The 57671-nt window shown below is 34.3% G+C and carries 43 protein-coding genes (1 of these 43 running past the window's edge); 22 read left to right on the top strand and 21 right to left on the bottom strand.

Annotated elements, in window-relative coordinates:
* Positions 1 to 225 (top strand): hypothetical protein (locus tag AA089_RS25505; RefSeq protein WP_206540704.1); only part of this gene is annotated, 225 nt, incomplete at its 5' end.
* A 182-nt stretch (positions 226 to 407) separates the two neighbouring features.
* Here the strand turns inward: AA089_RS25505 and AA089_RS24855 are convergent.
* A complete protein-coding gene (locus AA089_RS24855; protein ID WP_156169049.1) occupies positions 408 to 548 on the bottom strand; it encodes a hypothetical protein in 141 nt (46 codons plus the stop codon).
* A gap of 361 nt (positions 549 to 909) precedes the next feature.
* Between AA089_RS24855 and AA089_RS15180 the strand changes: the two genes are divergently transcribed.
* The 3 genes from AA089_RS15180 to AA089_RS15190 all read left to right on the top strand — a co-directional run bounded on the left by AA089_RS15180 (position 910) and on the right by AA089_RS15190 (position 4413).
* The gene (locus AA089_RS15180) at positions 910 to 2256 is read left to right on the top strand and encodes a tetratricopeptide repeat protein (protein WP_046757831.1); all 1347 of its coding nucleotides are present in this window, start codon (positions 910 to 912) and stop codon (positions 2254 to 2256) included.
* Positions 2234 to 2521: a helix-turn-helix domain-containing protein gene (locus tag AA089_RS25825; RefSeq protein WP_046757832.1), complete on the top strand. Its 288-nt coding sequence runs from the start codon at positions 2234 to 2236 to the stop codon at positions 2519 to 2521. Before AA089_RS15180 ends, AA089_RS25825 begins: the two co-directional genes overlap by 23 nt.
* Before the next feature lie 236 nt (positions 2522 to 2757).
* Positions 2758 to 4413, top strand: coding sequence for a S8 family serine peptidase (locus tag AA089_RS15190; protein ID WP_046757833.1), 1656 nt, complete (start codon positions 2758 to 2760; stop codon positions 4411 to 4413).
* Positions 4414 to 4637: 224 nt separating this feature from the next.
* Here AA089_RS15190 and AA089_RS15195 read toward each other — a convergent pair whose 3' ends face one another.
* Positions 4638 to 6305 (bottom strand): helix-turn-helix domain-containing protein, encoded by a 1668-nt coding sequence (locus AA089_RS15195; protein ID WP_162200450.1) that lies wholly within the window; start codon positions 6303 to 6305, stop codon positions 4638 to 4640.
* A 509-nt stretch (positions 6306 to 6814) separates the two neighbouring features.
* Between AA089_RS15195 and AA089_RS15200 the strand changes: the two genes are divergently transcribed.
* The 11 genes from AA089_RS15200 (at position 6815) to AA089_RS15250 (ending at position 16195) form a co-directional block, all read left to right on the top strand.
* Positions 6815 to 7015 (top strand): hypothetical protein, encoded by a 201-nt coding sequence (locus AA089_RS15200; RefSeq protein ID WP_046757835.1) that lies wholly within the window; start codon positions 6815 to 6817, stop codon positions 7013 to 7015.
* A 64-nt stretch (positions 7016 to 7079) separates the two neighbouring features.
* Positions 7080 to 7280 carry a hypothetical protein gene (locus AA089_RS15205; RefSeq protein ID WP_046757836.1) on the top strand — a complete coding sequence of 67 codons (201 nt, stop codon included), beginning with the start codon at positions 7080 to 7082 and terminating at the stop codon, positions 7278 to 7280.
* 94 nt (positions 7281 to 7374) lie between these two features.
* Entirely contained in the window at positions 7375 to 7968 is a 594-nt protein-coding gene (locus tag AA089_RS15210) for a hypothetical protein (protein WP_046757837.1), read from the top strand.
* A gap of 5 nt (positions 7969 to 7973) precedes the next feature.
* Positions 7974 to 8882 (top strand): HTTM domain-containing protein, encoded by a 909-nt coding sequence (locus AA089_RS23790; protein ID WP_053002469.1) that lies wholly within the window; start codon positions 7974 to 7976, stop codon positions 8880 to 8882.
* A gap of 53 nt (positions 8883 to 8935) precedes the next feature.
* Positions 8936 to 9271, top strand: coding sequence for a PadR family transcriptional regulator (locus AA089_RS15220; protein ID WP_046757838.1), 336 nt, complete (start codon positions 8936 to 8938; stop codon positions 9269 to 9271).
* Between the two features lie 4 nt (positions 9272 to 9275).
* Complete coding sequence (locus AA089_RS15225; RefSeq protein WP_046757839.1) at positions 9276 to 9863, top strand: HAAS signaling domain-containing protein; 588 nt, start codon at positions 9276 to 9278, stop codon at positions 9861 to 9863.
* 85 nt (positions 9864 to 9948) lie between these two features.
* Positions 9949 to 12567, top strand: coding sequence for a carboxypeptidase-like regulatory domain-containing protein (locus AA089_RS15230; protein WP_046757840.1), 2619 nt, complete (start codon positions 9949 to 9951; stop codon positions 12565 to 12567).
* Between the two features lie 27 nt (positions 12568 to 12594).
* Positions 12595 to 13323 carry a GLPGLI family protein gene (locus tag AA089_RS23795; protein ID WP_053002471.1) on the top strand — a complete coding sequence of 243 codons (729 nt, stop codon included), beginning with the start codon at positions 12595 to 12597 and terminating at the stop codon, positions 13321 to 13323.
* A gap of 42 nt (positions 13324 to 13365) precedes the next feature.
* A complete protein-coding gene (locus AA089_RS15240) occupies positions 13366 to 14226 on the top strand; it encodes an ABC transporter ATP-binding protein (protein ID WP_046757841.1) in 861 nt (286 codons plus the stop codon).
* Positions 14227 to 14238: 12 nt separating this feature from the next.
* Complete coding sequence (locus AA089_RS15245; protein WP_053002473.1) at positions 14239 to 15780, top strand: hypothetical protein; 1542 nt, start codon at positions 14239 to 14241, stop codon at positions 15778 to 15780.
* On the top strand, positions 15770 to 16195 hold the full coding sequence (locus tag AA089_RS15250; RefSeq protein WP_046757842.1) for a thiol-disulfide oxidoreductase DCC family protein: 426 nt from the start codon (positions 15770 to 15772) through the stop codon (positions 16193 to 16195). Before AA089_RS15245 ends, AA089_RS15250 begins: the two co-directional genes overlap by 11 nt.
* 194 nt (positions 16196 to 16389) lie before the next feature.
* Here AA089_RS15250 and msrA read toward each other — a convergent pair whose 3' ends face one another.
* From msrA to AA089_RS15300, 9 genes are all read right to left on the bottom strand, one after another.
* Positions 16390 to 16929, bottom strand: coding sequence for a peptide-methionine (S)-S-oxide reductase MsrA (gene msrA / locus AA089_RS15255; protein ID WP_046757843.1), 540 nt, complete (start codon positions 16927 to 16929; stop codon positions 16390 to 16392).
* A 1210-nt stretch (positions 16930 to 18139) separates the two neighbouring features.
* Positions 18140 to 19576, bottom strand: coding sequence for an alpha-amylase family glycosyl hydrolase (locus tag AA089_RS15260; RefSeq protein WP_046757844.1), 1437 nt, complete (start codon positions 19574 to 19576; stop codon positions 18140 to 18142).
* 42 nt (positions 19577 to 19618) lie between these two features.
* Positions 19619 to 22009, bottom strand: a complete 2391-nt coding sequence (locus AA089_RS15265) for a TIM-barrel domain-containing protein (protein ID WP_046757845.1) — start codon at positions 22007 to 22009, stop codon at positions 19619 to 19621.
* 3 nt (positions 22010 to 22012) lie between these two features.
* Positions 22013 to 24076 carry an alpha/beta hydrolase gene (locus AA089_RS24285; RefSeq protein ID WP_082113295.1) on the bottom strand — a complete coding sequence of 688 codons (2064 nt, stop codon included), beginning with the start codon at positions 24074 to 24076 and terminating at the stop codon, positions 22013 to 22015.
* A 363-nt stretch (positions 24077 to 24439) separates the two neighbouring features.
* On the bottom strand, positions 24440 to 26395 hold the full coding sequence (locus AA089_RS15280) for a glycoside hydrolase family 13 protein (protein WP_046757846.1): 1956 nt from the start codon (positions 26393 to 26395) through the stop codon (positions 24440 to 24442).
* Between the two features lie 245 nt (positions 26396 to 26640).
* Positions 26641 to 28947, bottom strand: coding sequence for a glycoside hydrolase family 65 protein (locus AA089_RS15285; protein ID WP_046757847.1), 2307 nt, complete (start codon positions 28945 to 28947; stop codon positions 26641 to 26643).
* A gap of 77 nt (positions 28948 to 29024) precedes the next feature.
* Positions 29025 to 29681: a beta-phosphoglucomutase gene (gene pgmB, locus AA089_RS15290; RefSeq protein WP_046757848.1), complete on the bottom strand. Its 657-nt coding sequence runs from the start codon at positions 29679 to 29681 to the stop codon at positions 29025 to 29027.
* On the bottom strand, positions 29674 to 31215 hold the full coding sequence (locus AA089_RS15295) for an MFS transporter (protein ID WP_046757849.1): 1542 nt from the start codon (positions 31213 to 31215) through the stop codon (positions 29674 to 29676). The genes pgmB and AA089_RS15295 overlap by 8 nt, the downstream gene beginning before the upstream one ends.
* Before the next feature lie 201 nt (positions 31216 to 31416).
* Positions 31417 to 32457, bottom strand: a complete 1041-nt coding sequence (locus AA089_RS15300; RefSeq protein WP_046757850.1) for a LacI family DNA-binding transcriptional regulator — start codon at positions 32455 to 32457, stop codon at positions 31417 to 31419.
* A 302-nt stretch (positions 32458 to 32759) separates the two neighbouring features.
* Between AA089_RS15300 and AA089_RS15305 the strand changes: the two genes are divergently transcribed.
* The 4 genes from AA089_RS15305 (at position 32760) to AA089_RS15320 (ending at position 41408) form a co-directional block, all read left to right on the top strand.
* Positions 32760 to 35687 carry a SusC/RagA family TonB-linked outer membrane protein gene (locus AA089_RS15305; RefSeq protein WP_046757851.1) on the top strand — a complete coding sequence of 976 codons (2928 nt, stop codon included), beginning with the start codon at positions 32760 to 32762 and terminating at the stop codon, positions 35685 to 35687.
* Between the two features lie 26 nt (positions 35688 to 35713).
* Entirely contained in the window at positions 35714 to 37294 is a 1581-nt protein-coding gene (locus AA089_RS15310) for a RagB/SusD family nutrient uptake outer membrane protein (protein WP_082113296.1), read from the top strand.
* A gap of 11 nt (positions 37295 to 37305) precedes the next feature.
* Positions 37306 to 38367 carry a SusE domain-containing protein gene (locus AA089_RS15315; RefSeq protein WP_046757853.1) on the top strand — a complete coding sequence of 354 codons (1062 nt, stop codon included), beginning with the start codon at positions 37306 to 37308 and terminating at the stop codon, positions 38365 to 38367.
* A gap of 164 nt (positions 38368 to 38531) precedes the next feature.
* Positions 38532 to 41408 (top strand): alpha-amylase family glycosyl hydrolase, encoded by a 2877-nt coding sequence (locus AA089_RS15320; protein WP_046757854.1) that lies wholly within the window; start codon positions 38532 to 38534, stop codon positions 41406 to 41408.
* A gap of 270 nt (positions 41409 to 41678) precedes the next feature.
* Here the strand turns inward: AA089_RS15320 and AA089_RS15325 are convergent, their stop codons facing one another.
* On the bottom strand, positions 41679 to 42965 hold the full coding sequence (locus AA089_RS15325) for an AAA family ATPase (RefSeq protein ID WP_046757855.1): 1287 nt from the start codon (positions 42963 to 42965) through the stop codon (positions 41679 to 41681).
* A gap of 290 nt (positions 42966 to 43255) precedes the next feature.
* Here AA089_RS15325 and AA089_RS15330 point away from each other — a divergent pair, with 290 nt between their 5' ends.
* Positions 43256 to 45463: a peptidase domain-containing ABC transporter gene (locus AA089_RS15330; protein ID WP_082113297.1), complete on the top strand. Its 2208-nt coding sequence runs from the start codon at positions 43256 to 43258 to the stop codon at positions 45461 to 45463.
* A 1-nt stretch (position 45464) separates the two neighbouring features.
* Positions 45465 to 46823, top strand: coding sequence for an HlyD family secretion protein (locus AA089_RS15335; RefSeq protein ID WP_046757856.1), 1359 nt, complete (start codon positions 45465 to 45467; stop codon positions 46821 to 46823).
* Between the two features lie 89 nt (positions 46824 to 46912).
* Here the strand turns inward: AA089_RS15335 and AA089_RS15340 are convergent, their stop codons facing one another.
* The 9 genes from AA089_RS15340 to AA089_RS15380 all read right to left on the bottom strand — a co-directional run bounded on the left by AA089_RS15340 (position 46913) and on the right by AA089_RS15380 (position 55864).
* Positions 46913 to 47143 (bottom strand): hypothetical protein, encoded by a 231-nt coding sequence (locus AA089_RS15340; RefSeq protein WP_156169050.1) that lies wholly within the window; start codon positions 47141 to 47143, stop codon positions 46913 to 46915.
* An 87-nt stretch (positions 47144 to 47230) separates the two neighbouring features.
* A complete protein-coding gene (locus AA089_RS15345) occupies positions 47231 to 47506 on the bottom strand; it encodes a hypothetical protein (RefSeq protein WP_046757858.1) in 276 nt (91 codons plus the stop codon).
* Between the two features lie 177 nt (positions 47507 to 47683).
* Positions 47684 to 47905 carry a hypothetical protein gene (locus tag AA089_RS15350; RefSeq protein WP_046757859.1) on the bottom strand — a complete coding sequence of 74 codons (222 nt, stop codon included), beginning with the start codon at positions 47903 to 47905 and terminating at the stop codon, positions 47684 to 47686.
* A gap of 86 nt (positions 47906 to 47991) precedes the next feature.
* Positions 47992 to 49704: a helix-turn-helix domain-containing protein gene (locus AA089_RS15355; RefSeq protein WP_046757860.1), complete on the bottom strand. Its 1713-nt coding sequence runs from the start codon at positions 49702 to 49704 to the stop codon at positions 47992 to 47994.
* A gap of 270 nt (positions 49705 to 49974) precedes the next feature.
* Positions 49975 to 50892 (bottom strand): thiopeptide-type bacteriocin biosynthesis protein, encoded by a 918-nt coding sequence (locus tag AA089_RS15360; protein WP_046757861.1) that lies wholly within the window; start codon positions 50890 to 50892, stop codon positions 49975 to 49977.
* Entirely contained in the window at positions 50885 to 53140 is a 2256-nt protein-coding gene (locus tag AA089_RS15365; protein ID WP_046757862.1) for a lantibiotic dehydratase family protein, read from the bottom strand. The genes AA089_RS15360 and AA089_RS15365 overlap by 8 nt, the downstream gene beginning before the upstream one ends.
* A 7-nt stretch (positions 53141 to 53147) precedes the next feature.
* Positions 53148 to 54365 carry a lanthionine synthetase C family protein gene (locus AA089_RS15370; RefSeq protein ID WP_046757863.1) on the bottom strand — a complete coding sequence of 406 codons (1218 nt, stop codon included), beginning with the start codon at positions 54363 to 54365 and terminating at the stop codon, positions 53148 to 53150.
* A 138-nt stretch (positions 54366 to 54503) separates the two neighbouring features.
* Positions 54504 to 55310 carry a tetratricopeptide repeat protein gene (locus tag AA089_RS15375; RefSeq protein WP_046757864.1) on the bottom strand — a complete coding sequence of 269 codons (807 nt, stop codon included), beginning with the start codon at positions 55308 to 55310 and terminating at the stop codon, positions 54504 to 54506.
* Positions 55307 to 55864 (bottom strand): RNA polymerase sigma factor, encoded by a 558-nt coding sequence (locus tag AA089_RS15380; protein ID WP_046757865.1) that lies wholly within the window; start codon positions 55862 to 55864, stop codon positions 55307 to 55309. The genes AA089_RS15375 and AA089_RS15380 overlap by 4 nt, the downstream gene beginning before the upstream one ends.
* Positions 55865 to 56028: 164 nt before the next feature.
* Between AA089_RS15380 and AA089_RS15385 the strand changes: the two genes are divergently transcribed.
* Positions 56029 to 57671, top strand: the 5' end (the start) of a protein-coding gene (locus AA089_RS15385) for a T9SS type A sorting domain-containing protein (protein WP_082113298.1). 1996 nt of this gene lie beyond the right edge of the window; the window shows 1643 of its 3639 coding nt (coding positions 1-1643); its start codon is at positions 56029 to 56031; its stop codon lies off the right edge, out of view.

Genomic DNA, 57671 nt, shown 5'->3' on the forward strand with positions numbered 1-57671 from the left:
ATGCCTACTCTTGCGTTTTTCGGCTTCCACGGCTGTTTTTTGGGATATACAGCTACTTGCAATACAATTATGATATTAAAAAGTGTGTTTTGTGGTTCATTGCTACTTCAAAGCGGTTCTTTATTGGTCGTCAGCCCTATTGCAACCCTTTTGAAGCGGTTCGGAACCTATTTTATGCGGTTATCTACCATTTTGAAGCGGTTCCTTAAGGGGCTTACCCCCTAAACGAACCCCTTTTTTTAGGTTTGGAACCTATTATAATGATTACAGAACCGCATCAAACTTATATACAACCGCTTTGTATTATTATAAGACCATTTATAACTTACAAACAACCTTAATGATGCTTTACTGAACCCAATTGCACCTTTAGGAAACCTCCTATATTTGGTCTATAACCTAAAATATTACGTATCGGTCATGTTTAGTAATTCGTTCATTAAGGCTACACGTCTTTCGTTCTTTTCTATGGTTTGATGAAAGAGTTCTAGAATGGCATTTTCTATTTTTTCATTTTTATTGAGTCCGTTAAATACATTTCTGATCATCGATGTTCCATAGGGTTTTCCCTGTCGGTTGGTAATCTTTTTTTTTTAGGACTTTTAACACCTTCCCCGTATAATGATGACCGATTGCTTTTTTTAGTTTCTGCCGTTGTTCTTCGTGTATCATGCGTTGTATTTATTTGACTGTGAAATTTTTTTGTTACAACTTTTCTTTCATTTTAAAATTTAACCTTTAATTTAGGTATCAGATTTTTTTGATGGTGTAAAGTAACTTTGAAAAACTTTTCTATCAAAGTGTATACCTTGAACATTCACGGAATATTCAAGGTAATTTCATGGAATATTCAAAGTAATAGGCTTTGGTTTACACAACATTAAATAATTAGTAATCAGCTTATTTTTTATGCATTATGTTTATGTGATATGTTTTTTTGCTTTCTCCCTTGTAGGAAATGCACAAGAGAAAATAAATAATAATAAAGTTTCTGTTGAAGGCAAAAGTTATGATCAATTAGCAAATGAAATATATAAATTTCACGCTTTAAACGATACCATATCTGTAGATGTTTTAGCAAGTAAATACTTAAGAAAAGGAATCTATGATAATGATTCAATACGAATTTCCGAAGGTTATTTATTTATGTCAGGATCTACTTTAGAAAAAAATAAAAGATTAAAATTTTTAGATTCCTCACTTTTCTTTTGTGGAAATAAGAATAAATATTTAGTTCCAGCAAGTACATATTTAACTAAATCTGTAATTTATTCAAGAAATTCTGATTACAAGAAAGCTTTAAATAACTTTATATTAGCTCACAATAGTGCAGAAAAATCTGGAAATGATTATTATAAGAGCTTGGCAAAATATAATATTGGTATAATAAAGAGTAGAATAGGTTTACATGAGGAAGCTCTTGTCTACGCTAAGGATTCATGGAACTATCACGAAAAAATGCCAGTTAGTAGAAATTATCTATGGTCTTTATCTTTATTGTCAAGTGAATATTCATATACGGGAGAGTTAAATAAAGCCACCGACTTAAATACAAAAGGTATTATTGATTCAAAATCAGTAAATGATACCGTTTTGTATAGTATGTTTGTCTTATTAGAAGGGATAAATCAATATCACAAAAAAAATTACAAATCATCAATAGATAGTATTAATAAATCACTCCATACGCACATCAAAAATGATCATAAAGTTTATGAAGCTGCATCTTATTTATATTTAGGGAAATCATATTATGAAAATAATGAATATAGTAAGGCAATATCAAACTTTAAAAAAGTTGATTCAATTTTTCATATAAATAATGGATTATTACCAAAAAGTAGAGAAGCCTATATTTTTTTAATTGAAAATGCAAAAAAAACAAATGACTTAGAAACACAATTATATTATACGAATCAATTATTAAAATTTGATAATTTACTTCAAAATAATTACCAATACATAAGCAGTACTATTTATAAACAACATGAACAACCTATTTTATTATCCAAAAAGCAAAGAATTATCAATGTATTAAAATCTAATAATAACAGATATCTATATTATGTTAGTACTTTAATGTTAATATCAATAGTGATATTGATCATATTAATAGTTAATTATAAAAAGAAAAAAAAGTATAAGAGTAAATTTGATGAGTTGATGAGTAACTCTAATATTACTAGTAAGTATCAAATGGATAAAAAAAATCAATCTAAATCAATTGATATAGATGAAAAAAATATCTCTTGGTAGATTATCTGAAAACTTTAATACCAATTCAAAGTATATCTCAAAAATAATTAATGAATATAAAGGTAAAACAGTTTCGCAATATATTAATTCGTTACGATTAGACTATTGTATAAATAGATTAAAAAATGATAATAAGTTTAGGAAATATAGTCTCGATCATATTGCTGATGAATCTGGATATAGTACGCGTAGAGCATTTAATAACGCTTTTTTGAAGAAGACAGGTATTAGTCCATCTTATTTTATAAAGAAATTAAGTGACTGATTTTAAGATATTTATATTAGAATAGTCAAAATATTTTTATAATATTTAGATCAAATTTTTCAAGATAGCTAGTTTAAATAGATTAACGAAAATCTTAGGAGGAAATGATTCGCAGATACAACAAAACTGTGAAACAAATACGAATACAACAACAGATTTATGTCCAGTGCCGCCTACAGCAACTTGCCCAAAAGATGTAAACATATAGAAACTGAAAGTTGTTAAAAGTTAAATAAATGTTTTTAAGAAAGACTTTAATTATAGTATTATTAATCTTAATAGGATGTAAAACTTTTACGTCCGTAAAGATTGATAAATCATTCCCTAGAAAGAATTCAAAATTAACTATTCAAGAATGGCGAAATTGGATTCACAAAGATATTATACGAGATACCATAGCAGGAATAAGTTTAGATAAGGCATACAAAGAATTATTGGATCATAAAAAGAAAAGAAATACTATAATTGTCGCATTATTAGATAATAGAATTGATGCTAAACATGAAGATATAAAGGATTTCATCTGGAAAAATATTCATGAAATCCCAAATAATAATATTGATGATGACCAAAATGGTTACGTTGATGATACCAATGGATGGAATTTTCTCGGTACTACTTTTGGACAGAATGTCGATAGAGCAAGCTTCGAATTCACTAGAATAGTTAGAAAATATCAGAATGATTTTTTAAATAAAAATATTCTTGAAGTTCCTAAAAGTAGGAAAGAGGAATTCATTTTATATACTAAGGCTAAAACTCTTTATGATGAGTCCTTAAAACAATTAAAAAATTCCATTTTCTACCTAGACTCTATAAAGAATAAAAAAACAAAACTTTACAATGATCTAAAACTTATATACAATGACACTTTACTTTCTCAGGCTAACATAGAAAAAGTTTTTTCTAAAGATAGTTTAATCAATATCAAGATAAATAATTATAAAAATCTTTTAAATTATGAAGATTGGATCTCTAATACTGAAAAAACACAAAAAAGATATTCAAATATTTATTTATCGCTATCATTTAATGATCGTGAACGTATTGGCGATGATGTAGACAATATAAAGGATACGAACTACGGTAATGGAAAAATCACTGCTAAAAATACTTCAAGTCATAATCATGCAATAAAGGTAGCTGGAGTTTTGGGGGCAAATAGATATAATAATATTGGGATTAAGGGTATTAGTAATGCTTTAAAAATTATGCCAGTATGTGTTTCTCCTTCAGGAGATGAGCAAGATAAAGATATAGCTTTAGGGATTAGATATGCTGTTGATAATGGTGCGAAAATCATAATAATGACATTTACCAAATATATTGTACAACATAATAATTGGATACAAAATGCCATAAAATATGCAAACGATAAAGATGTGTTAATTGTCTTATCTGCGGGTAATTCTTCAAAAAATAGCGATATTGAAATAACTTATCCTAATGATGTAGATAAACAAAATAATGAATATGTTAATAATATTATTGTAGTAGGTGGTTCTACTTCACAAGCAAATGAAAAGCTAGTTGCCGACTTCTCCAATTATGGGAAAAACAATGTAGATATTTTTGCTCCAGCTAAAACTATTTATACAACTAAAAGAAATCAAAAATACGGTTACGAAAGCGGAACATCTATGTCAGCCCCAATAGTAGCAGGAGTTGCCGCACTAATCCGTTCCTACTACCCAAACCTAACCGCATCTGAAGTAAAACAAATTATCATGGAATCTGGTGTTTCCTATGATATTATGGTCAATAAACCTTCTGCAAGCAAAGAAAAAGAACTCGTTCCCTTTAGTTCCTTATCCAAATCAGGTAAAATAGTGAATGCCTATAATGCGTTGTTACTAGCGGAAGAGGTTTCTAAGAAGAAGAAACGCAAGTAATACCCAATAAAGTATAAAGCGCAAATGTAAAGTATGTTACAAAATTTTTATTCAGTTTTTGTGCAGTTGAGCACATAAGAAAAATAGGTGTTTCAATGGAATTTCAACAGCATTCGAAGTAACATTTTTAGTGCCTTAAAAACCAATTCTTTAGACTTGTTTATGTATGTTTAGGTTTAGAAAAGAGCCGAACTTTAGTTATGAATAGTACGAATACAAATTCACTAAGCACTTTCTTTCAATTCCTGATTTTCAAGTTGTTTTAAGAAATACGAAGGATGAATTCCTGTTTTTTTGTTAAAAGCTACTGAAAACGATTGTGCATTGTTAAACCCAACATCAATAGCAATTGCTTTGATAGTATACGATCGGAACTGTTTATTTTCTTTTAATTGTGTAATAGCATAATCAATTCTGATTTCATTCATATATTTCGCAAAGTTCATGCCTTTGGTCATATTAATGATTTTTGAAAGGTAGGTACTATTGGTATCCAGTTCTTTGGCAAGTTTGGTAAGTGTGTAACTTCTTTTGGTAAACTTATGCGTTTTTTCAAACTTATCTAACTTGATTAATACGGCATCAATAATTTCTTGCGGAATGCCTACAGCCGCCTTTTTTATGGTTGGTATTTTTTCAATAATAGGAATTTCTTTTTCCTTTTCTTTTTGTTCATATTCTAGCATGAGCGCGTCAAAACGTTTTTTGTACACGGCATTTCTTCGATAAAAGTAAAAGATGACGCCAGAAAGCAACACGGAAAGAATAATAAGAACCAAAATGGTTTTTTGTGATAAGAAGTTGGAATCTTCTAGTTTGGTAATTAATTCCTCTTTTTTGCTGAGTAATTCTTCTTTTTCAGAAATCAGCAACGGAGTTTCGTATTTCGTGACAATCTTTTTTCCTAAATTTTGATAATCTTTAGAAATCATATCATCTACATCGAGTAATTTTTCAATGGCAGACAAGCGTGCAGCATCATTGCCAGAAGTTTTGTGTGCTATATTTAATAACTCATACGCTTCCCGTGCTTGAAATATAACTTTTGGATGTTGCTGGAAAATAGAATCAACTTTATATAAATAGGGCAACGATTCTGCATTTTTTCCTTGTTTGTTCAAACACTTATATATATAAAGGTATGTAGAAGACAGTGCTTTTTGATTGGTTTTAAAAAATGTAGCTGCTTTTTGCAAGCTGTCATTTCCTTTAGCATAATCTTCTTTATAGTATGATGTAATTCCGTACGATAACAGGAACCAAGGATATAAATATTGATCAGGATGTTTCAAACTTGCGGCAATTCCACGTTGATGTGCTACTTCCGCAGAATCTAAAAGTCTATTTTTATTATACGAATCAGCTAATGCAAATAACGATTTTAGGTATTGTTGCTGATCTTTTTGATGCTGATTGTTTTTTGTAATAAACGCTAAATTTTCTTGAAAAATGGTTAGTGCTTCTTCCTTTTCATCACTTACATTCTTTAAGAGTCCTATGTAATGTTTTATAGAGATTTGTTGTGCAATATCTTTCGCTGCAATGGCAAAATCATTAGCAATGGCAAAGTTGTCTAGCGCTTCATTGTACTTAGAATTATAGTACAATTGGATTCCTTTTAATAAGTACCCTTTCCCTGGATAATCGTTGAGTTTTGCATTTTTAGTGAGCAAAATAATGCTATCAGCATACGAAATAGCTGTTTTTGTATGACTATAATGTGTGATGAATTGCTCATAACCTGCAACAATTTTCTCTAAATCGTTGTTTCTTTTAGCGTTTTCGAGATATAATTTGGCATCATTTAGCTTTTGTTCCGAGTTTTTAGGCAATGGAATGAAGTCAGATTTCAGTTTATCGAACTCATTTTCCTGTGAAAATGTGCTCCACATACCAAAAAGTGTAAAAAAAACACTAAAAAATAAGGTTCGTATGGATGTTTTTGTATGATTCGAAGCAATAGCCTCCAAAAAAATGGATCTTTTTTTACAAATAATCTTCATTTTTTTTCAAAAATTTTCTTTTAGAGTTTCAAAACACTCCCTTAAATGTTTTTTTGTAAAAAATACTAACTCTAAAAAGTAGGTTAAATAATACAGTTCTGGTTACTAGAGCATTAAAATGAATATTCTGCTCGCAAATACATGATAAAGATATCAAATTTTGAAAGAATACTAACATTTTTATGGCAATCTACTGTTTACAAGACTTCTTTTAAAAAAGTGCAACATGATATTTATAAATACCATGCCTGCATTTATAAATGGCAGCACTAACCATTTGAAAATGTGAATATTACGCCATTATTTAGCACTGTCGATTTGTTGCAACAATCACATAAGGCGGAATCCGAAAAGCCTAAAACAGAGTAGGAGATCAAAACTTTATAAACTTTAATATTATGAAAAAATTAATCAAATTAACAGGAGCATTAGCAGTAGTAGCATTATTCGCAGTATCTGCAATCAACACTACAAATGCACAAGAAGTAACTATGGATGACGTAAATGTATCTACAGTAGAGAACTTAGACAACATGTTGAAAGATGAGTGGACATTTATCTCAAGAGATTTCGTATACACTGGATCTAGCGAGCGTTAATCAACACACAATATCACATTAGTAATCAAATTAGTATTTAACCAAAATTTTAAAACACATTATTATGAAAAAATTAATCAAATTAACAGGAGCATTAGCAGTAGTAGCATTATTCGCAGTATCTGCAATCAACACTACAAATGCACAAGAAGTAACTATGGATGACGTAAATGTATCTACAGTAGAGAACTTAGACAACATGTTGAAAGATTCATGGACATTTATCTCTAGAGATTACGTTTATACTGGAACTTCAGAAAGATAGACTTCTCAGAATTGAAAAAGAAAAGACCACTTTTCGGTCTTTTCTTTTCAATCTTAACTCAAGCATTTTCAATCCAATAAAAAAATATATAATCATGAAAACAACCAAAAAAATATTACTCGGATATCTTGCCGTTCATTTATTGTTTATGTTGATTATAGGATTTGCAAGCTTTACTTCATTTCAAGATGACGAATCACAAGCCAAACTAAATCCTGTTGGAAAATTCATCGCAAACAAAGCATCACTGTTTGAAACACCGAAACCGGTTACTGATTTTATATTCTTTTATGCAAAATACACAGGAACCAATAGAGGATATTCATTCTTTTCTCCAAATATTTCACCAATTAAAGTAAGCATGCGATTTATGGCTGATGGCGAAGAAATTCATCTTCCATTTAAGTCTCCAGAATCTTTCTTAAAGTTCAGATCGGCAAACTTACATTTCAATTCAAACATCTTTGATGTAGAAGAACGAGAAGTTATACTGAAATCAATTTCATCTTCCTTATTCTCAGATCATCAAGATATAGACAAAATAGACATTTACTTAGATTTATATCGTTTCAACACACTCGAAAGTGCAGCAACCGATGGACATCAAGTGATGTATAAAGAAATTTTAGGATTTTCTACCACAAAAAACAAGGAAGTTGCTATGCAAACCAATTCCTTTAAAAACTAAACACCATGAAAACTTTAGACACTTTTATCTTTGGAAAATCTGCCAGCGTTAAAAAAGACATCGCTATCAAAATGATTGCTGTATTCGCTGTTGTCAATGTACTCGTAATTTTACCAGATTTATTCTATATTTTTGGAGAACAAAGATTACTGCAAGAAGCTGTAAATGAGCGTTATGTATTTTGGTATCAACCTGTATTAGGTTGGTTTTCAGATATCTTTTCATACATTGGATTTACAGAAAATATGACTTTCTTATTCTTTTTATTCGTATATGGAATTAGCTTGTTTTGTTTATGGAGAAACTACAAAAGACCACTTTTTGCTGTCATAGCTTGGTTTATCCACTTCATGTTTGTAAACTCAACATACTTATTTTCGTATGGAGCAGATTACTTCGTTTCATTCATGCTATTCATAAACATTTTAATATGTGCAGGATATCTATTTAATAAAGAAGCTCGCAAGCCACTATACAGTTACGTGATCCGATTTTTACAACTACATTTATGCTTGGTATATTTCTTTGCAGGAATAGGAAAAGCATTAGGAACCGATTGGTTAGATGGAAATGCCATTTGGATGGTTATCAACACGTACACATCTAGTAGTGTGGTGGAAAGCTCTATAGGATTGGCAGCGTATCCAATAATTTTCAAACTATTAGCTTGGGGAACTGTGGCTTTAGAACTATGTCATCCTGTGTTAATATACATGAAGAAAACCAGAAAAGTGACACTTGTACTTGTCATTATGTTACATGCCGGAATTGGAATATTCATGCAATTTTACACGTTCGCAGTCGTAATGATTTTACTAAACCTAATTGCTTTTGGACACTATTTCAACTGGAAATCAGTACTTAGCAAAGAAGAAGAAACAACCAATTTAGCATTGGAAACGGCAGTAGCCTAAAAAAGTTTCTCAAAATACATTGCATTACTATGTATTTTGTTTATATTTGAAATATGAATTCTGAATTTGTTCAAAAATGGCAGTCACAGGTTAAAAAAGGAACCTTAGCATTTATTCTATTGAATATCCTAAAAGACAATGAGTTTTACGGATATGAATTAATGGAACAAGTTCGAAAGTTCACAACCATAGAAATAGCGGAAGGCACACTATATCCTTTAATGAATCGATTAAAAAAAGAAGGATTGGTTACTTCTAAATGGGTAGAACAGGAATCTGGAATCCCACGGAAATATTACCAGCTCACAGAAACAGGTGTAGCAACATTATTAGAAATGCGCGTATATTGGCAAAATTTGGAAACATCAATTCAAAAGCTTTTAAAATAAACAGATGAAAAATATTGAATTCAACGATAAATCAGCACAAAAAATATACGATAGTTACTTCAGAAGAATCCGTAGAACGATTGCTGTATTAGCTAAAAGTGATAGAGAAGATGTGTTGATGGAGTTCAATAGCCACATATATGAAGGCTTACAAAATGAAGAAGAAGGTGCAGAAGTAGAAAAACTACTTAAAATTACCCAAGGTTTAGGCGATCCAGAAGAAGTGCTAAAACCTTTAGTAGCAGAGAAAAAATTACAACAAGCTACACGAACGTTCAACCCAATGCACATATTTCAGGCAATATTCCTGAATATTAAGAGCGGAATTGTATACTCAGTTTTTGCCATCTTATATATATGTTTATTTGGTTTTGGGATCTTAATGTTTTTAAAATTTACAAATCCTGATAGTACAGGATTGTTCCTAAAAAATGGCGAATTTGTAGCCTTAGGTTCATTAAAAACGTCCGATCCAGCAGTTACTGAAGTTTTAGGCAACTGGTTTGTACCAGTAATGTTCTTTAGCGCTTTGGTATTATATATCATTATAACGTTAATCTTAAAATTGACACGAAAGAAAAAAGAAGAATAACCTTTTTTTTACACCTATACATAGCAATGCAAGGTAAGTAGTATACAACATCACATTGTTAGTCACAATAAAAAGCAAAACAAAAATGTTACCAATAAAAATCAAACATATTACCCTCTTATTTCTCATGATGCTCTCAGGATTGTGCCTGGCACAATCCAAGAGTATCCAAGGAAAAGTAACCGATACACAAGGTGTACCTGTTGATGGTGCTGCGGTTGTACTATACAATGCAAAGAAAAGTATCATTACATATACTGTGACAAATGAGTTTGGAGCATATGCTTTAGAAGGTGACGTAAAAGAAAACTACATTTTAGAATTTACACACATATCCTTCTTGAAGCAATCAAAAACAATTACGGCCAACCAATTAACACAATCGCCAATTGTAATTGATGTAATGTTAGAAGAAAATACAGCTTCGTTAGATGAAGTCATCATCATCTCCACAAATGAAGTAAAAGATACCGTTCGTTTAGATCTTGATAAATTAAAATTATATGAAGATGATAATTTAAGAGACATCTTAAACAAAATTCCAAACTTCAGATTAAGTGACGACGGAACAATTATCTATAAAGGAAAAAGTATTGATAAAATACTCGTAAACAAAAAACCTTCTTTTGAATATCAAAACAGTATTGCGTTAGAAAGCATTGAAAAAAATATCATTGAAGGAATTAGTGTCATCAATAACTACAACGACGATTTCTCGTTAGATTTTGAAGAAAATGAAGAAAGTGTATTAAACATTGACACAAAAAACCAATCGCAAAGTATCATGAACGGTTCGCTTGAACTAAAAGCAGGATACCAAGATAAATATGAATTTAAAGGAAAAGGATTTTTATTCTCTAAAAACTTAAACGCGTTCTTAACCAATAACACAAACAACATTGGAAAAACAACGGTTACGGCTGGAGAAGTAAAGAAATTATTCAGCGAAGGACAACCATTTTCAAGATACCAAGGTGAGACGCTTAGCGGATTGTTTGCAACGAATGAAAACTTACTAAAAGATTTTTATACAAGTACCAACTTAACGCTTCGCAACCAATCGCAACGTTTAAAAACATCAGGTTTATTTTACTTCATTGCGCCAGACAGAGTGAATAGTATTGTTCAAAACACAAGTACTTTAGATAATGTTTCCTTACTAAACACACTTGATGAAACGCAGGCAAAAACAACGTCATTTTTAGGAGCTTTATCTGTAGCTTATAAAATTTCAAACAAAACAATTGCTACGTATAACATCAACGCAAATTACATCAACAATAAAAACAATAGCGATGTGCGTAACGAATTGTTTGACAACGGAACGCCAAACGGAATGAACACAACATTCGCTAACAATAGAAACAATATTTTCTCTTCAAACCATGTACTTTCTGTAAAAAGTAAATTGAAAAAGAATCTGATTTTAGAAACAAAAGCAGCATACTATCACGAAGGAACAAAGTTGTTAAACGATTACACCATCTCACAAAACAACAGCATTTTTGACACAGCAACACAACGCTACCGTTTTGACAAAAATCAAGTATTGGGAAGTGTTGGACTCAAATACAAAGCGTCTGATCAGTTTATTTCTTTAATCTCAGCAACGTATCACAAAGAAAATGAGGAAATTAAAGACAGAAACTTAAACAATACGATGTTGATCAAAAGATCACAAGATAATTTCTTAGTAGACGTAGAAGTTACAGGAGAAGACATTGTAAAAGGATTGGATTATGAAGTTTCTTTAGGATTGAATTCATTCACAAACAACTTAACGGTTGATCAAATTGAAGCTTCGGAAACGTTTATTCCTGTGGACCTTTGGGTAGATTATGAAAACAGATTGAATCGTTATGCGGTAAGTTACACACGTACACGTACATTCAATGACATTGTCTTGGGAATCAACAGTATACAACCTTTCAATAGCATTTGGAACGGAACAAACCTTTTTGCTTTAGGATTCAATACCTCAAACAACTTTCATGCAAGTTATGACTACGACAATCTGTTTGATGGAGAAATATTCTCAATATCAGCAACGTACAAAAACCAAAAAGATGTGGTGCGTAGAAACTTTGTAAGTCAAGCAAACGGAATTTCAGAATTCAACTTTTTCATTGCAGACAAAGCAACAGATTTTAAACTAAGCACATTTTACTCAAAAACGATATCTCCGTTGAAATATCCAACAAAAATAGATATCTCAGCAAGTTACAACCAAGTAGAATATCCAGCAATCATAGCACAACAAGAAGTGGATGTTGTTACAAAAACCATTGCGCCAGAATTACGCGTAGAAACCATTACGGACAACTTTGTAAACTTTAGCTTATCATCAAAAGTATCATTTAGCAGTGATGAAATTCAAAACACCACTTACGATGCTACATACACAAGAAACAGTGTTGCAGTATTGCTCAAAAACAAACAATGGAAAGGGAACATTACATTTTTATATGACAACAATCACATAAACAATGTAACCTATTCAAGAAAGAACTTAAACCTAGGGTTATCATACACAAAAAACAACATGGTTTTTAGTATGGAAGCGAGACACATTGGCGAGTTGTTATCATTCTTTGAAAACGATGCATACAATTCTCAATTCATCATAAGCAACGGTATTACAAATACTATCGTAAACAACCAATCATTAAACTATATCATTTTCGGAATCAAATTTAAATTATAACATATAACCATTTTAAAACTCAATATCATGAAAACTATCAAAATTTTAATCGCAATTTTCTTCGTAAGTATCACAGTAAATGTTAACGCACAAACGAAAGACAAAAACATTTTAAAAGTAAACTACACAACAGGATGTGTATCTGATTTCCTAGTAGGAATGTTAAAAAAACAAATCAAAGATCCGGCGCAATTATCAAAAATGTTGACAATGATGGAAGGATACAAAGTACACAGTAGCTTTTACCAAAACATCAAAACGAAAGAATCATTTTTTGTAATTGACTCTATCAGTGAAGTAGAAAAACTAAGCACGGCAGGATACACGTATTACACATACAAAAACGCTGCAGGAGATTTACAAGGAAAAGAAATCTTCATGGGAAAAAAGATCAACTTCGAAGGGAAAGTAAACGAATTGAAGTGGAACATTACAGACGAGCAAAAAGAAATCAACGGATATCAGTGTAAAAAAGCTCACTTAGAAGGAAATCCAGCAATTTATGTTTGGTTTGCTCCAGAAATTCCAGTAAGTGGCGGACCATATGTATTTTACGGATTACCAGGATTGGTATTAGAATCTGACAACTACTTTGAATCAGTTAGTGCAACAACTATTGCATACGAAAGCAAAGAAGTATTTGAAAAGAAATTAGCAGAAGTAAAAGACAAAATCAGCACTAAAAAAGCGATCTCTTTAGCAGAAGTATTTGCTAAAAAAGAAAACTTCCAACGTATGATTTTAAAAGGAAAATAAAAACAAAGAAAACACGGAATATTCACTTTAATACGAAACAACATGGAATTAGCTATCAACAATTTAACAAAAAAGTACGGCTCAAAAAAGTTAGGATTGAGTGACTATTCAATCAACATAACTTCTGGAATCTTGGGCTTACTCGGGCCTAATGGAGCAGGAAAATCTACTTTAATCAAAATGATTTCCTCGATCAGTAAACCAACCAAAGGAAGTATTTCACTCAATGGAAATGATATCCTAAAATCGCCCAACTACATTCGTAAGATGTTAGGATATCTTCCACAAGATTTTGGCGTCTATCCAAACTTAAATGCCTTTGAATTTCTGTCGTATATGGCAGCAATGAAAGGTGTTGGTGGGAAAGGATTGCATAGAAGAATAGAAAAATTATTAATGGAAGTAAATCTTATAGAATCGGCAAACAATCAATTGGGAACCTATTCTGGCGGAATGATTCAGCGTATCGGAATTGCACAAGCCTTGCTAAACGATCCGAAAGTGATCATTTTTGATGAACCAACCGTTGGACTCGATCCGGAAGAGCGTTTACGATTCAGAGATTTAATTTCAGATTTGGCAAATGATAGAATCATCATCTTATCATCGCACATCGTATCAGACATTGAGACCATTGCAGATGAGGTTGCCATTATGAAACAAGGAGAATTAATTGTAAAAAACTCGCAGGAAGACATCATACAACTCGCCGAAGGAAAAGTATATGAAACGACAGTGAGCAAATCTAACATTAATAACTTCAAAAGCTACCATACTGTGGTAAGCTCACACAGAACACAGGACAACTTTAGAGTGCGTTACATCTCTGAAAATCCTAATGTTGGCGCAGAAAATGTGACCGCAACCTTGGAAGATGCATATATCTATTTAACCAAAAACTAATACGTTACTACCATGTTTCAATTCAAAAATATCATCAAAGGAAATTATTTACAGTATGTACGAAGCTATTCGTTTCTCATCACTGTAGCACTAAGTGTATACATTGCGTTTAGCTTTGTACCATCGCCAGAAGCCAACTATACTACAATCAGATTGGGTTCATTTACAGGAGATTACAACACGGCTTGGATCGGTTTTGTTACGGCAATCATGTCAAGCACCATCCTATCATTGGTTGGTTTTTTCCTCATCAATGGAAGCATCCGAAGAGATATTGAAACACGAATTGGACACATCATAGGAACGACACGCATATCGAATACGGCATACATTATCACAAAATTATTGAGTAATTTTTTAATACTATTCTCCATATTGGTTATTGTGGGAATAGTAAGTGTTATATTATCATTCCTTTACGGGAATGGACAACGTTTTCAGCTTTCCGATTTTGTATTGCCGTATACGATTATTACCATACCAACACTATTTGTAGTAGCTAGTTTTTCGCTATTGCTAGAAATACTATTGCCTAAAAAAACAATCCTTCAATACGGAATCTTTTTAGTAGGATTCTTCATGATACTCTTTGCATCTTCGCCAGAAAAACAAGGTCTTTTTGATGTATTTGGAATGCAATATCCAACTGCCGTTGTGAGCAACCAAATTCAGGCAATGCACGTTGGCGAAAACACCGAATTGGCTATTGGTTTCATCTCAGGAGGAAGAAACATAGACAAAGTGGTTACTGTGGAAAGTATTTCATTTACAACCGCATACATGCTCAATCGTTTATTTTGGGTAGGATTTGCATTTCTCTTAGCTATAGCAAGTTCACTATTCTTTCATAGATTTAACATCAAAGAACGATTAACAACGCAACTAAAGCCGAAGCAAAAAACTAACGGAAAAAGTGCCGATTTCCAACTTGGAAACATCACAGAAACTCCCGAATTTTCTTCGCAACTATCGCCATTAATTGGTGCAGAAATACTAATGCTTGTACGTAAAAGTCCAAAATGGCTTTGGGGAATTTCCTTTGGTTTAATGGTAGCAATGATATTTGTTCCAATCACATTTGCACATCATTACATGTTGCCATTGCTATGGTTTTTACAAGTGGGTGTTTGGTCAGATTTGGTGACTAAAGATATCGCGTTCCGAACACACTATTTCACAGCTTCATCGTACCAACCTGTGCAGCGTTTATTTATCTCAAGAATCATTGCAGGCGTTTTCATTGCACTATTCATTGCAGCGCCGTTACTCGTACGATACATTGTAGAACTAGACTTTCATACGCTACTAAACATAGTACTTGGAGCATTATTTATCATTCTATTGTCTGTATTTTTTGGAACACTGACAAAATCGAAAAAACTATTCGAAATTGTATTTTTCTTCCTCATTTACAGCAACATCAACCTAGTTTCAGTAACTGACTACTTCGGTGCAGTACACACATCATTCAGTTACACAGGAATCATGGCAGTGTTAACGATAGGATTATTTACAGGATCATACTTCTTAAAAAAACTAAGTTATGACTACTAAAAAATTAGATGAATTGATCGAGGCTCACATCATTATCATTTTTGATGGTGTTTGCGGATTTTGTGATGCTTCGATTCAGTTCATCCTTAACCAAAACCCTTCAAAAGAAGTACGTTTTGTATCGTTTCAATCAGAAACAGGACAGCAACTCATGGCAAAATTGAAACTTGAAATCAACTTAGATACCATTATTCTTGTAGAAAAAGGCATTGTGCATCAAAAAGCAAAAGCTTTCTTAGGAATTCTAAAACACGTAGAAAGTCCGTATCGGTTTGCGGGTTACTTTACGATAATTCCATCATTCATAAGCAATGTATTTTATGATATAATCGCAACATACAGATATAAAATTATGGGAAAAGTTGAACAATGTCGCTTGCTTACACCAACGGAAAGAGCTTTCTTTTTGGAGTAAACTAATAAGTATCTCTATAGAATCTGTTTATTTGTTTTTGTTGATTTATGTATTTGAAACTACTAGCAATTCAATACATCATAAACTCTTCAACTCATGAACCTTTATACTAGTTCCTTTGGAAGCTAAAAGATCAAATTTTACACTAAATCGTCTTGATTCTATACTCTTGACTCTTAATTCTATTTCAAAACCTACTTCAACTTATCCGCAAATAACTGTCGTAACTTCGTTAATTTTGGCGTAATCACATAACTGCAATAGCCTTGTTGCTGGTTTTCTCTATAATAATTTTGATGTTCCGCTTCCGCTTCATAAAACGTTTCTAACGGCGTAATTTCGGTAACAATAGGCGCATCATAATAATCAGCCATTTGCTGCAATACAACTTCCGCAATCTTACGTTGTTCGTCCGTATGATAAAAAATTGCCGAACGATATTGTGTGCCCACATCTGCTCCTTGACGATTTAACGTAGTAGGATCGTGTGTCGCCATAAACATGATTAAAAGTTCTTCAAACGAAACCACATCAGCGTCAAATGTCAATTGAATCACTTCTGCATGACCTGTAAGTCCTGAACAAATTTCTCTATACGTAGGTTTTCCAGGAACGGTTCCGCCAGTATATCCTGAAACTACAGTTTCTACTCCTTTTACCTCTTGAAAAACGGCTTCTGTACACCAAAAACATCCGCCACCAATAGTTGCTGTTTGTATATTTTTATCTTTCATAAATGTACGCTTTTGTTCTTTTTTATAGCATGGCAAAGATACGCATAAAACAGATTATTTTATATCGTATAAAAATGCTTTTTCGATTGTATTAGTCGTAATACATACAAAACCTTATAGGAGTTAATTTTTGTGTTTTTTTAGGCTTATTTTAAAAAAAAGCATCTAAATAGATACAAAAATACTGTCAGTATCGTCACAAAATAATGTTGTTTTTTGTAGTCTAAGCCTAACAAAATCAAGTAGCTTGACATAAGTTTGACAATTTTGATTTCATTGGTCTATAAAAAACATTCATTCGTCGAAGGTTTGGTAGTTATTGTCTAATATATAGGGTTTTATATATCAGAGAATAGTATATTTGGACTTAACTTTTTTTCATGGTTAAAGTAATTTATTGGTTATAAATTATTTCCCTTATTACCCTAAGACCCCAAATAAGTATAACCAATTTTTGGTAAAAGAAAAGAGCTTCCGCAAGGAGGCTCTTTTTGATTTAGTGAAACTCGGTTTTGTGAAGTCGAAGACGCCCACAAAACCGTTAGTTGAACTAATTCCTTCGCAGGAAGGAATATTTTAATATTAATTTCTAAATTTAAAGAGTAACTGCTTTTTCTTTAAAGCAATTTTTAGAGAAGTCGAAAGACGTATTCAAAAGTAATAGTTGAATTAATTCCGTCGTAGGACGGAATCTTTTATTTTCTACGAGATCTATTTTAGAATTCCTGAATTACGTGTCTAACTCGTAAAATTTTGCAAAGTCGAAGACGCCCACAAAACCGTTAGTTGAACTAATTCCTTCGCAGGAAGGAATCTTCAATTTACAATGAAGTCAATTCTTTTCGTCAAATCGAACTTGATTCGTTTTCTCATCATATGAATATAAATACAATAAGATTTTGAATCAAGTTCAGAATGACGTTTCTTTTATAAAATAGTTACTTCTGTTAGCGCGAGTTTTTAATGCGTGCCAACAACCATAGAGCTTGATGCAATACTGAACCAAGTTTAGCACAGGCTTCAACAAAAAATCAATTCTGCCTGTTTGTTCATTATTTCTTTAGGTAGACGTACGATGTCATTACAACTTTTTTTTTCTTTTGATTTCGGTATCTGAACCTGTAAAAGCTATAACGTTTATGTTTCTCAATGATCACAAATAATCTAACTTCTAAAAGCGAAGCGCTCTAAAATCCAATAGTGAAACGGTCTAATTTACCAAAATAAAATACTGCCAAGGTTGTAATGCAACATCTTGTCCTTCTCTAAACATGATCATGTCGTCATTCATATAATTTGTAAAACTTCCGGTAAGATCAATTTTTGTAATTACAGGATCTTTTGAAAGATTTCCAATATAATATACTGACTTACCATCCTTTTCACGTTTAAAGGCTAATACCTTATCAGCAACACTGCTTGTTAGTTTTGTATACGAAGCCGCATTTTTTCCACCATGCAACGCTACATGTGTATTTTTTAACGTTCCTAACTTTTCTAAAAGAGGCCACATAGCACCTTTTTCCTTCGGAATTTCGTCTTTCTCAAAAAACTTCAAACGATGTTTCATATCATATTCCTGTCCAGAATATATCAATGGCATTCCTGGTGCTGTGTATGCTAATGCAGTAAATGCTTCAGCACCTTTGCCCAAGCGTTCTTCAATAGTTCCATTCCAAGAATTTTCATCATGATTGGTTACAAAATTCATTAAAATATCATCACTTTCATACAACGAATCAATCTGTTTCATACGTTTGTCCCAATCTGCAACGGTTTCTTCGCCTTTCGCAATATGATTCATACGATGGTGTGTATCCCAACCGTAAGCCATGTCAAATAAATTGTCTTTCAACAATTCAGGTTCCCAAGCTTCAGCCAGCATAAAAATATCTTTGGTAGCGCGCAATTGTGGCACAGCTTCTACCCAAAAATCTGTTGGAACTGAACCAGCAACATCACAACGAAAACCATCAACACCTTCTTCTGTCAACCAATATTTCATGTCTTTCACCATCGCTTTGCGCAATTCTTTATTGTCATAATTTAAATCGGCAACATCTGCCCAACCAACGGGCGTTCCATCTTCGTTTAACGGATCGGTAATTTCGCCTTTCGCATTTTTTGTGTAGAATTCAGGATTTGTTTTCAACCAAGTATGATCCCAACCTGTATGATTTGGAACCCAATCCAAAATTACATAAATGTCATTATCATGTGCTGTTTTTACCAACTCACGGAAATCTTCAATCGTTCCAAATTCAGGATTTATCTTTGTAAAATCTGAAACAGCGTAGTAACTTCCTAAGTACTTTTTGCGTTCTTCGGGATCTTCAATTTCGCTAGCAAATTCTCCACCTGTCGCTTTACGCTTGGTTTCTGAAATTGGAAAGATTGGCATTAACCAAATTACTTTTACGCCCAATTGTTTCAATTGTGGAATGTCTTTCGTAAACGCATCAAACGAACCTTCTTTTGAATATTGACGAATATTAGCTTCATAAATCACGGCGCTTTCCATCATGTCAGGAGAAACAGCAGCAATTTGCTTTTCTTGCGTTTCAGGTGTTTTTTCAGCTTCCTTTTTCTTCGTTTCACACGAAAAAAACAAAAGTGTTGTGAGTACAAATAAAGTTAGATTTTTCATTCTATGTTAGTTTATAAATAATATATTAGTTTGGGTTTGATTTTATAATTTAATGGTAATTTCTCGTTCTTTTTTAGTGTTCCAGCGTACTTTAAATTTTAGCATTTGTGTGTCTGAATTCCAATCAAATTTGATTCGTTTTCCGCGAAATTTTACTTTTCTAGGTTTTTTAGGTATGTTGTGAATTACCATCGTAATTTCCTTTGCCTGCGAAGAATAATTTGTACCAATTTCAGCTTCAAGCTCAATGTTTAACTTCGTTTTTTTAACTTCACTTTCAAACTCTAGTATTTCATACATTCCTTTTTCAAAAGCATTTTTGGTTTCGCCATCATCCATATACAACATACGTTCACTTTCGGTAATGCTTTCATCGTGATAATAATGTAGTTCAAATGTATTTTGATCGTAATTTGCCGTTGTTAACATTGGTGTTGCCATCGGAATAAACGCGCCAGCACGCACATACGTAGGAATCGACGCTTCTTTGATATCTACCACTTTGGTTTGTCCACCAGCAACTTTTTCATCCGTATAAAAATTGTACCAATTGGTACCTTTTGGAAAGTAGACTTCTTTCATTTTTACGCTGTCTTTTACAATGGGCGTCACTAAGAAATCGTGTCCCCACAAATAGGTTGAAGCGTTTGTGTACAATGCTTTGTTGTCAGATTCTTCAAAAAATAACGGACGCATTAACGGTGTTCCTTTTTGATTGTTTTCAAACGCAATGGTATAATTGTACGGTAATAATTGATAACGCAATTCAATAGCTTGTTTGGCTAATTTTTTCGCTCGTGGCGAACGAAATACAGGTTCGCTAGGCACTTCTTCTTGTGCATGTGGTCTGTAAATTGGTTGAAAAACGCCGTATTGTAACCAACGGATGTACAAATTATCGTCCAAATTCGCGCCAGCAAAACCACCCAAATCAGAATGCATATAGCTTAAACCTTGCATCGCCATTTGCATGGCAATTTCTGTCTGCGATTGCAATCCGCCCCAAGTTCTGTTTACATCGCCCGACCAAGGAATGAGTCCATACCGTTGCGAACCAGAATAGCCAGCACGCATCAAAATAAACGGTCGCACAGTTGGAAAATCTTTCGCGTAACCTTCGTAGACCAATCGCGCCCAATCGTGTCCGTAAATATTATGTTTTTCGTTGGCTGTTCCTGTGTGATGAAGTAATTTTTCAGGATGCACTTCTGGTTCTCCCAAATCGCCCCAAACGCCTGCAATGCCTAATTCTGCTAGTTCTTTATAAATTGACCAAAACCATTCTTCGCCTTTCGGATTGTAAATATCGATCAATCCTGTATTTCCAAAATAGAAATCGAATTTAAACGGATTTCCAACAGAATCTTTTGCTAAAATGCCCAAGTTTGAAGCTTCGTGCCAACGTTTGGAAGTTGTTAAAACAAACGGCTCTGTAATAAACACAGTTTTCACACCTTGATCGTTTAAGTTTTGAATCATCTGTTTGGCGTCAGGAAATGAATCTTTATAGACTTGCAAATTTCCCATTGTGCCTTTGATGTCTTTCCCAAACCAATACAAATCTAAAATAATCGCATCTACAGGAATTTTTTCATCCTTAAATGCTTTGATAGTAGCTTCCGTTTCTGCTTGCGAATGGTAGCCAAATCGGCTTGAAAAGTTTCCAAATGCCCAACGTGGCGGCAAAGGTTGTTTTCCTGTTAAATCCGTATAATTGTCAACAAGATCGTTCCAAGAATCGCCCACAATTACTTGATAAGTTTTGCGTCCCGAAATGGTTTCGTAGGTAAGCGTATTGTCTTTTTTACTATCTAAATCCAAATATCCAATCGGCGCATTGTCAAAATGAATCATGTATTGGTTGGAAGAAATTACAATTGGCAACGTAAAATTCATCAATTCTGAACGTGTTTCGTATCCGTAATGCGCTCTGTTGTAGAGTTTCAAGCGATTTCCACGACGATTCATGCCCAACGCGCGTGCGCCACCGCCAAATAGAATTTCATCTTTCGTTAAATTGAAATCAATTGCTTCGCCACCTTCAACTTTTTGATAGCCATTTTTCTCAGAAATGATCGGTTTTCCTTTGTAACTGTATGAAATTTGGAATGGCATAACACGAATAGTTGCGGTAATTCCTGTGGTATTGAATACAATTTCCTGCTTGTTTTCCCAAAATTCGGTATTTGGTAACGAAGATTCCATGACAACGGCATGCGAGTTATTTTGTTCGGCTTCTCCTTTCGGGATAAATGTAGTTTCTATGATTTCATCCGAATATGCCTTTAAAATGTAAGTGCCATCAGTAACTTGAATCTTCAATGATGCGGTTGTTTTATCATACGTCGTGCTTGAAACTTCACGTTGGTAGTTTTGAGCAACTGAAATTTGCCAAAAAAGACTGAATAGGATGAATATTTTAAATAGTTTCATGTGTTACTTTTTAAGTAAAAATGTAAATGGAATGTGCAATCGTTTTTGCCAAGCATTTTCAGAATGATTTGCGCCTTCAAAGAATAAATTTTGATAATTTTCGTCTGTATATCCTTTTTTCTTAAAGATAGTATCCACAATTTTGGCATATTGCGGATAGTATTGATCTAAGGTTTTGTTTCCGTAATCAAAATAAAAACGATGCGTTTTTGGCGATGGCAAATTGTCACTCATATAGGCAAAAAATGTATCAGGAATCGGATTGTTTTCCATTGGCATAATGCCAACCCAATGTGTAGAAATACACGCCGCCGCACTGAAAATTTCAGGATATTCACACATGGCATACATTGAAATGAGTCCGCCCATACTAGAACCTGCGACAAATGTATGTTCGCGATTTGTTTTTACGGAATACGTGTTGTCAATATACGGTTTTAGTTCTTCCGTAAGGAATTTTAGATAATTATCAGCACTAAAAATCATATCGAAATTGTTCTTTTTAGCTTCCGTTATGAGTTCGTTTCTTGTTTCTTCATTTAAATACCCAAATGCTTTTTCAGGAAAGTAGTTTTGCCAACGAATTTCAGGAATGTTGTACGGTGCCACAACAATGAAATCTTGCACTTTTCCTTCTTTCATGAGTTGTGAAGCTACTTCGTCTACTTGCCATTCTTGACTGTTCCAAGTAGTTGTGGCATCAAACAAATTTTGTCCGTCGTGCATGTACAATACACTGTATTTTTTGTCTTTTGAATAGTTTTCAGGCAACCAAACATCAACATTTCGAGAACGAATATAGTTTGACGGAAAGTCTGCAACACGCATCAGTTTTCCGCTTGCCAGTTTTGCTGTTTTGACTTCTTTGGCAATCGGTTTTTTATTTGTTTTAATTTCTACGTCTTCTGCAAATAACCAAAGGATTGCTTTTTTGAATTCACTTCGCCAAAATACTTCGCTATGTGTTCCACTTGGTGTGATTTGTACATAGAAATTGTCTTTTGGAAAACCGTTTGTTTGTATAGCGTTTGTAACTTTTTCTAAGTTTTGAACCATATTTTCTCCTTCTTTTCCACCCATGAGGTAGTAAAGTTTAGAGTTGTTGGCTTCCGCCAGATTGTTCTCAGTAAACGGAATAATTTCGTTAGAAAACCAAAACGAAGGTGAAAAGATACCTGCTTTTCCAAATACAGTTGGATGTTCAAAAGCGGCGTAATGTGAAATGAGTCCGCCCATAGAACTTCCCATGATTCCTGTGTTTTTGGCGTCTGGTTTTGTTTTATATTTCTTGTCAATAGCAGGTTTTAAAGTGTTTGCAATAAAGTCAATGTATTCTTTTCCTTGTGGAATACCATATTTTTCATGTTTCCAAGGTGTGTATTCTTGCATGCGCTTTTCACTATTGTCAATAGCAACAATAATGATGTCTAAACCATTGATATCATGCAATCGGTTCATCGTTTCATCGACTTCCCATTCGCCTGAATACGACGTGGCTTTATCAAATACATTTTGTCCGTCATGCATGTATAATACAGGATAGGTTTTATCCGATTTTGTATAGTTTGGCGGCAAGTACACTTGAATTTTTCGGGTAGTATTGAGTTGCGGAATTTCAAAGGCTTCCGCAAATGTTTCTACATTGGGTTGTTTGGTAGACACGGTTTCGTTACTATTTCCATGTGTCCACGCACCAATAGAAATGTTGATGGTTTCAGGAGTTTCCTTAAATGTGTAGCTTCTATTTTCAACATTTTGTCGTTTCGCGTCTAGCTCAACACTTTCCCAAGTTCCCAATGTAAATTTGAACAGAATGGTTTCTTTATGATTTGGAAGTGTAATTTGATATGTTTTGTCTTTCTTCTCAAGTTTTAATTCGTCTCTTCCGCCAGACCAACCTTCAAAATCTCCTGAAATGTAGATATCTTTGGTATAATCGTGATCGGCTGGTAAATTGTTCACAATCATTGTGACTGATTTTTTACCATCGGTTCGATCATCTTTTTGCTGTCCTTTACAGGAAAGGAGAACTAAAGAGATGAGTATGATTGCGAGTTTTGTTTTCATGATATTTTTGTCATTTCCGCACAGGCGGAAAACTATTTGTTTACTATATTTTTGTTTCTATTTGCATCTCGACTGCGCTCGATGTGACATTTTGTTTGACCTTGTCATTCCGCACTTGATGCGGAATCTATTTTTGTTTTGTGGATTCCTGCCTTTGCAGGAATGACATTGTTGCTCGATCTCAATACAAATATCTCAATTCTCACTACTGTATCTAAAATCACTCGACGTGACATTTTGTTTGGCCTTGTCATTCCGCACTTGATGCAGAATCTATTTTTATTTTTGTGGATTCCTGCTTACGCAGGAATGACATTGTTGTTCGATCTCAATACTAACATCTCATTTCTCAGTACTTATTACTTACTTCGTTGTTAGTATGATGCTTCCTTTTTCTGTGAACTCAATATCTTCATTCCAAGTAAACGTTTTTCCTGTGATAACATTTCTCAACGTTTTTCCTGTTAGATTCATTTCTGCATAGCGTTTGAGATCAATGGTAATAGGTTTTTCATTTTTGTTGATGATATGTACAACTGTTTCATCGCCAAGCGTTCTGAATAAGAAATACGTTCCCATGAATGGTGCAAAATGTGTTGTTTGTCCTTCATGAATTGCTTTGCTCGTTTTGCGATAATTTAATAGTTTTTTGAGAAAATCTTGCATATCTTTTTGCTGCACACTTAACCCTTCGCCTGTAAATGCATTTATGGTATCATCTTTCCAACCGCCTGGGAAATCTGTACGAATTAGTCCATGATCGCCAGGTTTTTCAAAATCGTTCATTAATATTTCTGTTCCGTAATAGAGTTGTGGAATTCTTGGTAATACCAATTGGTAACTCAGTGCCATTTTAGTATTCGGAATATCTCCATTGAGTTGTGTAAAGATGCGACTCATGTCATGATTGTCTGGAAATATCATAATGTCTTTCGGATTTGCATACTGAAAATCATTTGCCAAACCTTCATACATTTTTACCAAACCGTTGTCCCAAGATTCTTCTTCGTTTAAGGCGCTGACGATGTTTCGTTGCATGGCAAAATCCATACTTGAACGTAGATTACTTTCGTATCCATCTTTGTTGTTTGCGCCAGTTTGCCAATAGCCAATGAGTAACGGATTGTAACTCCATTCTTCGCCAACGATAGAAAAATTTGGATATTCTGTCATGATAGCGCCTGCCCAATTGCTCATAAATTCTTTATCAGGATACGGATATGTATCTTGTCGAATGCCACCAAGTCCTAAAGCTTCAATCCACCAAATACTGTTTTGGATGATGTAGGTTGCCATGTATGGATTTCGTTGATTTAGATCGGGCATTGCACTTACAAACCAGCCGTTTGCCATACCTTCCTTGTCACTTTTTGAAGCATAGGTATCTTGATTTGACGTACGTCTGTGATTTGAAAAGTTCAATTTTTCGCCATTTTCAAATTCCTTTTGATTGTTTACCCAATCGCTGAATGGTAAGTCTTTCATCCACCAATGTTGCAATCCGCAATGGTTTGCCACTTGATCCATAATAAGTTTGATTCCTTTTTTTCGAGCTTCATCGGCTAGATTTCGATATTCGTCAAAAGTTCCAAAACGTGGATCAACTTCGTAGTAATCTGTAATGGCGTATCCGTGATAGGAACTGCGCGGCATGTCGTTTGTAAGTAATGGACACGACCAAATTGCCGTAAAACCTAAATCGTCTATATAGTTTAAGTGATTTGTAATTCCTGTGATATCGCCACCGTGACGTCCATAATCATCTTTTCGATTGATGGTTGCTTCTCTCAGCAGTGTTACTTTTTCGCCTATTTCGGTAACACCAGATTTTTTTAATGGAATGTCGTTTGAGGTGTCTCCATTGGCAAACCGGTCAGGAGTTATGAGGTATAAAACGTCTGAACTGTCAAAACCAATATAGTCTTTTGCGACTTTTTCACGTGTTTTGAGTTCGTAGGTTTGTGTGAGTGTTTTGTCGTTTTGAAGTTTAAATTCGATATTGAATTTCCCTGGGGTTGCTTTTCCAATGTTTAGATCGATGAATAAGTAGTTTGGACTTTCGCCTTTTTGTACTTTTTCGATGTTGATACTTTTGTCTGCAATTGTTGGTGTTGCGTTTGCAATGTTTGGATGTTTGACTAAGAGTTGCAGTTTGGTATTTTTGAAACCTGTCCACCAATACGGTGGTTCTACACGTTCAATATCGTTTTTTGTTTCTGTAACTTCTGTTGTTTTTTGTGCTGCATCAGATGTTGGGTCTTCAGTTTTTTTACAAGAGAAGAAACAGATTAGTAGTATGAATACGATTGCTTTTTTCATCTGATTTGCTTTTTAGTATTTAGGTTTTAGTATTGAGTATTGAGATGTGCTTGCTTCTCGATACAATTTTCTTCATTTTATTACGAAAATCACTCGAAGTGACGTTTTATTTGACATTGTTGCTAATCTCAATACTAATATCTCAATTCTCACTACTCAATTTCTAGCCCTGATTGCAGTGGCATCCTCCCGATTTTCTCGGGAGATACAACGGAAAGCAGGAAATAGCTCCAAATCATTTACAGTCAAACTGTAACAAAATTGTTTGGCGAAACGGCTACTTTTTTACCATCGACAAGAATGACTAAATCGTCTCCTTTTTCGAGTTCAAAAGAAGTTCCGTCTTGCGTAACGTTTATTTTGAGTATGTGATTTCTAAAGTTTACTTTGAATGAATAGCCTTTCCATTGCCATGGAATTCGCGGTTCAAACGAAAGTGTGTCGTTTTTCATACGCATACCACCAAATCCTTCAACGATGCTCATCCAAGTTCCTGCCATGGAGGTAATGTGCAAACCTTCTTCCACTTCTTTGTTGTAATCGTCTAAGTCTAAACGGGAAGTTCGGAGATAGAAGGTATACGCCATGTCCATTTTGTCCAGTTTTGCCGCTTGAATGCTGTGTACACAAGGTGAAAGTGACGATTCGTGCACGGTAAATGGTTCGTAGAAATCGAAGTGTTTTTCGAGTTGTTCTTTTGTGAAATGATCTTCAAAGAAGTAGAAACCTTGTAAGGTATCGGCTTGTTTGATGTATGGCGAACGTAGAATGCGATCCCAACTCCATTTTTGATTTATTGGTCGCTGTGATGTGTCTAAATCGGCAACACTTACTAAATCTTTGTCTAAGAAACCATCTTGCTGTAAGTACACTCCGTATTGTTCGCTGTACGGATAATACATGTTTTCGGCAACTTCCATCCACGAAGAGATTTCTTGATCGGATAGGCGTACTTTTTGCATGATTCGCTCATAATCAGTGTTGTATTCTGATTTTACTTTTTCGATGTGTTCTTGCGCAAATTTGATACACCATTGTGCAATGTAGTTTGTGTACCAATTGTTGTTTACGTTGTTTTCGTATTCGTTTGGACCTGTAACGCCAAGAATTACATATTTGTTTTTAGCGGTAGAGAATGTTGCTCTTTGATGCCAAAAACGTGCAATTCCGATCATGACTTCGAGTCCCATTTCTGGAATGTAGCTGTAATCGCCTGTGTAACGTGTGTAGTTGTAAATTGCGAATGCGATGGCGCCATTTCTGTGAATTTCTTCAAAGGTAATTTCCCACTCGTTGTGGCATTCTTCGCCGTTCATGGTTACCATTGGATATAATGCAGCGCCATTGTTGAACCCAAGTTTTTTTGCGTTTTCGATCGCTTTTTCTAAGTGATTGTAACGGTATTGTAATAGGTTTCGCGCTACTTGCTGATCTTTTGTGGTCATGTAGAACGGAATGCAATAGGCTTCTGTATCCCAATACGTACTTCCACCATATTTTTCGCCTGTGAATCCTTTTGGACCAATGTTGAGGCGTGAATCTTTTCCAAGATACGTTTGGTTTAGTTGAAAGATATTGAAGCGAATTCCTTGTTGCGCTTTTACATCACCTTCAATGGTAATGTCTGCCATTTCCCAGATTTTTGCCCATGCTTCTTTTTGATTTTCCAGCAAGGCATCAAATCCTAGTGTAGTTGCATTTTGCAATGCTTTTTTAGCGGCATCAATAAGATTGTATTTATCGTGATTTGTACAAACAGTGTAGCCACCAAATTTATGAATGGTAAGTGTTTGATTTGCTTTTACGTTTTGTGTATAGTGAAACGAAATGTCTGTTGATTTTTGAGAGACATTCGTTGGTATGTCGAGTTTTTTGTCATCAAGTTTGATTTCGGTTTGCATGAATGTACATGCATAGAAGTCTGTTTTTAATGTTTTGGCAACAATAAAAGCTTGATTGTTTTCTTCTTTTACTTGGATAGTTTCCCAGAATTTTTCTTCCCAGTTGGCATCTTCATTTTTGATGCCTGAATCTAAGTATGGTGTATATTTTATGGTCGCATCATTGTTGATTGGTTTTACGCTGTATGCGATGGCTCCAACTTCATCAATATCTAAGCTTAAGAATCGTTTTGAAGTGACTTCAATTTCGATATCGTTTTGTAATGTAGCGGTAAATGAACGTGCATACCAACCTTCTTTCATGTTGAGTTCGCGACGGAATTTTTCCACTTTTTTACATTTGAATAAGTCTAGTGGTTCGTCGTTGATACGTACATTGATTCCGATCCAGCTTGGTGCATTTAATACTTTTGCGAAATATTCTGGATAGCCGTTTTTCCACCATCCAACTTTTGTTTTGTCAGGATAATACACTCCTGCAATGTAGCTTCCCTGAAATGTTGGTCCAGAGTAGTATTCTTCAAAATTAGCTCGCTGTCCCATAGCACCGTTTCCGATACTGAATAGGCTTTCAGAAGATTTTACACTTTCGGTGTCAAATCCTTCTTCGATGATGGACCAGTTGTCTGGTTGTATATAATTCTGATTCATTTTTCTTTAGGTATTAGCTGTTAGGTATTAGGTCGCTTCGCTTGTAGGCTTTTTGAGAGAAGCGATCTGATTCCAAGCTATCTATTTATTAATTCGTTTATAAAACTGGTTTGTATTTCTGTAAAATCATTGAAAACGTAGTCTGCATGGCCGAGTGTTTCTTTGAAACCAATTCCTATAGAAATCATGCCTGCCGTATTTGCGGCTGTGACGCCAGCGACTGAATCTTCAAATACAATACAATCCGTTGGGACTTTGTTTAATTGTTGTGCAGCAATGAGGAATACTTCTGGATCGGGTTTTGCTTTGCTGACATCGTTTCCGTCAACAATACCATGAAAAACTTCGAATAGACCTACTTTTTGTAGAATTTTACGAGCGTTTTTGCTGGCTGAACCAAGCGCAATTCCTTGCTGTGTTTCTTGTAAATAGTTTAGTATTTTTGGGACATCAGGAAGAATTTCTCCAGCGTCCATTTGTGCAATATGCGATAAATATTTATCGTTTTTCTCTGCCATGTATGTTGTGAACTGCTCTTGTGATAGCGTTGTATTTCCCCATCCTAAAATAATTTCAAGAGAACGTACTCTACTGACACCTTTGAGTTGTTCATTTTGTTCTAGTGTGATGTCAAAACCTAGTTCATTGGCAAGAGCTTTCCATGCCAAGTAATGGTATTTTGCAGTATCAACTATGACACCATCTAAATCAAATATAAATCCTTTTTTATTCATTAATAAGTTCTGTTGAAGTTTTATCATTTACGGCTAATGAAAGTAAGCCAGCTAGAATCATAGAAGCACCACCAACGAGTAATGCATATACTGGTTGATTTTGAAAAAAGTACGATACCATAAATCCTAAGATGGAAGCGGCAACTAATTGTGGAATTACAATAAAGAAGTTAAAAACGCCCATGTAGTACCCCATTTTTGATGCAGGTAACGATCCTGAAAGCATTGCATATGGAATAGATAGAATACTTGCCCATGCAATTCCTACTCCGATCATTGGTAACCATTCCACCATAAATGTTGAAGGTTCGGTAATAAAGAAAATAGAGATCAATCCGAAACCACCTGCAACTAATGCTAAAAAGTGTGTAAATTTTCTACTTGTAGCTTTGGCTAATACAGGTAATAAAAAGGCTACGATTGCGGCAATTAAATTGTAATTGGCAAACATTTCTCCTACTTGATTTGCGCCAGTATTGTATGCTTCTGACGTTGCATCTGTAGTACCATAAATGTATTCTGTTATTGCTGGTGTCATGTAAATCCACATTGAGAATAATGCAAACCATGAGAAAAATTGAACCCAAGCCAATTGTTTCATCATTTTGGGCATGGATTGAAAATCATTTACAATGGTAATGAATCCGTTGTCTGTATTTTTATTTTGTTGCATTAATCCTGAAATGATCAAAGCAATTCCACCAAGTGTTATCAATCCTAATGTTAATACGTATAAATCTTTTTTGAGCTCAAAATGATAGATTAAATATGTAGTAATTAATCCGATAATAACTGCAATGCATCCTTTGGTAAGGTGTGATTTTCCATTGGCAGCAAACCACGATTCGGAACGAGCTTCTTTAGCGAAATTATTATTTTTTTCATCGGCTGCTTCAAAAGCTTCCATTTCTTCAGGAGTATATTCTTTAGAAAAAACTATAGTCCAAAGTACTGCAAAGAGAAAAGCAGCTCCACCAATGTAAAAAGAATATTTTACTGAATCTGGAATGATTCCTTCGGGTGCAGTATTGGCAACTCCCAAATATGTAAGGATATTTGGAAGTTTAGAAGCCACGTAAGCTCCAATTCCAATGAAAAAACTTTGCATAGCAAAACCTTTTGTACGTTGCTCATCAGGTAGATTGTCTCCTACAAAAGCTCTAAAAGGCTCCATAGAAATGTTTATTGAAGCATCCATAATCCACAACATTCCTGCGGCAAACCACAATACTGGTGAGTTGGGCATTATGATCAAAGCTAACGATGCTAAAATTGCGCCTACTAAGAAATAAGGTCTGCGTCGTCCCAATTTTGGATGCCAAGTACGATCACTGAAATATCCAATGATAGGTTGTACAATTAAACCTGTTAATGGAGCAGCAACCCACAGAATCGGTATATCATCTATTTCGGCTCCTAGTGTTTGAAAAATTCTACTGACGTTGGCATTTTGGAGTGCAAAACCCATTTGTATTCCTAAGAATCCGAAACTCATGTTCCAAATTTCCCAGAAACTTAACTTACGCTTTTCCATTATCGTAATGTATTAGTTAATAACTATGTACGATAAGCGCTATGACTTATCAAAACTTACTTTTAATTTGAGAGATAAAAATATAAGTCTTGATTTTATGCTGTAAATATAGGAGTTTTTTTGAAACAGTCGCTGTTAAATTTAGAATCTAGCTGTAAATTCTTCCAAAATTCAATAATTTCATACTTGAAAATCATATGATTATCGTGTAGTATCACGTTCTATGAGCGTTGTATTTATCACTTCCGTGTGGTACTGTTCTTCTTCTACAATTTCTTCTAATTTGTCAATTAACATGGTTGCTGCTTTTGCGCCCATTTCTACTGCATGTTGGCTAATGGTACTTAATGAAGGAATGGCATGTTTAGATAATACACCGTCTGTAAATGCAATGATTGATAGGTCTTCAGGAATTTTATATCCTTTGTTAATTGCCGCTTTCATTGCCGTAATAGCGTACAATTCATTTACTGCAAAAATACCATCAATTGATTTTTCTTTGTCTAACAATGCTGAAATTTCTTTTTCTAAGGTTTCGATTTCAACTTCTTTGTCTTTGTTTTCTTCTACTTTAATTATTAAGGAAGCTTTTGGATCAACTTTATGCTCTTCCAACGCTTGCAAATAGCCTTGTGTTCTTAGTTTTCCAACATTTACATAATCTTTTGTAGTGATCAAGGCAATGTGTTTACAGCCGCTTTCTATTAATTTGGATACCGCTTTTTTAGAACCGAGTTTGTCATCAACGACAACTTTATCGCAGGCAATTTCATTGACAACTCTATCAAACATTACAATAGGCATTCCTTGATTGATGGTTTCATAAAAGTGATGATAGTCTTGTAAAAGCAAGGTTTCTTTAGCAACCGACAGGATAAAACCGTCAATACTACCGTTGGCAAGCATTTCAATATTAATTACTTCTTTATCAAACGATTCGTTCGATAATCCGATAATAACATTATAACCTCTATTATTGGCTTCTTTTTCAATTCCACTAATTACTTTTGAGAAAAAATGATGTACAATTTCTGGAATAATAACACCAATGGTTTTTGTGCGTTTATTTTTTAAACTTAGTGCGATATTATTTGGACGATAATTATACAGTTTTGCAAATGCCTGAACTTTGCTTCTAGTATCCAAACTTATCTCTTTACTATTTCGTAATGCTTTGGAAACAGTTGATACAGAAACGTCTAATTCTTTGGCGATTTGTTTAAGAGTTACTTTTCGTTTCATAAGGGTATATTATAAGATCAATAATTAAAGCTACGATTTTTTATTTTTTTGTTAAAAATACACCGTTTTATATTAGAAAAACCCAATGTTTATAAAAGTTTTCAACACGAAAACGTTTGCGTAAGATCAAAAGTTATGCCTATATTTTGATTTACTTAAAATTTACATAGTTTTAACATCGAGAGGTAAAAATATATAGTATTAAAACTAAAAATATTACGTATATTAAGAACAGTTTGTTCTGAAATGTTTATAAAATACGTGATTATTTTACGACAATTTGAAAACAAAAAACTTAACAAATGAAGAAAATGCAAAAATTTATTTTGTTTTTGGCTTTTTTAATTCCACTAGGAATGCTTGCCCAAACAAAAGTGACGGGTGTTGTTACTGAAAAAGCGACCGGAACTCCTTTATTGGGAGTAAACGTGATCTTGAAAGGGACAACAAACGGAACCACAACTGATTTTGATGGAAACTATCAAATAACAGTTCGTGACGGACAAACCATCGTATTTTCCTATGTAGGCTTTAAGGATAAAGAAGTCTTATTTACAGGACAGGCTACTATAAATGTTGCACTTGAAGAAGATGCGTCCAGCCTTGATGAAGTTGTCGTAGTAGGATACGGTTCTGCGGTCAAGAAAGATGTTACAGGGTCGGTTGAGTCTGTAAGCGCTGATGATTTCAACGGAGGAGCTATTGTTTCACCAGAACAATTAATTGCGGGTAAAACTGCCGGAGTTCAGGTAACGCCACCAAGTGGAGCACCAGGATCAGGTTCGTCAATTAAAATTAGAGGTGGAGTTTCTTCATTAGCAGCAAACTCAAATCCTTTAATCGTAGTAGATGGAGTTCCGTTAGATCCTGCAAGTAGTGGATTAAACTACATCAATGCAAATGATATTGAATCGTTTACAGTATTAAAAGATGCTTCTGCAGCTTCTATCTACGGATCAAGAGCAACAGGAGGAGTTATCTTAATTACAACAAAAACAGGAAAGTCAGGACAACCATTTAATATCAGTGTAAATCATTATACAGCGGTTGGAGATAACTTTAATGAAGTAAATGTTTTATCGTCAACGCAGTTTAGAGATTTGGTAAATGCTAATGGAAATGCAAACCAAATTGCACAATTAGGAAATACAAGCACAGATTGGCAAGACGAAATTTATAGAGGATCATCAACTTCTGATACAAACGTAACAGTTTCAGGAGGTTTCGGAGATTCTAACTATAGAGCATCTGTTGGATATGTACAACAAGAAGGAACATTAAGAGGTTCTAAAGTAGATCGTTGGTCTGGTTCTGTAAAGTTCATCCAACGTTTATTAAATGACGATTTAAAAATTGAAGCAAATGTATTGGGATCTTTATTAGAAGATACTTTTGCGAATACAGGTGCCATTGGAGCAGCCGTTTCTTTTGATCCTACACAATCAGTTTTCGACCCAACAAGTCAATTTGGTGGATATACTGAAAATGTAAATGCAGATGGAACCATCAATACTATAGCAGTTCGTAACCCAGTTGGTTTATTAGAACAAAATAGCAATGTTGCCAATACAAAAAGAAGTACAGGAAGTTTAAAACTTGATTATACGTTACCATTCCTAAGAGATGTGAAGTTAACAGTTCTTGGAGGATATGACTACAATGAAGTTAGAGGAGATACATTTATTCCAGCAGAAGCAGCATCAAACTTTAACCAGCAAGGTGTAACAGGTTTCTATGAAAACTTAAACAGAAACAGACTTTTAGATGTATATGCAAATTATAGAAAAACATTTGAAGATGCAGGTATCACAGTTGACGCTACTGTAGGTCACTCGTTCCAACGTTTTTACAGATCAAACATATCTGAATCTACTACAGGATTAGGCGAAACCAATCAATTTAAAAGTATTGGAGAAAACGCTTTAGAATCATACTTCGGTAGAATAAACTTAGATTACAACAGCAAGTACTTATTAACGTTAAATGTTAGAAATGATATTTCATCTCGACTAAATCCAGATGACCGTTCAGATATTTTTGGAGGAGCTTCTTTTGGTTGGAATATTATTGATGAAAATTTTATGAAAGATTCAAAAGTATTCTCTCAATTAAAGTTACGAGTTGCTTACGGAGAAACAGGACAGCAAGAAATTGGTCCTGACTACGGATATCTTCCACGTTTTACTACAGGTGATGCTAGAGTTCAGTATCAATTTGGATACAATACAGATGGTTCGCCACGTTTCGTTACAACGCTTCGTCCAGAAGAATATGATGAAAACTTACGTTGGGAACGTTCAAAATCGATCAACATTGGTTTGGACTTCGGATTTTTCAACGATCGTTTAACAGGTTCTGTGGAAGTATATGAACGTAAAGTAGAAGATTTATTAAACTTTATTCCAGTTCCAGCAGGAACAAACCTTTCTAATGCATTATTAACAAACGTTGGTAACTTAGAAAACAGAGGTTTGGAAGTTAGCTTAAACGCTGCACTTGTTCAAAATGATAAATTCTCTTGGAATACCAATTTCAATGTATCTTTCTTTGACAACGAAATTACAAAGTTATTCCTAACAGATAATACAGATTCTCCAGGAGTATTAACAGGAGGTATTGCAGGTGGTGTTGGAAACACAATCCAAATTAACTCTGTAGGTCATGAAGTAAACTCGTTTTACGTATTTAAGCAAATATATGATGCAAGTGGTGCGCCAATTGAAGGAGCATATGCAGATATTAACGGAGACGGAACGGTTGATATAGATGACCGTTACAGATACAAAAGTCCAAATGCGGATGCAGTTATCGGTTTCTCATCTAACATGCAATATGGAAACTTTGACTTTGCGTTCACAATGAGAGCAAGTCTTGGAAACTATGCATACAACAACGTAGCTTCTAACACAGGAAACGTACAATCGTTATTTGGTGCAAACTCTATCAACAACGTAAATGCTTCTATTTTAGAAACTGGTTTCCAAAATCAGCAATTATTCTCTGATTATTACGTTCAAGATGCATCGTTCTTAAAATTAGACAACATTACATTTGGATACACAATTGATAATTTATTCAAAGACGCTAGAATGCGTGTATATGTAGCAGGGCAAAACTTATTTACAATCACAGATTACGATGGTTTAGATCCTGAAATTAGTGGAGGAATTGATAACAATTTCTATCCAAGATCCCGAAACATATTAATGGGACTTAACTTGAATTTATAATAAAGTAATACCAAATACAAAAAATGATGAAAACAATAAGAAAACAATCAAACCGTATAGGTATTGTACTATTACTACTCGTAGCGAGTTTCGGATTCACTTCATGTGAAAGCGAACTAGACTTAGAGCCAGTAATAGAACAAACGGCAGCGAACGCCTTTGACGATCCTGCAGCGTACGAACAATTTCTTGCAAGAATTTATGCAGGATTTGTAGTGAGTGGACAGCAAGGTCCTGCGGGAAATCCTGATATCTCAGGAATCGACGAAGGATTCTCAAATTATTTGAGACAATATTGGAAACACCAACAATTAACTACTGATGAAGCATTAATTGCTTGGAATGATGGAACAATTCACGATTTAAACTGGCAAGTATGGACACCAGCAAATGAATTCATTACAGCAATGTATAACAGAATTTATTTTCAAATTGCCATCTCTAATGAGTTTTTAAGAACTGCAGCAGATGTGCCAGAATCAGAATTTTTACCAGCAGCATACAAAGCTGAGGTACGTTTCTTAAGAGCTTTGAGTTACTGGCATGCCATTGACATGTTTGGAAATGTTCCTTTTGTAACAGATGCAGATCCAGTTGGAGCATTTTTACCAACGCAAGGAAGTAGACAAGAAGTGTTTGACTTTATCGTGTCAGAATTGGAGTCAATAGAGCCAACAATGATTGATGCACGCCAAAACGTATACGGAAGAGCAGACAAAGCAGCCGTTTGGATGTTATTAGCAAAACTGCACTTAAACGCAGAAGTATACACAGGAACAGATCAAAGTGCACAGGCAATTCCATACCTAGAAAATATTATTGGAGCTGGATATACACTTCATGATAATTATGAAGAATTATTTTTAGCAGACAACAATACCAATGGAGCACAAAACGAATTTATCTTTACATTCAATTCTGATGGTTTAAATACACAAGGATTTGGAGCAATGACATTCTTAGTACACGCACCGGTTGGAGGAAACATGAGCGCAGCATCTTTCGGTATCAACGGAGGTTGGGGAGGAATTAGAACGACAAGTGCGTTTGTTAACAAATTCTCTGCAACAGAATTGGTAACTGACCAAAGAGCAAACTTCTTTACCGATGGTCAAGAATTAGAAATTTCAGATGTATTCAACTTCAATGATGGATATGCAGTAGAAAAGTTCAAAAATGTAACAAGCAACGGAATTGCTGGATCAGATACATCAGGAGACTTTATTGATACAGACTTTCCAGTATTCAGATTAGCAGATGCATACTTAATGTACGCGGAAGCAGTAAAAAGAAGTGGAACAGGCGATCAAGGATTAGCCGTACAATACATAAACTTAGTAAGACAACGTTCTAATGCAGCACCAATTGGTGGTTTCGCAGATATTACAGACGAATTCTTACTAGCAGAACGTTCAAAAGAATTACACTGGGAAGCACACAGAAGAACAGACCTTATTCGTTTCGGACAATTCTCAGACCAAGGTGTATGGCCGTGGAAAGGAAATGTAGAAAGTGGAACTACAACGGAATCATTTAGAGACTTATTCCCAATTCCGTCTACAGATATTACCGCAAACCCTAATTTAACTCAAAACCCAGGTTACTAAAAAAAATCAAAATGAAAAAATTAAATAAAATATCAGCAGGCTTTTTAGCATTAGTCGCATTCGTTGGATTCAACGCATGTAGTGAAGATGATAACTTAATCATTGCTTCTCCAGAAGGAGGACCAGAATTGGTGACACCAGCATCTGGAACTTCATTAGTTTTAAGCGCAGCAAACGAACAAAGTGTAGCAACAACGTTGGTGTGGAATGACGCAGATTACAATGCGCAAACTGCAATTAGTTATGATGTAGAACTCGCTTTATCAGGAACAGAATTTGCTGCTCCAATTGCAGGTGGTTCTACCAATGAAAGATTCCTTTCTTGGACAAACCAACAATTAAATGATGCATCAATCGCCGCAGGATTAAGTCCGTTTGTAGCTGGAGATATAGATATTCGTGTTATCTCTTCTATAGGAACGCAAGATGCACAAGAGCAAGTATCTAACGTAATTACAGTAAATATTACACCATACACAACTTCATTGCCTAAAATAGCAGTTCCTGGTAATCACCAAGGATGGGATCCAGCAACAGCTCCAACATTAGCAGCTTCTGAATTTGGAGCTTCTGACTATGAAGGATATGTTTGGTTAGAAACTGAATATAAATTTGTTGCTCCAGATGAAACAGGAAACTTTGCTTGGGGGAATTTAGATTGGGGAGATGACGGAAGCTTCTCAGGAATATTAGTAGACGATGGAGAATCAAACGTGCCAGCTACACCAGGATATTACTACTTGCAAGTAGATACTGAAAATTTAACGTACAGCGCTTCTCAATATTCAAACTGGGGATTAATCGGATCAGGAACACCAACAGGTTGGGATAGTGATAACGATATGACATATGATCCAGCAACACAAACATTCTCAATTACAATCGACTTAACTGCTGATGAAATCAAATTCAGAGCAAACGACGGATGGGATTGGAATTATGGAGACACTGGAGCTGATGGAAAACTTGACAATGGTGGAGACAACATTGCCGTACCAGCAGCAGGAAATTATACAGTGGTACTCGACTTTAGCAATCCAAGAGAGTATTCATACACATTGACGCTTAACTAATTTAATGATCACTAAAAAGGCTGTAACAACAATTGTTACAGCCTTTTTTATCTAAACATATTAAAAGAGTAAAAAAAGTAATCGCTATGAAATTCGTTATGATATATTCATGATTAAAATGAAATATTGCATAACAAGTTCCATCTGACCAAAAACAAAAACAGATGAAAAAAAAATTACACATACTATTCTTATTACTTGCAAGCATTACATATGCGCAAGTAACCATAACACCTACACCGTTTGAAGTAAATCAAATGATTACCATTACAGTAGATATCAATAGTACCGCTACAGATTGTGATGGAATTACCAACCCAAACAAAGTATACATGCACTCAGGTGTTGGAACCGACAGTAATCCGTGGACATACGTTACAGGAAACTGGGGACAAGATGATGGTGTTGGAGAAATGACAAACTTAGGTGGCGGTTTATGGCAAATTCAAATTGTGCCTGAAACACACTACAACTTAACGGCGCCACAAGCAGCAACCATTACAAAAATGGGAATGGTTTTCAGAAACGAAACTGGAACACAAGAATTTAAAGCAAGCGGATGTGCTGACTTCTTCTTTGATGTGGGCGCATTTCAAGCTACATTAGTAACTCCAAACGATGGAAGTACAACCATACTAGCTTCAGGATCAAACCTAGCAATCTCTGCAAACAATACAGGCGGAAGTGCCACATATGTATTAAAAGCGAATGGAACAACTATAAATTCTAACAGTGGAACATCGTATGCATATACAGATACGAACATCACAGAAAATAAAAATTACGCATTAGAAGTTACACTAACTGGAACAACGATTACGAAAAACTTCAATGTCATCATCAATCCTGGATCGGCAACACAAGCAATGCCAGCAGGCATGGAAGATGGTATCAACTATGATGCTGATACTTCAAAAGCAACATTGGTGTTAGATGCGCCAAACAAAGACTTTGTCTACGTTGCAGGAAGTTTCAATAATTGGCAACCAAGTGGAACATATGCCATGAAAAAAGATGGTACAACAGGGAAATTTTGGTTAGAACTTACAGGATTAACGCCTGGACAAAACTATACTTACCAATATTGGGTGGTTGACGAAACGCCAATTGCAAATTCGCCATCATTAGTAAAAACGGCAGATCCGTACTCAACATTAGTATTATCTCCGTTTGATGATCCTTTCATTCCAGCAACAACATATCCAAACCTTCCAACGTATCCTACTGGGCAAGAACGTGAAGTAACGGTATTGCAAACAGGACAAACACCATACAACTGGCAAGTAACTAACTTTGTGAAGCCAAAAAAGGAAGACTTAATCGTATATGAAGTATTAATTCGTGATTTTGATGCTGATAGAAACTATCAAAACCTAATTGATCGTATTGACTACTTTAAAAACTTAAATGTAAATGCAATTCAGTTAATGCCGATCATGGAATTTGAAGGTAATGAAAGTTGGGGGTACAACACATCTTTTCATTTAGCATTAGACAAATACTACGGAACGGCTGATAAATTCAAAGAATTTGTGGACTTATGTCATCAAAATGGAATTGCAGTTATCTTAGATGTAGCTTTAAACCACGCCTTTGGAAGAAACCCAATGGTACGTATGTGGATGAATGATCCAGATAACGACGGTTGGGGAGAGCCAAGCTCAGAAAATCCATACTTCAATCAAGTTGCAACGCATAGTTACAGTGTAGGTTCTGATTTAAATCATCAACAGCCAAGAACACAATACTATACAGAACGTGTTGTAAAACATTGGATTGAAGAGTACAAAATTGACGGTTTCCGTTGGGATTTAACCAAAGGATTTACGCAAGAATGTACTGCAAGTGATGAAGGTTGTACAAACGGATATAGAAATGATCGTGTAGCCATCTTAAAACAATATGCAGACTATTCATGGAGTTTGGACGATAGTCATTATGTCATCTTTGAACATTTAGGTCAAGACAACGAAGAAAAAGAATGGGCAGATTACCGTTTAGGCGAAGGAAAAGGAATTATGATGTGGGGAAAAATGACTAATGAATACAACCAATTAACGATGGGATTTGCTTCCAATGCAAACATCAACCGAATGGGACATACAAGTAGAGGTTTCAACGGTCCACGTTTAATGGGGTATGCAGAAAGTCATGATGAAGAACGCTTAATGTACAGAAACTTACAATTTGGAAACAGTGCTTTATCATCTCATAATGTACAAGATTTAAACACGTCATTATCTAGAATGTCTGCACTTGGAGCAGCATCTTTAACAATTCCAGGACCAAAAATGATTTGGCACTTTGGAGCATTGGGTATGGAAAATTCAATCTTTACGTGTAACAATGGAGTTGTAAATACGCCAACTGATCCAGCACCAGGCGATTGTAAATTAGACACAAAACCACAACCACAATGGACAGACAACTGGTTGGGTGATCCAAACAGAGCAAAAATCTATAACGATTGGGCACGAATTATCAAGTTAAAAGTTGGTGAACCTGTATTTGAAGGAAACTATTCTATCAGTCCATATATCAATGATATTCGTCAACGTATCTATGTTTGGGATGACAACATTCCTTCAACACAATTGAAAAACGTAGTGATTCTATGTAATTTCTCTGTGGCAGATTTAACAATTGTTCCAGATTTTCCATACACGGGAACTTGGTACGATTTAATGGACGAAACAGGAACAACAAGTATCAACGTAACCAATACGGCTGATCCAATTGCGATTCCTGCGGGACAATTTAGAATGTTTGGAAATCAACAAACAACGTTAAGTACCGAAGAATTCCAAAATATAGAAAGTGCAATCTCGTTATATCCAAATCCTGCTTCTGACAGTTTCAAATTGAACAAAAACGTAGAAGAAGTACAAATTTACGATATCACAGGAAAGCAAATCAAAACATTTGAAGGCGGATTTTCTGCTGGAAAAACATTTGATGTTTCAGAATTATCAAGAGCGTTGTATGTGGTTAAAATCATTTCCAGCAATGGAACAGCAACAAAACGATTGCTCATTGACTAATATTTTTCTCTAATAAAGAATCGGCTATATTATTATTTGACTAAACTTGTTCGTAGCTAGTGTTACAATAATATTACGAGAAAGGTATTTAAGGAAAGTCGCTATGAAAATAGCGGCTTTTTTTTGTTTTACTATCCGTTGCTGTGAGTGTTTATTTAATAAAATGAAGGAAATTAAGTTGAGCTTTTAAAATTGAAATCGAATACTGTACCAACAATCTAACATTCCAAGAGCAAAGCGATACCAAAAGCAAAGCGCTCTAACACCAAATTACTCCTCAAACAAACGAAAATCGTCATCAATCTTAATATCAGGAATGCCTTCGTATTTGCCTTCTAGGTAGTCTTTTTCAAAAGAAGCATCTTTACGAATCTTTTTATCATATAAAGATTCCAAATTGGTCACGCCATAACTGTCTTTTTCGGCAATCATAATCTGATCTCTTCTAAAAAGTTTGCGTTTCGGATTGATTAACGATGAATTGTGTGAAGCAAAAATTAACTGTGCACCATGCGGATTGTTTTTTTCAGAATTGAACAACTCAATAATAGCTTTGCTCAAATGTGGATGCAATTGCGCATCAAATTCATCAACAATTAGTGTTTTTCCGTGTAATAAGGTATCAATAATAGGACCTGAAAGTGCTACATATTTACAAGTTCCTAGCGATTCGTTTGCAAAAAGGTTGAAATAAATATTGTCTACTTCTTCATTATTTTCATCGTACACAACATGTTTTGTACTAACCACAACATTTTCTTCATCCGATTCTAAAATCATTTTCCGAATCTCTTTTGGCACATTTCCTTTCTCTAAAATTTCTTCGGTAAGCTTAAAACGTTCAACTTTCGTTTCGGTAAATCCTAAACTAGCGCCCGCAATAAAATTATCGATATATTTTTTCTTTTCAGGATTGTCCATCATATCAATCGTAAAATTTATGGTATGACGATCTTGCATTCCCGAAATATATTGCACCGTATTCATCGCTTTCAAAATACCAATACCTGTAGGAATATTAAATTGCGCACACACAGAAATAAACAAGGCATTTTTACGTGTAATAGAAGTCAAATTAGCACTTGCTGCATCAAACTTTTTCGTGATTTTAATCTCTTGAAATTCACGTTCAAACAACAATTGTTCTTTATTTTTTGTGGTGGCATACAACCATTCGTTATGAATTTCTTCCTCATCAACCTTAAAACCATATCGATACTTTACCGCTTCATGAATAAAAACGAGTTCAAACAAACTTGGTTCTTCAATAGAAGTTGTAGACAAGCAAAACGGTTGTACATTAATTGCTTCATCGGCTTGCGAATCTTTAGACGAATTCAAAATCATCTTTCGCACAAAATTGATGGCTTTAAATAAATTGCTCTTTCCATTAGAATTTGCTCCATAAATAACCATACTTTTTAAGAGTGTTACGTTTTTCAATGGCGTATCAAAAAGGTTGGTCTTTCGTAGTTCAGTTAAAGAAGTTGCAGTCAAATCAATAGTGGATCTATTTTTGAACGACAAATAATTTTCTACTGTGAATTTTACGAGCATTTAAGTCAATTTTTCATGTTTGATATCACAAATATATAAATTCACACGATATTTTCGTGTAAAAAGGCAAATTTATTTTGGTTAGAAAAAATAAAAATATATATTTGTACGTGTTTTTCTCATAAAGCATTCAGTTTTTAGAGTAAATACACGAATAGTTGAGGAGATTTCGTAAATATCGTATAAAATTGACGAAATAATGTTTACAGCTTGAAAATCAGTTACTCTCCATACTATAAGAAAGCATAAAAAGTTACCAAAAAGAATAAGTTACACTAGAAAAAAAGTTAATGATAAAAAGAGAATTTCCTTTTTACCGACAGTTAGATCAGATGGATTGTGGACCAACGTGCTTGCGTATGGTTGCAAAACATTTTGGTCGTGCGTATGCCATTGATTTTCTACGGAAGAAAGCAAACATTACTCGTGAAGGAGTTTCACTTGGAGGAATTGCGGAAGCTGCCGAAGAAATTGGATTGCACACACTTGCTGTTAGTGTCGATTTTAAAACCTTAGTCGACGAGGTTCCATATCCATGTATTGCACACTGGAGACAACGTCACTTTGTAGTGGTGTATAAAATAAAAAGAAATACGGTATATGTAGCAGATCCTGCTCACGGATTGGTAAAATACTCCAAAGAAGACTTTATTAAAGGTTGGATTGGAAGTACAGCTGATCCTGAAGCTGCCGAAGGATATTTGCTATTGTTAGAACCAACTCCTGAGTTTTACGAAATGGAGAAGGAAGAAAAAAAAGAATACGGATTCAAGTTCTTATTCTGGTATTTCAAACCGTACAAAAAATATATAGCTCAGCTAATTTTAGGACTACTGGTCGGAAGTTTGCTGCAATTGATATTTCCGTTTTTAACACAATCCGTCGTCGATTACGGTATCAATTATCAGAATAAAAACTTTGTATTTCTGATCTTAATTGCGCAGCTAACCTTATTTATTTCGCAAACAACGGTAGAATTGATTCGAGGTTGGATATTACTCCACATGACAAGTAGGATCAATATCAACCTGATTTCCGATTTCTTAATCAAGTTGATGCGCTTGCCAATTGCCTTTTTCGATTCCAAAAATACGGGAGATATCATTCAGCGTATTTACGATCACAACCGAATTCAAAGTTTCTTATCGTCTACAACGTTAAATACACTTTTCTCGGCGTTTAACATGATTATTTTCGGAGCCGTATTAGCGTATTACAACATGCAAATATTTACCGTATTCTTTATCGGTTCTGCATTGTACATCGGTTGGACGTTATTATTCATGAAGAAAAGAGCTGAACTCGATTACAAACGATTCGATCAATCTTCGGACAATCAAAGTAGTTTGTATCAGTTAATTTCTGGAATGCAAGAAATAAAATTGAACGGTTCTGAACGCAGAAGACGTTGGGAATGGGAAGCAATTCAGGTACGATTATTCAAAATTTCCATCAAAGGATTGGCACTTTCACAAACGCAAAATACTGGTGGACGATTTATTAACGAATTAAAAAACATTATCATTACATTTATCGCGGCAACGTCTGTAATTGACGATCCGTTATTTACGTTGGGTATGATGCTTTCGGTACAATATATTATTGGACAGCTAAACTTGCCAATCAATAACTTTATCACGTTTATTCAGTCGGGACAAGATGCAAAAATCAGTTTAGAACGTTTATCTGAAATTCACAACAAAGATGATGAAGAAGATCGTTTTGAAGAAAATATTAAAGAACTTCCAGCAGATAAAACCATCAAATTGACCAATGCAAGTTTCCGTTACGGAGGAAAAAGTTCGCCATTAATTTTGGACAATTTAAATGTGGATATTCCAGAAGGAAAAGTAACAGCAATTGTTGGAGCGAGTGGTAGTGGTAAAACTACATTGATAAAATTATTATTGAAATTCTACGAGTTTAACGAAGGTTCACTAAGTATTGGACCGCACAAAATTGGCGATATCAGTACCAAAGTTTGGCGTAAATCCTGCGGTTCAGTAATGCAAGATGGTTTCCTTTTCGGAGATACCATTGCACGAAACATTACAGAATCGGATTCAGAAGGAATTATTGACAAGCAACGATTGGTCAATGCTGTAAAAGTGGCAAACATTGAAGAATTTATTGAAGATTTACCATCAGGATACAATACAAAAATTGGATCGAGTGGTGTAAATGTTTCTGGAGGACAAAAGCAACGTATTTTAATTGCACGTTCGGTATACAAAGATCCGAAATACATTTTCTTTGATGAAGCTACAAGTGCCTTGGATGCAAATAATGAGAAGGTAATTATGGAAAACCTTCAAGAATTTTACAAAGGAAAAACAGTAGTTGTGGTAGCACACCGTTTGAGTACGGTAAAAAATGCAGATCAAATTATTGTATTAGATAAAGGAAAGATCATAGAACTCGGAAATCATGAAGAGTTAACCGCGAAACGTGGAGCATATTATACATTAGTAAAAAATCAATTAGAGCTAGGAAACTAATATGGCTAAGAAAAAAGGAGAACATAAAGAAGAAGAAAAGAAGGAACAAAGACGCAAGAAAATCAATGACTTGGACGAACGTTCGGATCAGGTGAAAGAAATATTGGGTCAGGCACCAAATTGGGTTATCCAATGGGGAATTTCAGTGGTGTTTCTTATTATTGTAATGTTTTTAGTAGGATCTACTTTAATAAGTTACAACGATATTATTCCTGCGAGAGTAACCATTACTTCAGAGAATCCACCAGCGCATTTAACCGCAAATGCTTCTGGGAAATTAACGAAAATCTTTGTAGAAGCTGGTCAAAAAGTAGAAGCAGATCAAATATTAGCCGTTATTGAAAATACAGCTGATTTTAAAGATGTACAGTTTATTAAAAACAAATTAGAAAACTTTACACCTGATTTAAGCGACTTTGATTCACTAAAGTATTCATTCCCTTCAAAATTAAAGTTAGGGCAAATACAAGGAGCTTACAATGCTTTTAGACGTGAGTACTTATCGTATTTAAATTATAATATTCAAACACCAGAGAAAAGTCAGGTTATTAATTTGCGTTCACAAATCATTACTGCGCAAAATCGTTTGAATAATAGAAAAACAGAACTTTTTATCTACGAGTCAGAGCTCGAAAATGCACGGGTAGAATACGAAGCGCAAAAACGTTTGTATGAGAAAGATATCATTACACGCCAGCGATTTCAACAAGAAGAAAACAAATATGCAACCGCAAAACGTAGCTATGAAGGTTTAAAATCGTCTATAAAAAGTGAAGAAAGTTCGTTGTATGCTTTGCGTGGAAATTTGAAGCAAGCAAGTATTGGCGATAAAACATCGTTTTTGTCTACAGATCAAAACTTAGAACAAGCCAAGCAAGATTTGGAAAACCAAATTATACAATGGGAACAGCAATTTGTATTAAAATCGCCGATAAAAGGAGAAGTCACTGTTTTTGATATTTGGTCACAATACCAAAATGTAAATATTGGACAAGATTTATTCACGGTCATTCCAGATGATATTGACGGTATTATCGGACGTGTAACGGTTCCAGTGCAAAATTCTGGAAAAGTAAAAGTTGGGCAAAGTGTACTTATCAAACTTGACAGTTATCCGTATCAAGAAAACGGAAGTTTATCTGGAGAAATTGTAAGTATTTCTGGAGTGCCGCAACTCAGTATGCAGGGCGGACCACCAACATATGTTGCGTACTTAAAAGTTCCGTCGTTAGTAAGTTCGTTTGAAAAACCTATTGATTTTAAACAAGAAATGGAAGGAACTGCCGAAATTGTCGTAGAAGAATTAACGGTAATGCAACGAATCTTCTATCAATTGCGCGAAGTATTTAGCAGAAAATAAATTTTCATGATTCTATACATATATTAGTACATTAAAAAGCCTCAAACAGATACATGTTTGAGGCTTTTTGTTTTTTTAAAGCAAGTTGCTTAACAAGAGAATAAGCAAGATAAAATAGCTTGAGTATTACATGTTGGGTCATTAGAACCACAGTTACCACTTGGTCCGCCAGTACCTGGACAATCATTTGCAGTTACATCACATCCATCAAATATTCCAGTCAATAAACAGTTTGGATTCGTAGATACTCTAGTTCCACCTTTTAGACTGTTTGTATTTAATTCTGCAATTCTTGACTTTGTTAAGTTTAATTTTTTCAATCCTAATTTTTGTTTTTTCATGATCTAAATTTATTTTAGTTAATAAAAAATACAATTAGAAAGATTATTGGGGAAAACTATAATTTTTTAGCAATCTTCATAACATGAAATCAATTCAAGTCGTGTTTGGCAATTGTTGGAGCCGCAGTTATTGGTGCCACAATTATTGCTGCCACCACCGCAATGATTGGCTGTGTTACAATTTTCGGTTACATTACAACCGTCATCATAATATCCTGTTGCTAGACAAAACGGATTTGTGGAAGCAGTATTCCAACCACCTGTAACTTTTGAAGAATTTAATTCAGCAATTTTCGATTTCGATAAACTTAACTTGCTTACTTCTAATTTTTGTTTTTTCATAATCTAAATTTTTTAGTTACTAAAAAATACAATCATTAGACACTTTGGGGCTCACTTTTCATAAAGATAACGAACAAACGAAAAAAATCTTATAAAGTAAATGTTAATTAACAAAAAAAGCTTTCACAAGTAGTCGTGAAAGCTTCTGTGTAGTAAAAATATGTAAGTTAGTGTTAGTTAGTTTTGAACGCCACTGTGAGCAGGTTGTGCAACACCAGTTCTATTTGTTCTATTATTATTAGTCTGTGGATTACAATCTCCATAAATCTTAGTATCTCCACACAAATCGAAATCCGTAATTCTATCTGCTTGTTGAGCGTCTTGTCTAGGCAATGCTCCTGCGACGATATTATTTATCTTAGAAATTTTTATTTTCTTCAATTTTAATGACCTCTTCATAATTTTATTGTTTAGTTAACTTTATAAATATCAGTAAATTTTAGTGAAATGTCACATTTTTGTTGTGATATTTTATAAAACGTCACTTATGTATTTGTTTGATTTTCAAGACTTTTAATATAGTAGGACGGATACATGCCCGTTTGTGCTTTGAAGGCTCTGGAAAAGGTTTCCGAACGTTTGAAGCCAAATTCTTCAGCAATAGCTTTGATGGTATACGAACGTAATTTATCATCATTTTTTAGTTTTACCAAAGCGGCATTAATTCGCAACTCTGATAGGTAAGATTTGAATGATTTTTCTTTGTAGGTATTAATTACGTTTGACAAATAGGACGTATTCGTTTTTACTTTTTTGGCAACATATCCTAGCGTACAATCTTGTCGTAAATACAATTCTTTTTCTTCAAACGTTTCCAAGGCTTTTAGGATTTGTACCACATTTTCATCGGTGACAGGGTTGGTATTTTCTTTAACTATAACTTCAGGAATTACTTTTTCTTTAGGTTGTTCTAGCTTTTCAATAGTTAATAATAGTTCTTGAAAACGCGTTTTATTTTGTAATTGTTTGCGTTTATACCATATAAAAAATCCAATAAGTGAAAGTAATAATAGGATGGAAGCTCCGTATAAATAGTTGGTATATTTCCCTAAAGAGTCAATTTCTTTTTGCATTGGGATAATGTCGTATTTCTCATGAATTTCATTATTGAGTTCCATGGCAATGCTATCATTTATCCTATCTATTGTTTTATATTTATTCAGATTTTCCTTAGCCTTAGCGGAATTGCCAATTTCTGTGTAAGAAAGATGTAATAATTCATGAGCATCTTTTTGATCTGAAAATCCAATATTATTATCAGCAGCAATTTGGATGGCATCTTCTAAGTATTTGATGGTTTCTGGATATTTTTTTAACTCAAAATAACTTTTTCCTAAGTAAAAATATGGGGTTATTAATTGATCTTTGCTATCTATACTCAAATAATAATGTGCTGCTTTTTTTGAAATTTCAATAGCTTTATCATAATTTTTTTGCTGATAATTGATGATAGCATCATTTATGAGCAGTAAATGATAAAACAATGTAGCTTCTTTTTCACTAGATATTTTTAATGCTAGATCATTAAAAACTTTAGCTTCTTTGGGTTTTTTTATGCGTAAATAACAATCGGCAAGATTGGATAAAATTTGTTTTTTATAGGTTTCTTTTTTTGGATCAGAAGTGTTAATTGTTTCAAGAAACGCTAGACTTTCTTTGAACATAGAAATAGCTTCGTTATGATCGTTATGAATTTTTTTAAGATAGGCAACATTAACATCAACAACGATTGTATTTAATGGATTCTTAGTTAAATCAGCATATTTTTTTGCAAGTTCATATTCATCAAGTGCAGAGAAGTCATTTTCTGTTTCTGATAGTATATTTCCTTTTAAGTTGTGGTTTTTGAAAAGCAATACATTATTTTTTAGCTTTTCTGCAATTTGAAGTGATTCTTCAATTCCGCTCAATGCCAAATCAAATTCTGCTATAAAACTATTGGCATAGGCAACATGATATATTGACCATGCTATTTTTTCCTCATCATTTTGTTTGTTAGCAATATAATTGGCTTCCAATGCATACACTTTAGCATCGTTGGCATTTCTAAAAAGAGCACTTTCATATAGTTGAGTTAACTCTTCATACGATTTTCCTTGCAGTGAATCTGTTTGTGCATGAAGTGAAACAAAACAGGAAAGCATCACAATAGTTACTACAAATACAAGTGGAGGAAAAAGTGATTTTTTAGGTTGCATAGTTTAGATTTCTGTGGCAGTAAACCAACACAAGTATAACGGTTTTATGTGTAGAAAAAAAATAAGCTGGTTAAAAGACGCATCTTTTAGGATGAAGTATTTATCATAAAAAGTGGCTGTTTTAAAAGCTAAATAAATCGTCAAACCGAACCTTATTCGGTTTCTCATCATACTTAAAAATCAGTTTGATGAGATTCTGGATCAAGTCCAGAATGACGTTCCTAAGAAACTTTTAAGACAGCCAATTTTTTAAAATAGTTGCAAAAAAAATTATTTCTTCTGCTTGTCTTTATTTTTGTTCATGTGCTTTTTACGCGCAATCATCGATTTGTAATAACGATATAAGAAATCGTAACATACCATTTCATGAATACGGTTTTTAGACTTGAATAATCTGTTCATTAACATGTGCAAATAACTTCCCATAAGGTCGTTAAGTGGCATCATTAAGGTTTCGTCATCTCGGTGTTTTAAAATCCCAGCGGCAATGTCTTTGATACCTTCTTCTTTTTCTTTCAGTACATCAAGAATTGGCTCATAATCTGGATTTTCCTCGGCAGTAAACACCATAAATTCCTCGATTTTTTTACGTTCGGCACGGAATTTATCATCCAATTGTTTTTTTAATGGTCGTCCCATCCCAAATTCGTTTCCGAATCCAGTTTTTAAACGATCCATGATTTCAAGCTTCTCATCATCATTGTATCCGTAACTCGTTAGATGTGAATCCATGGCACGAATAGAGAATAACCAACGTAATTCTTCGCCTTCGTCACCTTCAATCATATCTACGAAATCAACAATCATTTTACTGTCATGGTAAAATAAATCTTCGGCTAAGATCATGGTATTGGCTCCATAACGTTCTATTTCACGTTGATAGGTGTCAATTTGAATTTTATAAATTAAATCCTGATCAATAAATTCTTTAAACTTTGGATATAATCCGTTAATGATCATTCCAACATGTTCAGGTTTAGTGTAGTGAAAACGCACGCGTATGTGGTGTTTTGGATCCGCGTATCGTATAAAAAACCATTTGTCAATGATATTGTGTTCAATTAGCTGTTCTGCTATTGGCTTTATAATCTCCGTTAGCACAGCATCTGAGGTTTTTGGTCCTGTATAAATTTTATAATACAGCCAACTATCTCCTAAAATAAAATTTCTTTGTATTTCGTTATTCATTGCTCTGCTTACTTTGAGTTAATTTTTTTTCGTTATAAAATGAAACTACTACTTGATTGGTGTAGTATTCTTGCCCTTCTTTTACGACTCCGCTTTCGCTGAAAAGGAATTCGGTAAGTTTAAATGAACCTCGTTTACTCACAGTGTTGAGTAACATGCGCACAGAAGTAAGATTTCCAAAGTTTACAAGCAATTCGTTGTCTCCATCAGCTAACATTACGTATTGCGGAATCTTAAGACTTTCTCGCAATGTTTTTATTTCGGCAGTTAATTTATCATTGTCGTTTTTACTTTTTAGTAACGGTTCAATGTGACTTTTCTTTAAGTTCCAAGTTGCATCATGAAGGATAAGATTGTTAAATTCTACACGTGGTAAAAAGTCAAAATCTCCTGAAAAAGGTCCTAATCCGAAACCAACTCCACTTCGAATTCCTTGCGTCTGCATGTCAGCTAGGAAGTGATAAATTGGAAGTGAGTTTGCAGAGTAATTGTGTGCATTTGTTAAATGTGGCACAACTTCTTTGTTGTATTTTTTAGAACGCAATAATACTTTGCTATGATTTTTTACAGAAACCATTAAGTCATCAATAGGAAGTTGATCTTCTTCTTCTTTAATTGATTTTGCTAAGTATGGAATTTCGTATTTACGTAAATCTGGACGCATTAAAATGTTTCCTACTCGTGATTCTGGTAAATGCACAATTTCCGCTAAGATTTTATCTTTGTTCATCTCCGCTTCCATGTCTACCATTTCTTGCGTATAATCAAATAATTCTTGATCTCCATGACAAAAACGTCCTAGTAAGTTTGCCGCACTAGATCCGCCACCACCGCTAAATTTGATTTTGTGACCACCATCTTCGCCGTCTAAAATTTCAATCATGCACGACATGGTATCTGGAAGATCGTCCCAGTTAAGATCGTAATCTTTGAAATCATTATCCGTTAATGTGATTACATAATCATCATTTTTGAATGCTTCAATAAGCTTTTTCTGCAAGAAACCATTGATAGATGACCAGCGTACTTCCATCATTGGATTTTTTGCTTGTCGCCCAGGAATCATAATATTATCTACTAACGGGTTTACGTCTCCTGCACCTTGATCTTGCTTGTAGCCAATTCCAATTTCAACGTCTAACGCGGTAGAAAGTGGCACTTCACGTTCTTCAAATCGTTCGTGAAACGCATCTCTAAATTTCGTAAGTGTTGTGGTATTTTGTGGAAATGTAATTCTGTTTAGTAAGGCATATCCTTTTTGAATATCATCAACCACAGACTGACTAAGCGTATTTTTTGTGTTTTGTAATACCATGTCTGTTTGGAACATGAATTTCAATTCAAAATCAGTGTCTAATTGCTGTAAAAATTCACTAAGTTCCAGATATACTTTAGGATTGTTTCCTATAGATTGGTCAATTGCATTGATTTTTTTGTCTGCTTCTTTCAGTGCTTTCAAAATGTCTTCAACACCTTGCAAACGTTCTAAAACAGCACAAATTTGATCTAGGAATTCAGGTCCAGAAACGGATGGTTCTAATTCGCTAATCAGCAATTGACTTGATACCAATTCTTCAATAAATTCGGTAGCTTCTTCGATGGTAATTTCATCATCTACTAAAAGTGCTGCCAATTGTGAAAGTGAAGCTCCATGTGAAGCTTTTTCTAACACAACCGCTAAGTATTCCGTATCATCAACGGCTACAATATGGTGATGTCTTCTACTATTGAAGTATTTGTATTCTATGTATCGCAATTGTGGTCCAGCTTTGTAGATACTAGAGTTTGGAAAGAATAAGAGTTGTTCTCTAATTTTCTTGTTCGTCACTAAATCTTGCGAAAGCGCCACCAAATAGTTCATATCTAGTCGTGTATGACGCTTATTTTGGGCAGAACCTTTTAGTTGAATATCGGTTTCTTCTCCAAATTCTCCTACAGAACATCCTGCAAATAGTCCAAAAGGTGTACATCTTGACGACATTCTGGAAATATATTTTAGGATGGAATACCGTAGTTTTTCTTCTTTCTTTTGATCTTCTTTTTCGCCATCAAGCCATCTGTTCATTTCTTCATAAAGTGATGGAGAAGCTAAGAATAGAGCTTCTTTTACGATAGGATTTTCACAAACTGTTTTGAAATCTTCATCTGAAATTTCAGTGTTAGCTGTCAATTCTTGATAAGAAGAGAATGAGAAAAGAGGTGTTCGTAATATGTATTTTGAAAAATTCTTATATGGATTCTTACTCATCTGTTTTTTAGCTTATCATTAAACATTCATCCCAATTTGTATCGTAATCTGCCAAGTAGTCTAGGATTGAGAGTCCAATACCTGCAATTCCTTCAAGTAATGAAGTTTCAGGTTCCCAACTCTTATCAACACCTTTCCACTGTTTGTAACCAGCGTAACCGTCTTCATGAATTGCTCTATCGATTCCGTCTTGAATCCAAAATTCGAAAGCATCTTTGAAAACTTGATCGCCAGTTTCTTTGTACATTCTTAAGAACATTTGCGCATTTCCGTAAGAACCGTGGCATAATCCAGCATCTCTTACCATGCTATCTTCTTGCGCAGTACGAGCAGCAGAATGTTTTAAAACTTCTAATGCCATATCTCCAAGTTCTTTGTCGTTTAAGGTTTTTGAAGCATACCAAAAACGCATCGCTACACCCAAATCTCCGTAACACCAAGCCAATCGACTTTGTCCATTTTGATCTTCTTCTTTACCAGTAATCCAACTTGGGAATATTGAGAACGGATCTTCTTCTTCAGTTTTATGGCTTTTAATATAATTGATTGCTCCTTTGAGCATTGGTTCGGCTCTTTCTTTGAAAGCTTCATTTTCATGAAATTTTGTCAAAATCCCTACAATACTCGACATTCCGTGAGATAAACTTAAGTTGTATCCGCGTTCTTTGGTTTCGATGCTCAATTCAGATTCCCACTTCAGCATGTCGTCCCCTTCTTTTTCTGATAAACCTTCCAACAAGTCCATAAATTCATTGATGAAACCTTTGTATTTTTCTTTCAATTCATCCGATTTGGTATTTCGGTAACGATTTAGGAAGTAAAATGCATATCCAATAGCACCGTGAAGGAAATCGTAGTTTCCATTTTTCATATCGGTAACCATGAATGTGTGTATATACTGATCTAATTCTGGAAGTAAATCATCATTGTCAGCATCCATAAATTCTTCTTGCTCTAAGTGATCTAACACCCAACCTGCACCAGCAATACCAGTACAAAAAGTTGGATAGCTATATCCTTCATTGATTTTATCAATACAATCTGTAAGCATTTCTACACCAACATCAGCATGATCGTCAATGTCAAGATATTTAGAATAGTAAAACTCAAATAATGAGATGCCCGCAAGTCCAGCAAGTACTCCTATTTGTGTTTCTTCTGCACGTTTTGATTTAATAATTCGGTCAATTTCTTTTAACTTTTTTTCTAATAGCTCTTTATTCATAATTTTATAAGTAATTCGTGTTTTGGTCTACCTCAAATTAAAGGCTTTTTTTGCTGTATTACAAGTGTATGCGAGACTATAAATGCTAAAAACGCAAATAAGTCCTCGAAATTTATAAAAATGGAGAGAATATTATATTTATTTTAACTTTTTGAGCAGTACTTTTGCTTTTTCAGAATTGTAAAAGTTAGGATGTTGCGCTAGCGTCTGTAGCGTATTTTTTGCTTTTTCTGTATTTTCTTGTTTTAAATGTACAAGCGCTATATACCAATATGCTTTGTGATGATCAATGGCATCACTGTTTTTTAACACATTAAATGTTTTTAAAGCTTCTGTGTATTCTTCAAGTTCTAATTGCGAAACTCCAATATACAAAGCTACATTAGGATTGTAGATTTCACCTTTTGTATAGGATTTGAATAGAGAAAGTGCTTCAGAATACTTTTCGTTTTTAAACAAGTTACGTGCTTGTTCTAAACTCGTAGTGGTATCGCTTTTGGTTTGAAACGCAGGAAGTGTGCTCCAATCATGATATTGATCAAAAGCGTCAGTTGCAGTGAGCGATTGCATAAAAGAAAAATAAAACAACGTAAACACGGCAGCTATTGCAACTGCTGTAGAAATATAATAGAAATAGGTTTTCTTTTTGGATGATTTTTTTGGATGATTCTCTTGTTGAATGGCGCGTATTTTTTTGGATATATTTGCCACATCATCAGCTCTAAATGCTTGTGCAAGCTCTTTAATTTCTGTTGCGGATGCTGTAGTGGTTATTGTCCATTTCTCATCATTATACACACCTTCTAATGTGCTATAAGTTTCTAAAAAAGAGGCTAAATCGGCATCACTTTCTAAGCGTGCTTCAAAATCTTTTTTTGCGGTGTCATCCATTTGATTGTTCAAATAAGATGCAATTTGGGCATAAGTTTGATCGTCAAAACTCATAATTTCTTTATTTTAGAAAACGAATCGTCTTCCTTTATTAGCTTGGTTAATTTTGCTTTGCATTTAAAAACACGTTGTCTAGCTACTACTTTCGATGCGTATGAAAATGTTTTTACAATTTCGTCATACGAAGTACCATTAAACAACAATGTCAATACTTTTCTACAATTTTCTGAGAGCAATTGAAACTTTTCAATATACAGCTCCCATTTTTCTTGTTCAAGTAATGCATGGGCATTTTCTACTTCTTCACTTTTCAGTTCAGTAACCTTCATTTTTGTTACCCGTTTTTTATTTAATTCTCTTCTCCAAAGATTTTTACAGGTGGTAAAAAGGTACGCTTCAAACGAAGATTTAATAACTAATTGTCTTTTTTTTAGGCGAACAAATAATTGAATCAATGCATTATGAAAAATATCTTCTGCATCGGTAGCATTGCCTTTATTTTGAATCACAAAGGTTTTTACTTTTGAAAAAAATGTGGTATAAATTTCTTCTAATATTGTTTCGTCTCCAGAACGTAATCCTTCAATAAAATAAGTATCATTTGACATAAAAATAGGGTTCACTATAAGCTTTCCTAAAATTAATGAAATAAATCGGGTAACAAAATTTCTTACGCCTAACTATATGATAGTCGACTTATTTTATGAGGCGGAATCCGAAAAGCCTTTAACCATAATAGAGTAGGAACTAACCAAACTAACATATTTTAAGCATGAAAAAAGTTATTTTAAGTATGTTTTGTATACTCATGATGAGTTCTTTTTGCCAAATAAGAGCCCAAGCACGAGTTGACAATTCTACGAAACAGCAACAAATGTTGCAAGAAGAAAAAAAAGTAGATGCTTACATAAAGGAGAATCTACGAAAATCACTGCCAAGTGATATAAAACAACAATTTATAGAGGGCTTTAATAACTCTGAACGCGAAATAAAGTATAACCAACTTTCAAGTAGTGAGCAAAAAGCTGAATTACAATCTTTTAAACAAGGATACTTACGTTATAAGTATTTTAGTGAAAAACCAGGAGCTTGGGTTCCATATCAAGCAGAAGCAGTTCCAACATGTGTAAACGGAAGTTTTGAAGATGGAAACTTTAACAACTATCAAGGAAATACAGCTTTTGGAAGTCCAGGAGGCTACACATCAGGGGAATGTGGAGCAATTCCAACTACAGGATTTGGAAACTTTACTTGGACTCCAAATAATTTATTTACAACAAGTGTAGATAACTTTGATATTGTAGGCGCAGGAAATGATCCTATTGTAGCAGCTGGCGGACAAACGTTAAGCATGATAAATCCCAACAGTCCTACTATGGGAAATCAATTTGCAGCTAGAATCAACGGTCCAAAACCTATGGTAAACCCTACGAATGATACTTATGGAAGGTGTTGGCCAGATTGGGGAATTAATAGATTAACAAAACCAATAACACTTACAGAAAGTGGTATCCAAACGGTTCGTTTTTACTATGCATTGGTTGCTGAATTTCCAGATCATAACAATGGGAATCCAATTTTTGTAGCTAGAGCTTTAGATGGAAACGATACTGAATTGGATAGAGTTTGTGTTATTTCAAATCCAGCAGGAAACCCTTTCTTTAATGAATTAAATGGTATTGTAAATGATGGTTGTGGATTATCAACTGTTTTATGGCAAAACTGGACATGTGCTGAATTAAAAATCTCTGGAGAAGTAGGGGATGTTATTAATTTAGAATTCATAGCAGCAGACTGTGGAGCAGGTGGACATTTTGGATATGCATATGTAGATGATATTTGTGCTGATGAATGTGTGCCAGGATCAGATTTTCAAGGAAGTATTCGTTTAAATGAATTTGATCCGTGTGAAGTTGACTTTCCTTTTGATGTATGTGCAGATTTTACCTTACCACAATTAAACGGAGAAACAGGAACACTTACCGCAAATAATACCTCTTTAGATATTGTACAAAACGGACAGGTTGTAAACACGTTAACAAATGGAGTAATTACAGGAAATACAGTATGTTTTTCAGTTACAGCTGGAGATTTTCCATCGCAAACTGGAGGTTATGATTTTCAAGTAAACGCTACATTTGGTATTGCTGGAGAAACACAAGGTTCAGATGATGTACATACAATTCCAGGACAAAACAACGATTACATTTTTAACAATCCTGACTGTTGTGATATTGATGCTGTAATATCAGATATTATTTGTGACGATCAAGGAACTACAGATCCAAGTGATGATACATGGTCTTTTGTATTAAATGTAACCAACTCTTCGGGTACTTTTTGGAGAGCAACTACGCCAGATAGTGATGCAGGACCTTACAATGATCCTAAAACCATTTACATGGGATTAATCTC

The sequence above is a fragment of the Kordia jejudonensis genome (genome assembly GCF_001005315.1).
In the GTDB taxonomy this organism is placed as follows: domain Bacteria; phylum Bacteroidota; class Bacteroidia; order Flavobacteriales; family Flavobacteriaceae; genus Kordia; species Kordia jejudonensis.

Excerpts from the sequence above, each read along its gene's own strand:
- AA089_RS15370 (WP_046757863.1), bottom strand. The coding sequence starts at position 54,365 with ATGAATAAAGAGCTATTAGAAAAAAAGTTAAAAGAAATTGACCGAATT.
- AA089_RS15190 (WP_046757833.1), top strand. The coding sequence starts at position 2,758 with ATGTTTTTAAGAAAGACTTTAATTATAGTATTATTAATCTTAATAGGA.
- AA089_RS15335 (WP_046757856.1), top strand. The coding sequence starts at position 45,465 with ATGGCTAAGAAAAAAGGAGAACATAAAGAAGAAGAAAAGAAGGAACAA.
- AA089_RS24855 (WP_156169049.1), bottom strand. The coding sequence starts at position 548 with ATGATCAGAAATGTATTTAACGGACTCAATAAAAATGAAAAAATAGAA.
- AA089_RS15260 (WP_046757844.1), bottom strand. The coding sequence starts at position 19,576 with ATGAAAAATCTAACTTTATTTGTACTCACAACACTTTTGTTTTTTTCG.
- AA089_RS15250 (WP_046757842.1), top strand. The coding sequence starts at position 15,770 with ATGACTACTAAAAAATTAGATGAATTGATCGAGGCTCACATCATTATC.
- AA089_RS15285 (WP_046757847.1), bottom strand. The coding sequence starts at position 28,947 with ATGAATCAGAATTATATACAACCAGACAACTGGTCCATCATCGAAGAA.
- AA089_RS23790 (WP_053002469.1), top strand. The coding sequence starts at position 7,974 with ATGAAAACTTTAGACACTTTTATCTTTGGAAAATCTGCCAGCGTTAAA.
- AA089_RS15225 (WP_046757839.1), top strand. The coding sequence starts at position 9,276 with ATGAAAAATATTGAATTCAACGATAAATCAGCACAAAAAATATACGAT.
- AA089_RS15180 (WP_046757831.1), top strand. The coding sequence starts at position 910 with ATGCATTATGTTTATGTGATATGTTTTTTTGCTTTCTCCCTTGTAGGA.
- AA089_RS15315 (WP_046757853.1), top strand. The coding sequence starts at position 37,306 with ATGAAAAAATTAAATAAAATATCAGCAGGCTTTTTAGCATTAGTCGCA.
- AA089_RS15300 (WP_046757850.1), bottom strand. The coding sequence starts at position 32,457 with ATGAAACGAAAAGTAACTCTTAAACAAATCGCCAAAGAATTAGACGTT.
- AA089_RS15195 (WP_162200450.1), bottom strand. The coding sequence starts at position 6,305 with ATGTGGAGCACATTTTCACAGGAAAATGAGTTCGATAAACTGAAATCT.
- AA089_RS25825 (WP_046757832.1), top strand. The coding sequence starts at position 2,234 with ATGAAAAAAATATCTCTTGGTAGATTATCTGAAAACTTTAATACCAAT.
- AA089_RS15295 (WP_046757849.1), bottom strand. The coding sequence starts at position 31,215 with ATGGAAAAGCGTAAGTTAAGTTTCTGGGAAATTTGGAACATGAGTTTC.
- AA089_RS15245 (WP_053002473.1), top strand. The coding sequence starts at position 14,239 with ATGTTTCAATTCAAAAATATCATCAAAGGAAATTATTTACAGTATGTA.
- AA089_RS15325 (WP_046757855.1), bottom strand. The coding sequence starts at position 42,965 with ATGCTCGTAAAATTCACAGTAGAAAATTATTTGTCGTTCAAAAATAGA.
- AA089_RS24285 (WP_082113295.1), bottom strand. The coding sequence starts at position 24,076 with ATGAAAACAAAACTCGCAATCATACTCATCTCTTTAGTTCTCCTTTCC.
- AA089_RS15230 (WP_046757840.1), top strand. The coding sequence starts at position 9,949 with ATGTTACCAATAAAAATCAAACATATTACCCTCTTATTTCTCATGATG.
- AA089_RS15220 (WP_046757838.1), top strand. The coding sequence starts at position 8,936 with ATGAATTCTGAATTTGTTCAAAAATGGCAGTCACAGGTTAAAAAAGGA.
- AA089_RS15365 (WP_046757862.1), bottom strand. The coding sequence starts at position 53,140 with ATGAGTAAGAATCCATATAAGAATTTTTCAAAATACATATTACGAACA.
- AA089_RS23795 (WP_053002471.1), top strand. The coding sequence starts at position 12,595 with ATGAAAACTATCAAAATTTTAATCGCAATTTTCTTCGTAAGTATCACA.
- AA089_RS15355 (WP_046757860.1), bottom strand. The coding sequence starts at position 49,704 with ATGCAACCTAAAAAATCACTTTTTCCTCCACTTGTATTTGTAGTAACT.
- AA089_RS15240 (WP_046757841.1), top strand. The coding sequence starts at position 13,366 with ATGGAATTAGCTATCAACAATTTAACAAAAAAGTACGGCTCAAAAAAG.
- pgmB (WP_046757848.1), bottom strand. The coding sequence starts at position 29,681 with ATGAATAAAAAAGGATTTATATTTGATTTAGATGGTGTCATAGTTGAT.
- AA089_RS15350 (WP_046757859.1), bottom strand. The coding sequence starts at position 47,905 with ATGAAGAGGTCATTAAAATTGAAGAAAATAAAAATTTCTAAGATAAAT.
- msrA (WP_046757843.1), bottom strand. The coding sequence starts at position 16,929 with ATGAAAGATAAAAATATACAAACAGCAACTATTGGTGGCGGATGTTTT.
- AA089_RS15305 (WP_046757851.1), top strand. The coding sequence starts at position 32,760 with ATGAAGAAAATGCAAAAATTTATTTTGTTTTTGGCTTTTTTAATTCCA.
- AA089_RS15205 (WP_046757836.1), top strand. The coding sequence starts at position 7,080 with ATGAAAAAATTAATCAAATTAACAGGAGCATTAGCAGTAGTAGCATTA.
- AA089_RS15360 (WP_046757861.1), bottom strand. The coding sequence starts at position 50,892 with ATGAATAACGAAATACAAAGAAATTTTATTTTAGGAGATAGTTGGCTG.
- AA089_RS15375 (WP_046757864.1), bottom strand. The coding sequence starts at position 55,310 with ATGAGTTTTGACGATCAAACTTATGCCCAAATTGCATCTTATTTGAAC.
- AA089_RS15345 (WP_046757858.1), bottom strand. The coding sequence starts at position 47,506 with ATGAAAAAACAAAAATTAGAAGTAAGCAAGTTAAGTTTATCGAAATCG.
- AA089_RS15310 (WP_082113296.1), top strand. The coding sequence starts at position 35,714 with ATGAAAACAATAAGAAAACAATCAAACCGTATAGGTATTGTACTATTA.
- AA089_RS15200 (WP_046757835.1), top strand. The coding sequence starts at position 6,815 with ATGAAAAAATTAATCAAATTAACAGGAGCATTAGCAGTAGTAGCATTA.
- AA089_RS15380 (WP_046757865.1), bottom strand. The coding sequence starts at position 55,864 with ATGTCAAATGATACTTATTTTATTGAAGGATTACGTTCTGGAGACGAA.
- AA089_RS15265 (WP_046757845.1), bottom strand. The coding sequence starts at position 22,009 with ATGAAACTATTTAAAATATTCATCCTATTCAGTCTTTTTTGGCAAATT.
- AA089_RS15210 (WP_046757837.1), top strand. The coding sequence starts at position 7,375 with ATGAAAACAACCAAAAAAATATTACTCGGATATCTTGCCGTTCATTTA.
- AA089_RS15280 (WP_046757846.1), bottom strand. The coding sequence starts at position 26,395 with ATGAAAAAAGCAATCGTATTCATACTACTAATCTGTTTCTTCTCTTGT.
- AA089_RS15320 (WP_046757854.1), top strand. The coding sequence starts at position 38,532 with ATGAAAAAAAAATTACACATACTATTCTTATTACTTGCAAGCATTACA.
- AA089_RS15330 (WP_082113297.1), top strand. The coding sequence starts at position 43,256 with ATGATAAAAAGAGAATTTCCTTTTTACCGACAGTTAGATCAGATGGAT.